The organism is Tunturiibacter gelidiferens (assembly GCF_014201335.1).
GTDB lineage: Bacteria > Acidobacteriota > Terriglobia > Terriglobales > Acidobacteriaceae > Edaphobacter > Edaphobacter lichenicola_E.
The window spans coordinates 1-57149 of sequence record NZ_JACHEB010000014.1 but is presented as its reverse complement, the minus strand read 5'-3'; the positions used below and the strand labels follow the sequence as shown (position 1 = coordinate 57149).

Sequence of the window (57149 nt, the reverse complement as noted above, 5' to 3'; positions counted from 1 at the left end):
GCCACGTAGCTCCCTTGTCGTCGGAGACAAAGATCCCCTGCCGCCCTCCAACCCACAGTCCGCCTGCATCGTCCACAGCCATGGTTGAAATCTGATCGAGCGTCTCCGGAAGCTTGATGGCCGTCCATTGCTGACCGCCGTCTGAAGAAAGGACCGCAGAATTCAGACTCGATGCCAGAACAGTTGAGTTTCTGGCGGCCACAAAGTTCCAGCTCTTCGGTTCGAAGCCCGAAACTTCCTTCCAGCTTTGACCCGACGTAGCACTCGCGAAGAGCCCCGTGGAGGTTGCGGCATAGAGCGTGTCTCCTCCTCGAGCAAATGCGTTGACAGCCGCTTCGAAGGCATGAGCCGGTTGCGCAGTAGTTTTATGCGTTGAGGCCTCTGGCGCTTTGTGCGCTGCTGTCGCAGCAGTGGTCCGCCCCGAGGTCTTCTTTCCGGCTTTGGCAGGTGGCGCAGGTGGCGGATTGAAGGTTACGTTGTCCACGCGACTCCACACAGCTCCCTGGAGCCGATAGATTCCGTGACGCGTGCCAGCCAGCAAATTGTTATCCGGCCCCTGAACCAGACTGAACACGTCGTGCCCATTGAGTCCAGAACTCATCTGAGACCAATTCAAGCCGCCGTTCGTGCTGGCGAACACGCCACCCAGCGCCTTATCGTTCACCACACCCACGTAGATCGTCGCAGGGTTAGAAGCATCTGCAAGGTAAGAGGTGATCTGCCGCGCGGAAAATCCGGCGTTCGACTGAACAAATGAATTTCCTCCGTCATTGCTCGCCAACACGCCGCCCCGATCCGTTGCGAGCATCACCCGGTTCGAGTTGGTCGGGTCGACGTATACATCATTGACAATCACCTCCGGACCTGTGGTTCGCTGCCAGGTGGTTCCAGAATCTACCGTTCGCCACAGACCCTCAGTGGTTCCCGCAAACACAATGTTCCGATTCGTCGGATCCTGCATCAACACACGCGTTCTGCGCGCCGTGGAGGGAATTCCCTGGATCTTCTGAAAGACCTGCCCTGCAGTCTGGCTCTTATAAATTCCTGAGCATGCACTCGCATAAATAATCTTCGGATCCTTAGGATCCACGATGATCGAGAACACATCCGAGTCCTCGATAACGCCCTGTTTGATGTTGGCCCAATGCTGCCCGCCATCCACTGTCTTCCAAGGCAGATGCCATGTGCCCGCGTAGATAATCTGCGGATCGACCGGATCAATGGCGATCGATTCGACCTCATGCAGCTCTTGGCTTCCAGCAGGACTAATCAGCTTCCAGTGCGCTCCGCTATCGGTAGATTGGTAAACGCCCTTCAGTGTGCCGGCAACCAAAAGCTTCGGATCGGAAGGAGAAGGGGTAAGCGCGCGAATGGACTGACCCTGCATGTCGCCGACCGTCTCCCACGTCACTCCACCGTCTTTGCTGAGAAAGATGCCGCCGTCGGGACTACCAAGCACCCAGGCGCCCACCACGATTCGCTTCGAATCAGCGCCGCTGACCACAATCGAATCCAGCACCAGGTCATCCCGCTTGCCGATCCATGCCAGCCGCTTCCAGTCCGCACCGCCGTTCTTCGACTCGTACATCCAGCCCGTTGCCGTGCCCAGATAGAGATGAGTGCGATCGTGAGGATCGACCGCGAAAGCCCGCGCGTCCCCCCCGTCCGGACCGTACGGCAGCCAGCTTGCCGCATGTAACTGAAGGCAAAAGAGAACAACCACAAGAGTGACGAGCCTGACGGAAAAACGAAGAGATCTGTTCAAGGGAGGGTTCCTATCTGTACGGATTATCGAGCTTACGCACGAGCTTGTCCATAACACAAAGGCTGACTGGGAAGGTTCCCAGTCAGCCTTTGTGCTGAACTACCGCTAGTTGTTATTACTTCTTCTTGTGGTGAGTGGCTGGCGCCGTCCGTGGCTTGGCGGTTACTGCACTTTCATCCACGGGGGTGAGGCCAGTGTTGCTCAGGGTTGCGCCGGCTGGGATCAACGTCGTCGTCACAGTCTTGCCGTTGTCAGTACCGGTGTAGACCGAGATACGGCTGGCATCGATGCCCTTCTCCGTAACCAGGTAGGCCTTGGCGTTGACGGCACGCTCAGCAGCGAGCTGATCGCCCTTCTTCTCTGCGCTGTCCTTATCGCCAACCACAGCCAGCTTCGCATCGGAGGTGCGCTGCAGGTTGAGAGCGATATCGTCCAGGCAGGCCTTGGCTTCGTTATCAACACGAGCCGGCCGCTTCTTGTCGCGATCGAAGTTGATCGAGCAGAGTTGGCTGGTCGTCGGTGCTGGCGGCGGCGGCGGTGCATTCACCGTAACCGTCGTTGTGCACGAAGCACTCTGACCCTTGTCATCAACCACGTTCGCAGTCACCGTGATCGTTCCAGGTGCTGCACCAGTCGTAGTCAACGTCGCGGTTGAAGTGTTTCCAGTGACCGATCCAGCCGTCGAACTGTAGCTGTAGGTCAGAGGACGATTCTGCGGGCTCATACCGGTGGCGGTAATCGTCGAAGAATCTCCAGGAGCAACCGTGGAGGGGTTCGCCGAGCAGCTTACCGTCGGTGGATCAAACTGTTTCACTGTGTAGCTGGCCGAGCAGTCTGCCATCTCGCCAGGCTTTGCACCTTCCGTGACGTGTCCCTTCACGGTGTAGGTGCCGGGGCTCGCCGACTTCGTGTCAATGTTGGCTGTCGTCGATGTTCCCGAGATCGTGCCGCCATCAGCCGTCCACGAATAGGTCGCAGTCTTCTTCGGGTTCAGGTTCAAAGGTGTTCCTGTAACCGTGATCGGATCGCCAGGGTAAACCGTGGCAGGGGAGACTGCGCAGGAGTAGGTCACCGGCGGAGGAGGAATGATATGACCGAAGTGAGCCACAATGCCTGTGCTCAACTCAGCTCCACCCAGGTTTGTTCGGCCGCCAATCGCACAGCACGTCGGAGGAAATACTGGAGGACCGTAGCTCGTGTGGACGTAGCGATAGTCTGCCTGGAACAGCCGCAGAGAAAACTTATTATTGAAGAACGGCAGATCGTAGTCCATGCCGCCGCCGACCGTCAGGGTTGGTCCCCACTGATAGGGATTGTGATATCCACCTACATCGGAGTTAGGGCCGCCCAGCCGAGCGCCGCCCGCATGGGCATGCGCGAACAGCGTGAAGTTCTGCATCGGTGCGCGGAAGATTGGACCCGCGGACGCCGCATACAAACCATCGTTATTCCCGTCGGGATGGGCCGCAAACATGATCTCGCCGCCAACCCACTTGTTGAAGTAGTACGCGCCGCTGCCAATCGCACCTACGTCGATGGACGAGTAGTTGATCCCTTGCGGCTTCACTGAACCGTGAGCCCCGAAGTACGAATACCCCATGAATACGTCGATGCGTGAAGGGTTCGGCCCCACCGGGGCGGCTGGACCGGCAGTCTGCGCACTGAGGCTGGCAGCTCCGAGGCCGACTGCACATACAGCCAGTACAAACCGGCGTGTGTTACGAAACGGGCGATAAACCATACGAGTTCCTCCACTCAAAGTCTTACTTTTTACGAGCCTTCACGTCATCTACAGGGATCGTTTTGTTGGTTCGATTCTTTACAGCATACTTCAGTTGCTAATGCTTCCGGAAAAAAAATACTCCTCGATGACACTATTTTCAATAGGTTACCAGCGAGAAAGGCAAAACGTGCCTGGGTTAGGCAGGAGGAACCCATCCAGTAAACCGCACTTTTGTTGGTGCATTAACTCAAATTCAGGGTTTTTCGTATTGTGCCGCGCTCTTGCTGGATTTTTTCCTGCAAAAGCGTGATGGCATAGAGCAACTGCTCCGGACGAGGCGGGCACCCGGGAACGTACACATCGACCGGAATCACCTGATTGACCCCCTGCAGCAGAGCATAGTTGTTGAAAACTCCGCCCGAGGTCGCGCAGGCACCCATGGAAATCACCCACTTTGGCTCCGGCATCTGCTCGTACAGTCGCCGAATCACAGGCGCCATCTTTTGCGAAACTCGTCCAGCAATGATCATCAGATCGCTCTGCCGAGGCGACGGACGAAAGACCTCCGCCCCAAACCTCGCAATGTCGTACCGCGATCCACCCATCGACATCATTTCGATCGCACAGCACGCCAGGCCAAAGGTCATCGGCCAGATCGAGTTCTTTCGCACCCAGTTGATCGCAGCGTCTACCGAGGCCAGCACCACGCCCTCTGGCTGCTGCTCACCCCAGCTCACCTCGGTCACCTTCTCATGGTTTTTTGCAGAGCTGTCGAGGGTTCCAAAGATATAGCGATCGTTCCTCTGGGGAGTTCCTGTCGGACGGCCGTTGCTCGTGTTCTCGCTGCTAGGTGTGCTCATGTCTCTAATATAAAACTCTCACTGCAGTCCGCGCAGCTTATTTCACCTTAGACCGCCTAGCGTGCGTTCTCCTCAATCGCCCGCAACATGGCCTCGAGCAGCTGCTTCTCCTCGTATCTATCCAATTTCGCGCCATTTCGCGTCAGGTAAAAGACGTCGATGGCCGTCTCCCCCTCCGTATCCACCAGAGCCACCTCAATATTGCAGCCTTGCGCCGCCAGCGTCAGGCTCAAAGCACGCAGCAGCCCCGTCGTATCCTGCGCCACCACCTCAAGCAGAGTACTGTGCGTTGAAGCGTCGTCATCGAACTCCACTCGCGTTTCCACCACCACCAGCGGCGCCTTTCGCCTCCCTCTCCGCCTTCCGCTCAGCAGCTTCTCCAACGAAACCGCACCGGTCATCACATCATGCACACTCTTCACAAACGCATCATGCTCTGACGCGTTCATCTCCAGCGTCCGAAAGCTGTCCGTGAACCGGAAGGTGTCCACCACCACACCCTGCCGATTCGAAAACGCATCCGCGGTAACGATGTTCATCCCCCACGCCGCCAGCACACCGGCCATCGTCGCAAACAACTGCGGCCTGTCCCGCGTCACCAGCGTCAACTCGCTCACCGCGGGCGCATAACGAAAATCCAGTTGCACCGGATCGCCCGCAAACCCCATCGCCATCTTGAAGTGTGTTCGCACCTGCTCAGGAGTCCTGGTCAGCACATAGCGCTCAGGAAAACCCTCCAGATACTCGAGCACCGCGGCCTTCTGCCCCGGCAGCAGCGCCACCACACGATGCACCAGCTCGCGCTCTTCCTGCGCTCCCAGCCGCTCATCATCCACGCTACGGTCCAGATAGTTCGCCGTCGCAATATAGAGCCGCCAGAGATTCTCCGCCTTCCATGGAGTCAGCGCATCCGGATGCACCGCATTAATATCCGCATACGTAAACAACGTCAGCATCCGCAGAGCCTCAGGCGTCTGCATCTTCCCTGCAAACGCACTCACCGTCTCCTCATCAAAAATATCTCTGCGCAGCGCGGCCGACATCTCCAGGTGATTCGCGATAAGATTCACCACCAGCCCGCTCTCATACGTATCCACCTCCAGCCGCTCCAGAACACTCTCGGCCATCCGCGCACTCTCCCGCGTATGATCGCCCGTGCTCCGCCCCTTGCCGGTGTCATGCAGCAACGCCGCCAGATACAGCAGCTCCGGATGCGGCAGCTCTCGCAGCACGCCGCCAAAACGCGTCGCCCACTCCGCCATCCCGCCCGTTTGTGGGCTCTCCAGACCATGCAGCGTATCGATCAGCACGAACGTGTGTTCATCGACCGTGTAACGGTGATAAGCGTCCCGAATCACCAGCGCATCGATCCCATGAAACTCCGGAATCAGCAGCTCCAGCACGCCCAGCGCATGCATCGACCGCAGAGCATCCCCGGCATAGGCACCCTTCAAGATGCCCTGTAGATGATGCCACAGCGCTGGCCCCTCCTCAAGATGTGCCGACAACAACGGCAGCCCCTGCGAGAGACTCTCCTCAGCATCTCTCCCCAACGTCACACCCGTCCGCGCCATCGCTGCAAACACCAGCAGCACCACATCCGGATCATCAGCCGGATCATGACCAAACTCGGCCGCAGTCTCTAGCAATACTCGTCCGCGTTCAAGGCGAAACCCGCGTTGCTCGACCTCCACCTTCCGGTCGCGCTTCGATCCAAGCAGCCTGGAGGAAGAAGAAGTCGGCAACTCCTCCAGCATCTGCCCCACCCGCCGCTCCACGCTCCGGGCATGCCGAAAGTAGAGCCGCATCCAATAAGCCGCATCAGCCTTCTTCGGCTTGCGCCCCGTCATCCCGACCATCGTCTCCGCTGCGGCATCCTGTGCCTGCCAGTCCAGCGTGTTGTCATCCCGTTCATGCCGATAGTGCAGGAAACACCGCACCAGCCAAAGAAAATCCACCGCCTTGCGAAACTCACCCTCAGCCACAAGCGGTGCTCCATCCGCCATAGCAGCGCCCTTCTTCTGCGACAACGCCGCAACCCCGCGCAGCTTCGTCATCCATCCGCAAACATGCACATCTCGCAGCCCACCTGGACAATCCTTGATATTAGGCTCCAGGTGAAACAGCGTATCTCCGTACTTCGAATAGCGCGACCGCGTCAGCTCCAACAGTCGGACCATCATCGCCTTGTGCTCCCGCTGCAGCAGCTTCGGCACAGATTGCTCCGACAACCTGTCGTAGAGAGCCGCGTCCCCCGTCACCCAGCGATGATCCATCAAGGACAGCGCGAACTCCGCATTCTCCGGATCGAACTTCTCGCACTCCGACAGTCTCCGCGTCGCCGGCGAGACGCGAATCCCACAATCCCACATCTCCTGATTCACACGCCGCAGCGCGTCTTTGATATCTTTCTCGGCCAGCTTCTCGTTCAGCAGAAAAAGCAAATCGACATCCGAATAAGGAAATGACTCCCGTCGCCCGTATCCACCGATCGCAACCAGCGCAATCCCTGTCGCAAGCCGCGAATCCCGCTCCACCGCCTGCACCCACAGACCGCGCACCAGATCATCCAGGGCCGCAGCCCGAGCCGCAATGGTCACTGCCCCCGAAGCACCCCCCGCCTCGAACGCACCACGAACCTCCAGCATCTTCCGCTGGTACGCCGCGCGCCCTCCGCCGCTCCCTGTGGATTTAGTCTCCTGCATGGCCATTTTTGCTCGAAAGAATCTTAAGCATACAGCCAGGTCACTTCGTGACGCGTATACCGGCTTCGCCCTGGCCAACCGAAGGGATACTCAAGTCACGAAGTGACCGCACCGCGCGTAGCGGGCCCGTCCGGCAGGACACATCTTCACCCTAAAGCGCAATCTCGCCACGCTCATCGTTACGAATCCGAATCGCCTCATCGATCTTCGATATAAAGATCTTTCCATCCCCGATCGTCCCAGTTCGCGCCGCGCCCGTAATCGCCAGAATCGCCTTATCCAGCATCTCGTCCGCGACCACAATCTCGAGCTTCACCTTCGGCAGCAGATCAACCGAGTACTCCCGTCCACGGTAAAACTCCGTATGCCCCTTCTGCCGCCCGTGTCCCCGAGCCTCGGTGATCGTCATCCCTTCAACCCCAATCTCCACCAACGCATCCTTCACCGCGTCCAGCTTCGACGGCTGAATCACCGCTTCAATCTTCTGCATATCTCTTCCTCTCAACCCGTCGTTCTATCGGCCAAATTTTAGTGCGCCCAATCGTATCCTTCTTCGCCGTGCTGCGAAAGATCCAATCCCTCGCGCTCATCATCCTCACTCACTCTAAGCCCGATCAGTTTATCGACGATAAAAAGTATCACCAGCGTTCCCACAATCGAGAGAACCCACGCAATCACCACGCCAATCAACTGATTCAGCAACTGGTGCCAATTCCCCTCAAGCAACCCCGTGGCCTTTCCCGCCCCAAAGATCGGATTGACGATGCTATTCGCAAAGACACCGGTCAGAATCGCGCCCATCGTCCCGCCCGCACCGTGCACACCAAACGCATCCAGCGAATCGTCATACCCAAACGCCGCCTTCACCTTCACCACCATGAAATAGCAAAACACCCCCGCGATCAGCCCAATCCAAAGCGCCGACATCGGCGTAACGAACCCTGAAGCCGGAGTAATCGCCACCAGCCCCGCCACTGCGCCCGAGATCGCGCCCAACGCCGAAGGTTTGCCCTGCCGCATCCACTCCGCCACGCTCCAGCCAATCGCCGCAGCAGCCGCGCCAAAGTGTGTCGCCACAAAAGCCGAAGTCGCCAGCGTCCCGGAACTCAGCGCCGAACCGGCATTGAACCCAAACCAGCCCACCCACAACAAACACGCCCCGATAAAACTCAGCACCACAGAGTGCGGCGGCATCGGCACCTTCGGATACCCCAGCCTCTTGCCGAGATAAAGCGCTGTCACCAGCGCCGAAACACCCGACGTCACATGCACCACAGTCCCACCCGCAAAGTCCAGGCAAGGAAAACGCCCGCCGAGCGAGGCATTCAAGAACCCACCCTTACCCCACACCATATGCGCCATCGGGCTGTACACAATAAGCGCCCACAGCACCATAAACACCAGCATCGCCGAAAACTTCATCCGCTCCGCAAACGCTCCCGTAATCAGCGCCGGAGTGATAATCGCAAACATCAACTGATACACCATGAACGTCTGCAACGGAATCGTCGCCGCGTACTTCACATCCGGCGCCAGCCCCACCCCCCGCAAAAACACATTATGCAGCCCGCCGATAAACGCATTTCCCTCGCCAAACGCCAGCGAGTACGTCACGAACGCCCACAACACCGTGATCACCGCCATCATGGCGAAGGTCTGCATCATCGTGCCCAGAATATTTTTCTTCCGCACCAGCCCGCCGTAGAACAGCGCAAGCCCAGGCCCGCTCATCATCAACACCAGCGCCGCCGAAACCAGCATCCACCCGTTATCGCCCGCGGTCTGTGCCGCCGCAATCAACGCCGCATTATCCGCGTTCTGCTTCTCGAGCGCCGCAATCCTGTCGGCTTGGCTCAATGTCGCACTCGATCCCGCAACAGGAGCCGTCTGCGCCATCACCCTCACTCCACCCAATACTGATCCGCCAACTATCAGCGCAAACAGAAAAGACAGAAACACCCTCGCCACTGGAAGACGCATGGTTCAATCACCCGTTTCAAAGTTAGTCATTTCAAAATAAACGAAAGTTAGCAGGAGAGAAGAGATACGCCGTCAATTCGCCAAGCTGGCAGCCTACGACTCAATCTTCACACATCAAAAGGAGCAAAGCACCTCGGCACCGCTCCGGTTCGCTTTACTCTACACAAGGCAGCGCGCAACACAAAGCAAGAAATTCGTCCGCAGCTTTTACCGCAGCAGTCACTTCTTTCGAAAGGCACTCACCATGTCGACCGCAACCCTCCACCGCTGGAGCGAAATAGAACCCGAGCAACTCAATCCACTCCTCACCCGTCAGTTTGTCACCGGCAGCCTCGCCATGTTCGCTCGCGTCGTGCTCGCCAAAGGCTGCGTCGTCCCGCGGCATTCCCACCCGAACGAGCAGATCACCTTCATCACCGAGGGCGCGCTCCGCTTCGACTACGACGACGGAACCTCACACACCGTCAAAGCAGGAGAGATACTCGTCATTCCCGGCAACCTCGCCCACTCCGCCACCGCCCTCGAAGACACCATCGACTTCGACATCTTCGCCCCACCGCGCCAGGACTGGATCGACAAAGACGACAGCTACCTCCGCCGATAAAAGAGTCCACCGGTCATCGTCATCTCGACCGAAGCGACTCACAGTCTGATCGTGAGTCGCGAAGTGGAGAGACCCCCGTATTTTTCTTTCTCCGAATCGCCGCGCCCAGCTCATCCACGCTCCATCTTCGACATCTTCCCCACAAATCCCGTACCCTTGATCAGCTTTCAACGCGCATCGGAGAATTCATGAAGGACCTGGTCCAAAAGCAACTCGCTCAAACTATTGCGACCCTGCAAGCTGTCCTCGCCGACGAAACCATCTCCCACACTCTCGTCTCCATCGCCAAACTCACCGCCGAGGCCATGCAATCCGGCCACAAGCTTCTGGTCGCCGGCAACGGTGGCTCCGCTGCCGACGCCCAGCACCTCGTCGCCGAGTTCGTCGTCCGCCTCACCGTCAACCGCGCCGCCCTCCGCGCCATTGCACTCACCACCGACACCTCCATCCTCACCGCCACGGGTAACGACTACGGCTTCGACCATCTCTTCTCCCGCCAGATCGAAGCCATTGGCCAACCCGGCGACGTCTTCCTCGCCATCTCCACCTCTGGCAACTCGAAAAACATCATCAAAGCCCTCCAACAGGCAAAGATGATCGGCATCGCCACCATCGGCTTCTCCGGCAGCGACGGCGGTCTCATGGGCCCCCTCTGCGACTACACCATCGTCATCCCCTCCAACGTCACCATGAACATTCAGGAGTCCCACCTCGCTCTCGAGCACATCTTCTGCATGCTCGTCGAACGCTTCACCTTCGGCCACGACCTCGACAAGAAGCCCCAGATCCTTAGCGAGTAATCTCTACTCAAGATCCTGCTTCAGCCGCGTAAGCAACTCCACAGAAGGCCGCGCATACTGACTGATCCAACGGTCATAGATCTCTTGCACCGGAACCACGTTCAAATAGTTCCACCGGTTACGCCCACTCTTCTTCACGATCACCAGATCCGCACCTTCCAGCACCCCTAGGTGCTGCATCACCGTGCAACGATCCACTCGCTTGAAGTGCGCACAAAGCTCCCCTGTCGTCTTGGGCCCATCCTTCAGCAGGTCCAGGATCTCCCGCCTCCGGTCATCGGCCAGCGCTTTGAACACTGCGCCCTGAAAGTCTTTTCTTGACATGTTATAAAAACATAACATATAAATATCGCCAATCCACCATGAGGTGAACCACCCATGCAACTCAAATTTCAAGTCCAGACCAAGATCCAGAAGCCCCTCGCCGAGGTCTTCGACGCCGTCTACAACCCCACCAAACTCAGCGCCTACTTCACCACCGGCGGCACCAGCGCACCGCTCGACGAAGGCACCACAGTCATATGGCGCTTCGCCGACTTTCCCGGCGGCTGCCCCGTCACTGTAAAAAAAATCACGCCCAACCAGCAGATCGTCTTCGAGTGGCCGGCATACGAGCCGCCCACCAAAAACAAGCTCCCTCTGCCAGATGACTACAAGACCACCGTCGAGATGACCTTCGAAGCTCTAAGCCCTACTAATACCCTCGTCCGTATCTCCGAATCCGGCTGGCGCGAAACCCAGCAGGGTCTCGACGGCTCTTACGGCAACTGCCACGGATGGACCCAGATGAGCTGCGCCCTCAAAGCCTTCCTCGAATACGGCATCAACCTCCGCAAAGGCGCTTACTAAACCTCAGCGTTGAGCTGTCTCAGCAACCTTCCGTTTCGAACGCCCAGAACTACTGCGGACCGCGCTCCATGGCCTTCACGGCTTCGTCCGTCGTCGGAACCGCATGCGCAATAAACGCATAATTGATGAGTGCCGCGGTGTACCCATAGCCCCACTCCGGGTGCTTTGGCCCCGCCGTAGCGTCTTTCACGACAGCAACCTCGAAGCCTTGCTCGACCAGCTCTCGAAGGTGAGATTCAACGCACATATTAGCCAGCATCCCGCCCAGAATGATCTTGCTGATCCTCCGTTTGCGCAGTTGTAGAACAAGGTCATTGCTCTCCGGTCCCCACACACGATGCGGTGAAACGACAATGGTTTTGCCATCCTCGATGTAAGGCTTGAATCGCTCCAGCCAGTCTGCACCCGATCCTTTGAAGCCATCAAGAGTCAAGACCCCTTTGCGACCAAACTCGTTATGAACAACCTCATCGGTTTCGAGAGGACCGTTGAACTTCCATCCTCTATCGGTTGGGTAAAAATAATGCGGTGAGATGAAGACCTCGTATCCATAGGCCTTCGCGGCCTTGAAGATACGTTCCATATTCTCAATCGTGTTGTTCTCTTTGAGACTTTCATGGAGCAGCGGCCAGCTAAGTCCCGTTTCACTCAACACGTCATTCTGTGGGTCGATAAAAACTACCGCGGTGTCGTTCTTGTCGAAGTTCATGGTTCGCCTCTTTGCATGAGAGATGTCCGTCGGATAGCCAGCCACGAATCGAATCGTGTCATGGCGTCCACCGGATGGGAATCTGTGCATGGGCCCTAAAGAGGAATTATGATCTCGTTGACTCGATACCAACCTGGTCAACTTACTTTTTTCTGGCAGTCTTGCCACAGTACGCCTTCTTGCGTCAGATGACGGTTAAAAACTATTCGCCGTCTATCGCCCAATCGACGTCTCGCCTTCCCCCAATAACTCCTGCACGTCCTTCTCGAAGTCGCCCTGCCGCACCGCTCCAACATAAGTCTTCGCCACGCGACCCACCCGGTCTATCAAAATGGTCGTGGGCACACCCGCCATCCCATAGGCCATCTGCGATCCCGGCTCCGGCAACGCCACCGGATACGGCACACGAAACTCCTCCACAAACTTCTTCACCTTTTCCGTCCCACCTTCATCCACCGCGACGCCTACCACTGCCAGCCCCTGCGGACCCAGCTCCTTCGACAACCGAATCAACCCCGGCGTCTCCTCCCAACATGGCCCGCACCAGCTCGCCCAATAGTTCACCAGCACCACCTGTCCCCGATGCTCTGCCATCTTCCAAGTACCACCATCGAGTTGCCTCATCACCAGCTCCGGCATCACCCTCCTGTCAGCCACAGGCGCGATCCCGCCCGAACGCCCCGTCGCGAAGTACCACGCCCAGCTCATGCCCGCGAACGCGACCACTCCCATCACGTACCGGATCCACCTCGCCCGCATCCCTGACTCCCTCCGCCAGCCTACCTCTTTCCTCTCCACTGCGAGCTATGTACAGTGTGAGTGGTGCAGCACGCCAGCCAGAAGGGACAGACATCATCCGCACCCATCCCCGCAGCGTCTTCTTCAAAACGATAGCTCTACTGACCCTGTTCTTCACGGCAATCCCCGCCGTCCCGTACTCCGTCCAGACCCATCAGGAGCTCATCGATCTCGCGTGGAAGCAGACCATCCGCCCCCTCCTGCTCAAAAAATTCCCCAACCTGACCGAAGCGCAGCTTCAAGAGGCCCACGCCTACGCATACGGCGGCAGTGCCATTCAGGACTTCGGCTACTACCCCTTCGGCAACGCCTTCTTCTCCGAACTCACCCACTACGTCCGCTCCGGCGACTTCGTTCTCTCTCTTCTCCATAACGCTCAGACACCCGACGAACTGGCCTTCGCCATCGGCTCTCTCTCCCACTACATCGGCGACAGCTTAGGGCACAAATACGCCGTCAACCAGTCCGTCCCCGTCGAGTTCCCCAAGCTCGAAAAGAAGTACGGCCCTTCGGTCAACTACGCCGAAAACCCGCACGCCCACGTCCAGACCGAGTTCGCCTTCGACATCAACCAGCTCAGCAAGCTCCGCTTCGCGCCCTCCGACTACACCAAATTCGTCGGCCTAGAAGTCCCCGCGCCGCTTCTACGCAAAGCCTTCTTCGAAACCTACGGCCTCCGCCTCCCCGACATCATCGGCAGCAAAGAGACCTCCATCCGCATCTATCGTTACGCCGTCCGCCGCTTCCTCCCCAACATCGCCCGCGCCGAAACCATCCTCCACAAGAACAGCTTCCCCACCGATCTTCCCAGCCCCGACCTCAATACCCTCGCCGTGGACCTCCGCCAGGCCTCCGCCGACAACAACTGGGAGGCATACCGCAAAAAGCCCGGCTTCCGAAGCCACCTCTACGCTGGCTTCATCTACATCCTGCCCAAGGTCGGCACCCTCAAACTCCTCGCCATCAAGGGTCCCACCCAGCAGACCGAAGATCTCTACATCAAGAGCGTCAACCACTCCATCACCGCGCTCCGCCTGGTCCTCACCAACTACGACACCATCGATCACTACATCGCCAACCGCGATCTCGACACCGGCGACGTCGTCAAGCCGGGCGCATACCGCCTCACTGACGAGACCTACGCCAAACTCCTCGCCACCATCACCAAAAACCCCGCCAACGTCGTCCCATTCCAACTCAAGCACGACCTCGTCGCCTACTACGCCGATCCAAGATCCCCGATCGAGACAAAAAAGAATCCGGAAAAATGGGCGCAGGTCCAGACCAATCTCCAAACCCTCGCCAAAATGAAGACCATCGGAGAGCTCGACCCAGTACCCGACGAAGTCCTATCCGAATAGCTCTCCTGACCGGCCATCGGAAGAGAAAACAACTGCAACATCCACAGATACAAACACTCACCCCGCGCATCTGCATCCAACTAGTCAGATCAAATAGGAGAAGCGATGAAAATCGTTCAAAGCAAGTCAGCCTTCATCACACTCGCAGCCGCCCTAACTGTTGCTTCCCTCGCCTTGATTGGCTGCAATGACACCGGCAAAGCCGCCGCCACCCCCGCCAACTTCACCATCGGCATCAACAACCACTACCTCGACCACCCCGAGTGCCTACTGACCGACACGCGCTTCCCCTTCGAGACCAGCGACGCCGAAAAGACAAAGCAGCTGGACACCCTCGTGAAAAATCTTCTCCTCGAAAAGTCCGTCGAGACGAGCATCCACGTCAGCCGCTACACCGTCGCATCCGCCGGTACCCGCTACGCCCCACGCTTCTGCTACGGCCATCGCGAAGTCACCGGCATCAATAGCTTCACCCCCGTCGAAGTCGCTAACGGCTTCAAAGAAACAAAAGTCACCTACAGCTACACGATGAAGGAAGTCCCCGTCTGGGCCGAGAGCCACGACGTGCAGGCCGCTTTCCCAGCGATGGCCCGCGCCACCACCAGCCAGGCCACCGACACCATCACCCTCGCCCAAAGCCCCGTAGGCTGGCAGGTCCCCGATTAGGGACCTGTCCGTACATCTTACATTTTGAATGAGTGCCAGTTGTCAGTCGTTGCCCTCTTCAAGCCTCACTCACCCGTGCGCTGAAAAAAATTGTGCCAGCACAGGCGCCAATACCGTCGGATTCGCCCCATGCGTCTGTCCCTCGAGCACATGAAGGTGCGCCTGCGGCATTATCTTGCTCAAGGTCTGCGCCGTCTCGGCCATAAACGGATAACTCGCCCCGCCATTCATCACGAGTGCAGGGGGTTCAAGCAGGGCGGCACGCTCCACCGGCACGCGACCCGTCTCGCCCAAAACAGCGGCATCATAGGCGAGCGTGGGTGCAGCTGCCATAAACTCGCCCCACAGAGGCAGGCCGCGCATCATCTCCACTTGCTGTGCCGGTATCTGCAGGTGTTCCAAAAAGAGCAGTACCGCATCTTCTCTGCGCCCTTCGGCCAGCAGCGCCTCGAGCTCAATCACATACTTTTTCCGACTCTGTTGCGCCGCTTCATCGTCATTGTAAGGAGCCTCATACATCGCCAGCGCCCTAACCTTTCGGCCAAGTGCCAGCGCCGCCTCCAGCCCAAGCGCAGCACCCGAAGAGTGACCATACACGAACGCCGTTCCGCCCGCCTCCATAATCAGCGCCTCAATATCTTCCACCTCCCGCGCAACCGCATACGGTCCCGTGTCTCCACTCTCTCCGCGTCCTCTGCGGTCATAGCTGTAGGCCGTGAACCGCTGCGCCAACAGCCTCACAAGCTCTGGCTTCGTAGAAGTTGAGCGTGTACCCAGAGCGCCATCAACCAACACCACCGCCGCCCCAGACCCCTCCCGGTCATACGCGATCTCCGTCCCGTCCTTCGACACAACCCTCGACATATCTACCCACCCTTTCCTGCTGGGCTTCGCACTCGCACCAGCAAGAACAGCCAGTGTATGACGCAACCTGCGATCTCGCCACCCGTCGCGTTCTGCGAAAACCGCAATCGAATGTCGTCACCTCCTGCCAATGACATCTCCTCGCAACTCTCCCGTTACAATTCCTCCCCAGAGGAACCAATGTCGAAATCACGCCGGGAATTCCTGACTCAAAGCACGCTCACGCTGCTCGCCTCCACCTCCGCTCTTGCCCAAACTCCCGTCACACCGCCCACTCCCGGGGCACCACCCGCCTTCGGCACCTCTCCGTCTGTCGGCCCAGAAGTCTCCAGCGCCACCTTCGCCGAAGCCGAAAAGCTAGTCCAGTTCCCGCTCACCGAAAAAGATCGCGCCCAGGCCGCCGGAAACTGGCGCGCCGCCATGGCTCCCCTCTACGAACGCCGCACCGGCCCACGCAAAGTCGCCATCCCCACCACCACCGCTCCGTACTCCCTCATCAACTCCATCCTCCCCGGCCAGCCCACCCTCCCCGCAAAAAACGAATTCCTCCGCACCACCTCCGAAGCCCCACTCCCCACCACCGACGAAGCCATCGCCTTCGCCCCAGTCCACCAGCTCTCCCGCTGGATCGAGACCCGCAAGCTAACCAGCACGCGCCTCACCGAGATCTACCTCGCGCGCATCCAACGCCTCAATCCGAAGATCAACTGCATCATCACCCTCACCCGCGACCACGCCCTCGCGCAAGCCAAAGCCGCCGACGCCGAGATCGCCGCCGGCCACTATCGCGGCCCCCTTCACGGCATCCCCTGGGGCGCAAAAGATCTCCTCGACACCGCCAACATCGCCACCACCTACGGCGCCGAGCCCTTCCAACATCGCGTCCCCACCGCAGACGCCACAGTCGCCGAGCGCCTCAACGCCGCCGGCGCAGTCCTCATCGCAAAACTCTCACTCGGCGCACTAGCCCTCAACGACGTCTGGTTCGGCGGCCAAACCATGAACCCCTGGCTCCTCGAAGAAGGCTCCTCCGGTTCCAGCGCAGGCCCAGGCGCAGCCACCGCCGCAGGCCTCGTAGCCTTCGCCATCGGCTCCGAAACCGGAGGCAGCATCGTCTCCCCCTCCATGCGTTGCGGAGTCACCGGCCTCCGCCCCACCTACGGCCGCGTCCCGCGCACCGGAGCCATGACCCTCTGCTGGTCCCTCGACAAACTCGGCCCCATGGCCCGCAGCGTCGAAGACACCATGCTCGTCCTCAACACCATCACCGGCCCCGACGGCCACGACGTAGCCTGCGTCCCCAGCAAACTAGACTTCGACGCCCGAGCTCCAATAAAGAATCTAAAAGTAGGCTACTTCCCCCAGTGGATGAAAGAAGCCCCGGCCACCGACGTCGATCGCGCCGCCCTGGCCGCCATCTCCACCCTCGGCATGACACCTGTCGAAGTCACCCTCCCCGACTGGCCCTACGACAACCTCGACCTCATCCTCTTCGCCGAAGCCGCCGCCGCCTTCGAAGAGATCGCCCTCAACCATCAACTCGACCAGCTCAAAGCCCAGGTCCCAGACGCCTGGCCCAACACCTTCCGCCAATCCCGCTTCCTCTCCGCAGTCGATTACGTCCAGGCCGACCGCCTCCGCCGCATGGTCGCCGTCGAGATGGCTCGCATCATGAATGAAGTCGATCTCCTCCTCGTCCCCTCCCTCCGCGACGAGATCCTCACCATCACCAACTTCACCGGCCACCCCTCCCTTACCCTCCGCGCCGGCTTCGTCGAAGTCTCCGAAGCTCGCAGCGACTGGGCACCCGACCCCGCCAAACCTCTCCCAAAATTCAACCCACCGCGCCGCGTCCCACACGGCGTCACCCTCATCGGCCGCCTCTTCGACGAAGGCACCATCGCCAGCGCTGGCCTCGCACTTGAGCGCCACTTCAACGTAGCCCAGGAAAATCCACCAGGCTTCTAGTGCCGATAGAGATCTTCCGCCGACCATCGGGAGGCCAAGCGCGAAGCCGGTATACAAGTCACGAAGTGACCGCCGCCCGCGCAGGGCAAACGCGAAGCACAACTTCAACCGCTACGCTCCCACCACTGGGGCCAACCGACGGTCCATCCATCCGCTTAGCTGTCGAGTGGAACCGCTTCCAGCAATTTGCGATACCCTGTGTGATATCTCAACGACTCACTCTCCGAGGCCCCGCGACTTGACCCGTCTCCGCACCGTAGCCTGCCTGCTTCCACTCGCCGCCCTTACCCTCGCCCAGTCCCCCACCCCGCAGGTCTTCGGCTACCGCGACTTCGCACAGCAGGCCAAATTGGACAAAGCCTTCATGGCCGTCCCCGACCCCGCCCTCGCCGGCCAGCATCTCAAGACCCTCACCGCCGCGCCCCACTGGGCCAGCTCACCCGAGGACTACGCCACCGCCGTCTACGTCGCCGACAAGTTCAAAGCCGCCGGCCTAGAAACCGAGATCGTCCCCTTCAAAGTCCTCCTCACCAAACCCGTCAAAATCGTCATCGAAGCCTTCGATGCCACCGGCAACAAGCTCATGTCCGGACCAACCCCCGAGCACGTAGACCCCAACAAATTCGGTGGCGACCCCTTCCAGGACGATCCCCGCATCCTCCCCGCCTTCAACGGCTCCTCCCCCTCCGGCGACGTCACCGCCGAAGTCGTCTACGCCAACTACGGCACCCTCGCCGACTTCCAACAACTCGCCAAACTAGGCATCAGCATCAAAGGAAAGATCGTCCTCGTCCGCTACGGAGAAAACTTCCGCGGCATCAAGACCTACATCGCCCAGCAGTATGGAGCCATCGGCGTCCTCATCTACTCCGACCCTGCCGATGACGGCTACTTCCGCGGCGACATGTACCCCAAGGGGCCCTACCGCCCCGAAACCGGCGTCCAGCGCGGCTCCGTCCAATTCCTGCCCATCTATCCCGGCGACCCCACCACCCCCGGCATAGCCTCCACCCCCGACCTCCCCGACTCCAAACGCATCCCCGCTGACAAGCTGCAAAACAACCAGCCCAGCATCCCCACCAATCCGCTCTCCTACCACGACGCCGCCCCCATCCTCAAAGCCCTGGGCGGAGCCGAATCCCCACGCGAGTGGCAGGGCGCTCTTCCCTTCACCTACCATCTAGGCGCTGGCGGCAATCACACCGAAGCCAACAAAGTCACCGTCCACATGCACCTCGACGAGGACATCGCACTCCGCACAATCTGGGACGTCATCGGCACCATCAATGGCACCGACGACTCTCAAAAAGACAACTGGGTCGTAGCCGGAAATCATCGCGACGCCTGGGTCTACGGCGCCGTCGATCCCAACTCCGGCACCGCAGCCATGCTCGAAACCGTCCACGGACTAGGCCAACTCCTCAAGCAAGGCTGGAAGCCAAAGCGCACCATCGTTATCGGCAGCTGGGACGCCGAAGAAGAAGGCCTCATCGGCTCGACCGAGTGGGCTGAGCAACACGAAAAAATCCTCGCCCACGCCGTCGCCTACTTCAACACCGACGTCGGCGTCGCCGGTCCCAACTTCGACGCTGCCGCCGTCCCCTCCCTCAAGCAATTCGTCCGCGAAGTCACCAAAGAAGTCCCCAGTCCCAAAGGCGGCACCGTCTACGACCAATGGAAGGCTGACCAGAACGCCCCCTCCCCCACCCGCAAACGCAACCGCTCCTCCGAATCCACCGACTCAGACGTCCGCATCGGCACCCTCGGCTCCGGTTCCGACTACACCCCCTTCATCCAACACCTCGGCGTCCCCTCCACCGACATCGGCTCCGAAGGACCCTACGGCGTCTACCACTCCGTCTTCGACAACTACAACTGGTTCACCAAGTTCGCCGACCCCACCTTCGTCTACGAGCAGCAGCAAGCCCGCGTCTTCGGCCTCGAGATCCTCCACATGGCGGACGCCGACGTCCTCCCCTACGACTACCAGCTCTACGGCAAAGAGATCGTAGGCTACCTTGAAGCCGCGCAAAAGTTAGCCACCACCAAAGGCCTCAGCCTCGACTTCACCTCCGCCCTAGCAGCCGCGAACCGCTTCGCCACCGCCGCCACCGCCATCCGAGCCGTCCAGTCCGCGCCTCCCGCCAACCCCACCGGGCTCAACGAGGCCCTTCGCAACGCCGAAGAAGCTCTTCTCAACCCTGACGGCCTCCCCAAGCGTCCCTGGTACAAACACACCATCTACGCCCCCGGCGAGTTCACCGGTTACGCCGCCGTCGTCATCCCCGGCGTCAACGAGGGCATCGACGCCCCGGACGCCCCCCGCGCCCAGGCCCAGCTAGCCGCTCTCACCGCGGCTCTCAACCGCTCCGCCGCCATCCTGGAAGCCGCCAAATAACCACAAACTCACCACAAACCACCATCCGAAACACCACAATCAGCCATCACTCCGACCAACGGGAGGACCACCCAAAGGGATACACAAGTCACGAAGTGACCGCCCTCCGCGCAGGAGGCCCGTCCGGCAGGACACATCCAGCATGGAAAAGGAACCATCCCCCAAAGGATGTATCTTTCAGTGCCGAAGTGGGATATTCCCAGTTAGTTACCTGCCGCATGATTACTCTCAAGACGGTCAAAGCCGCCAAAAGGAGACTCCCCAATGGTCCATGATCTGGTTTTAGCTTTGGTATTTCTCGCAATGATTATTGCTCCTGCACTTCTTGCCATGCGATCCGATAACAAAGAAGGGAACGATATTCTCTAGCCTCACCCCTGTGCTGCCGCCCCACGGGGTAAGTTGTTGCCAGCCCACACCAACCCGCATTCCCCACCGCATTGCGGGCCTGGCCTTCAACTTCAGCGCTGACCAATTCGAGCCGTCCTTCGAACCCAGCCCCGAACCACCCCTTGCCGCCCCACAGCTCAGTCTCGTTCGCCCCCGCCGCAACAAACTCTCAGCCAACGCTCAGAGCCAACCCAACAAGAAACCCTCCCCGAAAAAGTAAGGCCGCATCCCAAACCAGGAATGCGGCCTTTTCCTATTCAACTGTCGACATCCTGACCCTGAGCAAAGTGGGCACCTCCAACAAAACCGTCATCCTGAGCGAAGCGAAGGATCCCTGTATTTCGCTTTTGTTTTGGCCTTTGTCGTTGCCCTCACGTTGCTATCGCACTCTAGCATCTACTCAACCTCTACCCGCGCAGCGCCATCTGCTCGGTCACAATCTGCGTCAAGTCTTGCTTGTGCAGCCCATGCTCCTTCGCGTTGAACTCGTCCACCTTGCTCGACCAGTTCATGCTGCAGAACTTCGGCCCACACATGCTGCAGAACGCCGCTTCCTTGTAGTAATCATCCGGCAGCGTCTCATCGTGCATCCCCCGAGCCGTCTCCGGGTCAAGCGACAGCGCAAACTGCTTATCCCAATCGAACGTATACCGCGCATGCGAGATCGCATCATCCCGATCCCTCGCCCCCGGCCGATGTCTCGCCACATCCGCCGCATGAGCAGCAATCTTATAAGCGATAATCCCGTCCTTCACATCCTTCTCATTCGGCAGCCCAAGATGCTCCTTCGGGGTCACATAGCAGAGCATCGCCGCACCATGCCAACCAATCATCGCCGCACCAATCGCAGAGGTAATGTGGTCATAGCCCGGCGCAATGTCAGTCACAAGAGGTCCCAGCACATAGAACGGAGCGCCATCGCAGAGCTCGACCTCCTTATCCACCTGCAGCTTGATCTGGTCCATCGGAATATGTCCCGGCCCCTCGATCATCACCTGCACATCGCTCTTCCAGGCCTGCCGCGTTAAATCACCCAGCGTCTTCAGCTCCGCAAACTGAGCCTCGTCGCTGGCATCCGCCAGACAACCCGGCCGCAATCCATCGCCGAGCGAGTAGCTCACGTCATACTTCGCCATCACCTTCGTGATCCGGTCGAAGTTCTCGTACAAAAAATTCTGCTTGTGATGCGAGGTCATCCATTGCGCCAGAATCGCCCCGCCCCGGCTCACAATCCCTGTAATCCGCTTCGCCACCAGCGGAACATATTCAATCAGCACGCCCGCATGAATCGTAAAGTAATCAACACCCTGCTGCGCCTGCTCTTCAATCACTTCAAGGTAAAGATCAATATTCAGATCTTCCACCTTCTTCACCCGGCTCAGCGCCTCATACAACGGCACCGTCCCAATCGGCACCGGCGAATGCCGCAAAATCTTCTCTCGAATCATCGGAATATCTCCACCCGTCGACAGATCCATCACCGTATCAGCGCCAAAGTGCACCGCCGTATGTAGCTTCTTCAGCTCCTCATCCACATTCGACACCAGCGCGGAGTTCCCGATATTCGCATTGATCTTGCACAGCGACTCCACCCCAATCGCCATTGGCTCCAGCTCCACGTGGTTGATGTTCGCGGGAATAATCATCGTCCCCTTCGCCACCTCGCTCCGCACCAGCTCCGCCGCAATCTTCTCCCGCTGAGCAACATAAGCCATCTCTTCGGTGATCATGCCCTTACGCGCAAAGTGCATCTGGCTCATGTTCGTGTCGCCAGTCCGCGCCGCCTCGGCCTTGCGCTTCACAATCCACTCCGCACGCCCCGTCGGCACCTTGTAGTCGTTACCGTGCGAATGCGCCCCGTTGCCATTGCCGTTTGAAGCTGCGCCGTTCCCGTTTTCGCTCATATCTCTCCCGCCCGTCTCGCAGTGTTATCGAGTAAGTATACGATGCACGCGAAGCCGCTTTGATCTGCACTTTGTTCCCGCACCGTTCGCCCGTCGTTCCGCAGCAGAAAGGAAGAAGCTTCTTCCGTTGCCGCACTTCCTCTCGGTTAAATTCCACACAACGTCTAATTACGCCAAATCCTTTTCACAGCGCATCAATCCCGGTGCAGCCACTCGCCATGCAGCCAACCATCTCCAGACCACCGCATCCAATCCACCAGAAGCAGAACGACCGTGAGCGCCACAGCCTGAACGTTCGCCGCTCTCACCCACATGCAACGCAGCCCCACACGGCGTAATCCACGCCGGCAGGACATCGCGCAAATTTTTACCAAGGAGAACCTCCCCATGAAGTTTTTTTCCGAAAACATCGAAGACCTACGCACCCTCTACATCGCCAACCTCCGCAAGGCGCTCGATATGGAGCAGAAGATCACCAAGGCCCTGCCCACCATGATTGAAAAAGCGACCGACCCTCAACTCGCCTCCGCCTTCAACAACCACCTCACCGAAACCCAGGGCCACGTCGCCAAGGTCGAGAGCCTTCTCCGCGACGTCAACAACGGCGAAGCCGACACCTCCACCTGCAAAGCCATCTCTGCCCTCGTCTCCGAAGCCGAAGACAACATCAAGGACGCCGCCGACACCACCATCCGCGACATCACCCTCATTGCCAGCGCCCAGCAGGTCGAGCATCACGAAATCGCCGTCTACGGAACCCTCCGCACCTGGGCCGAGCTCCTCGGCGAAGACGCCGCCGCCGACATCCTCGACAGCATCCTCGACGAAGAGAAAGACGCCGACGAACTCCTCACCTCCATCGCAGACGGAGTCAACACCGCCGCCGCGAACACGGTGACTGCTGTCCCCACCCACGTCTAAACGGCGAGCATTTCACTCGCCATCAATTTCCACTCGGCTGAGATCTATTTGAGATCTCAGCCTGTTTTTTTCCAGGAAGCCAACAGGTTCCCTAACGTCACAGAAAGCCTCTTAGCGGAGTGTGATCTCGCCCATGTCGATCGCAACCAGCAAGGGCTCCTTCACCACCTGGTAATCCCCTTCATACGCATAAACCCGCCGTTTCGTCGGAAAAACAATACCGTCAACATCCCGATAATCCGACGCATAATTAAGTCCCGTCGCACCCCCAAGAATATCCACCGTATAGTCGTGTCGCCGCAGCAAACCATCGGGCCCAAAGCACGAGATCTGCTCCTGAGTATGGCTCTTCACATAATCCGGGAAGCTAACCTTCAGCCGCCTCCACGTCTCGCCCTCTACCTCAATCGACGCAATCTCTTCGCTCTTGAAACCCGCGTAGGTATAGAGAAAAGGAGTGGTCAAATAAGTCCACAACGCCTCGCCGCTGAAGTAAGCAACATGGATATCGTCCCAAGGCTTCTCTCGCTGATCCCCCTCAAAGGCCTTTTCCGGATCATCGCGTGCCTCGATCAACGTCCCGTCCGCCTTCTCCATCACAATCCGCTCCGGCTCAAAGATCGACCGCTTATCCTGTCCGGGAAAATCCATCACCAGCCGTTCAACCTTCGCGTCGCACGTCACGACAACGTTCTTCAGATAGTCAAGCTTCCCCTTGACATACCAGAGCCCACCCGAAATCGAAGCCGCAACCGTCACGGACTTCACTTTATTCCAACGCTCAAGCCCGCCGTGCGCTCTCACCGCCAAATCCAAAAGCTCGCTCATAACCCCGACCATACGCCCGCCATCCCCACCGCGAGAACAAATTCCACCGAATATTTCGTCCAATACAAGTTGCATCCACACCTACTAGTTGGTAGTATCCCGCCGTGCAAGGTGATACCGCAGATCGAATCCTCGAAGCCGCTCACTCCCTCCTCGCCGATCGCGGCTACTCGGCGTTCAGCTATGCGGATATCGCAGAGATGGTCAAAATTCGTAAGCCAAGCATCCATCACCACTTTCCTACCAAAGAGATTCTGGTCACTGCCGTCCTCAAACAACACCGCAACAAGCTCGGCGCAGCGCTCAGCGATCTCACCCAGCGAGTTGACAGTCCGCTCAAGCGCCTCGAGGCCTACGTTCTCTATTGGGAAAAATGCATTCGCGATAAAACAGAGCCCATCTGCATCGCCGCCTTGCTAGGCGCCGAGCTCCCTACGCTTCCGGAGGAGGTAACGCTTGAAGTCAAGCGTTACTTCCGCGAACTCAAAGTATGGGTCCAGGAAACCATGGAAGAAGGCCGTTCCAAAGGCATCGTTCGGCTCGAACAATCAGCCTCGACCGAGGCCGACACATTCATCGCTCTAATCAACGGCGCCATGGTCTCAGCCCGCACCTACGGGACGAGCAAAGTCTATACATCGGTCATGCAGGGAGCCCTACGCAGGCTCGCCGCACAACTCTAAATTCAGGTAAAGATTGTCAGGCGCTGACAAAGTCTTTGTGCTTTTAGCGTAATCTACCTACTAGAAGGTAGATTACTTCTAATGCAACTCAACTCGAAAGGACCACTATGAAGTTTCGTCTCTTATCCACCCTCACCGCCGCGCTCCTCTTTTCTGCGGTAGCCACGCCCAGCCCAGCCCAAACCTCATCAACCGGCCCCACTCACAACGTCATTCTCGTACACGGTGCCTGGGCCAACGGCGCGAGCTGGTCCAAGGTCATCCCTCTCCTCGAGGCCAAGGGTCTCCGCGTCGTCGCCGTAGAGCTTCCCCTCACTTCACTCGAAGACGATGTCGCCACCGTCAAACGGGCCATCGCCATTGAAGATGGACCGGTGCTTCTCGTCGGCCACTCCTACGGCGGCGTCGTCATCACCGAAGCAGGCAATGACCCCAAGGTCTCCGGCCTCGTCTATGTCGCCGCCTTCGCACCCGGCGACAACGGATCCATCAATCAGTTGAGCCAGGGCGGAACACCACCTCCCGGTATCGCAGAACTTCGTCCCGACGCACAGGGCTTTCTGAAGCTCACCCCGAAAGGTGTCTCAGAAGACTTCGCTCAAGACCTCACCCCTGCAGAAAAAGCGGAGATCACCGCCACCCAGGGGCCAACCAACGCCAAAGTGCTGGGTGGAACCATCACCACCGCAGCCTGGCATCAAAAGCCCTCCTGGTACGTCGTCTCCGCGAACGATCGCATGATCCCACCCGACGCCGAGCGCGCCATGGCCAGCGCGATTCATGCAGAGACCATCACGCTCCCTTCCAGCCACGTCGCCATGCTGTCACATCCCGCACCCGTCGCAGCCCTCATCGAGAAGGCCGCCGCATCCACCAAATAACTATCTCCACCAACCGCAGGGCTGTCTCGCAACTCACGCGAGTCAGCCCTGCAAAAAAAGACAACTAGTGTTTCGTCGCAATACAAGCTGCGTAAGTCGAAAGAAATCGATCTCTTGCCACGCGATATTCCTCAATCGTCTGAAAGCTCCGGTCCTTCGACTCCTGATTCAAAAAATAAATCGTAGTCACCACCCTCGACGCATCGTTCAACAGCACATAGATCCCTAAGACACCACCTTCAAGCTTGTCTTTATCCAACCCACGAATATCGAGACCATTAAGCTTCGGCTTCAACTCATAGTTCCTCGTGCTGTCTTTGCTGGTCGCTAGCATGTAGTCGAAGTTATCGACCAGAGTCTGTCTCGTCTCCGAATAGTCCTTCTCCGGCAGAATCTCTACCTTCACGTTCGCGTAGAAATCCTTCCCTGGATAAGCGAACATTACCCTTCGCCCCTCCACCATCCCCACCTGTTTCGATCCCTTCGAGGTCGGAACCGTGCGCTCGTGAATGCCCGGCGCAAGCGGCGATGTCTCCACAACCGATAACCCATCGCTGAACCTGCAGCCTATGTAACGATCAAACGCTGAAGAGTCCGAGCGATCACCGTTCTGCGCCGCCAACCCGCTCTGCGCCACCGACAGCAAAGACGAGACCGAAAGCATCATCAACCCACACCCAAACAGGATCGCCCTTTTTCTCATGGGCGAACCATATCGCGAATACTCCTTTGAGCGGTCAGATATTCGAGCTTGAAAAGTTGACTGTCAAAATACTGTCAAGCCACTCCCATGCAAAAACCCGCGCCCAGAGCGGCTTTTGTCGTGGCGTATTACCCCCTTTCAAACGTCTAAAATAGAAGAGGAACCCAGATTCGGCTACGCGAAACTGATCGAAACTCGTCGAGATCGCTCGGTATCGTAACTACAACAAAACAAGTATTTTGCACACAAGTCCTTTGAATGGAATATTTTACAGACACACCCTGCCCATAAACTATTCATTCTAAACAGCTTACGCGCAAGATACCCCGCAGGGGGGAGGGGGGTATCCCACAAAGGGCCGCTACCCAAATCGAACCCGTAACCGTAGACTGAAAGACGAAGAACATGGCAAACGTAACTCAGAAAAGCCCGATCAAATTCATCGTAGCCGCGGTCATCATCGTGGCCACGATCGCTTACTTGTCCTTTACCGGTGGACGTGACAACAAGAGCTACTACGTCACCATCGGCGAGCTGCAGGGCATGGGAAATAAGGCTTACACCCGCCATCTTCGTGTAGCCGGTAACGTTGCACCCGGCAGCATCCACCGCGTCGGCACCAACGCCACCTTCGATCTCCTTGAGCAAGGCCGCAAACTCTCCGTCGTCTACCAGGGATCCGAGCCGCCACCCGACACCTTCAAGGACGACGCCCAGGCCCTCGCCGTCGGCACCTACAGCCGCGACGGCGTCTTCCACGCCACCCAGCTCCAGGCCAAATGCGCCTCAAAGTACGCCCCGGCCCCAGCCTCCGCAACCCCAGCCACCACCGCTGCCGCCACACTGCCTGCAACCAAATAACGCAAAGCTCAAAGATATGACGCAGACGGCAGAGACAACTCGCAGCAGCGCTCCTCCATCCGTCGCCAGCACGGACTGCATCTCGCTCGAGTCAGTCTCTAAGATTTACGGCCGCTTCGCAGCGCTCCGCAACATCACCACCAGCTTCTGCACCGGCTCCTGCACCATGATCCTCGGCGAAAACGGCGCTGGAAAATCTACACTCCTGCGCATGATCGCAGGCCTTATCACCCCGACTCGGGGCCGCGTTACCGTCTTCTCCGAAGCCCCGCACCAGCAACGCCGCCGTGTCGCCTACATGAGCCACTCGCCCATGCTCTACGACGAGCTCACCGCGATGGAGAACCTCAACTACTTCTCCTCCCTCCATCGAGATGGAGGCTGCGCCTGCGTCGGCAACCCCGAGATGGCTCTCCGCGCCGTAGGCCTCGACCCCAAGCTCGACCGCCCGGTAGGCCAATTCTCTCAGGGCATGCGCCAGCGCACCTCCCTTGCCCGCGTCCTCCAGACGGACCCCGAGGTCCTACTCCTGGACGAGCCCTTCTCCAACCTCGACGCGGCCTCCGCCCGCCACATGGTCGAGTTGCTCGCCGACTTCCGCACCTGGCCCGTAGCTCCCGTCAACGGAGTAATGGGCGCCCGGACCATCATCCTCACCACCCACCAGTTCGCCCTCGCCGAACCCCTCGCCACCCGCACCCTCACCATGCGCAACGGCGAGATACTGGACTCAGGCACCGAGGCCCACGGGTGAAGCCCCCCGCCGCCGCCAAAACCAACGCCGCCCGCCTCCTCGACACCCTGGGCATTCCGTACGAGCTACGCACTTACGAAGTCGATCCCGAGGACCTAACCGCCATCTCAGTTGCCCGCAAGATAGGCCTCCCCCCCGAACAGGTCTTCAAAACCCTCCTAGCCCACACCGACACGGGCGAACACGTCTTCGCCGTCATCCCGGGTGACGCGGAACTGGATCTCAAAAAGTTGGCTCAAGCCGCAAAAGCGAAAAAAGCCGAACTAGCCTCCCTCAAAGAAGTCGAGCCGCTCACCGGCTACATCCGCGGCGGAGTCACAGTCATGGGAGCGAAGAAGCCCTTCCCTGCCTTCGCCGACGAGACCATCGAACTCTTCGGCCAGATCTCCGTCTCCGCCGGCAAGCGAGGTCTCCAGATCCTCCTCGCGCCCTCCGACTACCTTCGCGCCGCCAACGCAACCCTCACCGATCTCACCAAGGACGTCGCGAAGGCATGAAGTATCTCCGCCACGTCTGGGACCACCTCCGCAAAGACCTCCGCCTCGAGTGGCGCTCCCGTGACTCCATCAACGGCATGCTCTTCTTCGCCCTGCTAGTAGTCGTGGTCTTCGGCCTTGCCTTCGACCCCACCAGCTACCCCACCATGACGCGCCAGATATCCGGTGGCATCCTCTGGGTAGCCCTCCTCTTCGCCTCCATCACCGCCCTCAACCAATCCTGGGCACGCGAGCAGCGGAACAACGTCCTCGAGGCCCAGCGTATGGCCCCCTCCCCCGCCTCCGCCCTCTTCCTCGGCAAAGCCCTCGCCAACATGCTCTTCGTTCTCGTCGTAGAGGCTGTGCTAGCCCCCATCTTCATCGTATTTTTCAATCTCCACGCCCTCGGCAACGTCTGGCTCCTTGCTCTGATCCTGCCGCTGGGCACCTGGGCTCTTGTCGTCAACGGCACCTTCTTCGCTGCGCTCGGTCTTCGCGCTCGCAACCGCGAACTTCTCCTCCCGCTCCTACTCCTGCCCATCTCCCTCCCGGCCCTGCTGGCCATGGTCCAGGCCACAACCGGCGTCCTAACCGCCGACTTAGACCCGATACAGATCAGCACCTGGATCAAGCAGCTTCTCGGCTACGACATCATCTTCACCACGGTCTGCATTCTGCTCTTCGAGACCGTTCTCAACGCCGAATGACCGCATTCGGGATACCATAGGTCTATGGAGCAGCGCACCCCCACCCTCCGCAATGTCGCCTGGCTCTGGTTCGGGATCAGCATCGCCGTGCTCGCTTTCGGCTTCCGCCAAGCCATCTTCCTCGTCCCCACGGATGCGGCACAAGGCAACGTCGGACGCATCTTCTACTATCACGTTCCGATCGCGATGTTGAGTCTGATCTTCCCCTACATCAACTTCGTGGCATCGCTCTTCTACCTATACTGGCGACGTCGAGAGCCGTTGAAGGCCCTTACGGCGGATGCCCTGGCTCTCGCAACCGCGGAAGTGACCGTCGTCTATTCGAGCATCTGTTTGCTGACCGGCATGCTCTGGGCACGCGCTGTATGGGGCATCTGGTGGACGTGGGATCCTCGCCTGACCAGCATGCTCTTGCTATGGCTTCTCTATGTCAGCTATCTGATGTTGCGCCAATTCTCCTCTGCCGGACAGACCCACACCCTTGCTGCCGTCCTCTCCGTGTTTGCCGCGGTAGACGTGCCCATCGTATACATGTCCATCCGCTGGTGGCGCACCCAACACCCCGCCCCGGTCTTTGGTGGTGGCCCAGACTCCGGCGTCGACCCCTCAATGCTTCCCGCCTTTTATTGGAATCTCGCTGGCTGGACTGTTTGGGGTATTTGCATTGTCGTATTCCGTTTCGCCCTCGAACGCCGCCGCCAGTTTGCCGAGCAGGAAGCTGCCCTGCAGGCCATCGAAGCTTCTTTGGAGATTCCGCAATGACTTGGCGTTCTTTTTTTGACTTGAGCACAATGCCTCATCGGCATCTGCTCTTCGCTTACATCGCTGTGTGGGTTATTCAGGGTGGATACTTCGCATGGACTGCGTGGAATTGGGTTCATGTTCGGCGAGTCGGCCGCTAAAAAATCAACGAAGCCGCAGGGGGACCGCAGCTTCGTTGTCCGAGTAGGAATTGCACGTGATGCTATCGACCATCAGCATCGATCGCATAAACACCGGATGACGCATAAAGTTTCGGAGACCTAATTTAAAAATTCTCGCGATCGCACTTCCTCTTGCCGCTCTTGCACCACCTCGATAGACTCCGAACAGTGCCAACGCCCCACCGCTCTTCATTTCGTCTCCCCGTCGTCGCAACATTTGCGATCCTCCTCGGCCTCTCCGGCTGCCATAGGAGCCGTTTTCCTGACGTTCCAGCGGGCTATCGCGAGTACGCATACGTCAGCAATGCGGGATCAAATACGGTCACCGTACTTGATCTTGTCTACCTTCGTCAGGATCACACCCTCCAAGTCGGCACCAACCCAACCAACATGGCAGTCAACCCCACTCGAAATGAGGTTTACGTCGCCAATGCTCAGTCGGGCACGATTTCAGTCATCAACGCCGACGCAAATCGTGTTGTTGCGACGATTGCTGTCCGTCATCGGCCATCCTTCATCGCTGTTGAACCTAGCGGACATCGTGCTTACGTTGCCAACTATGGCTCGAACAGCGTCAGCATAGTTGACCTTGACCTCCGGCGCGAAGTCTCCGTCGCGGGGGCCGGCGAACAACCCGTTCAGGTGCATATCTCGCCTGATGGCCGCACTCTCGTAGTCACTAATCATGGGAGCAACAGCGTGTCCGTCTTCGATGTGATTCCCTACAGCGCCGGCTCCCCGGCATCTGCTTCAGTTACACATCTTCGCTCGACATTTTCCGGCTGTCCCGGAGCCGGAGACACGGTAATTTTGCCCGACTCCTCAAAGGCCTTCGTGGCCTGCTCCGCAGGGCATCAGGTGATGGCGCTGAGTCTGGCGGCAGCGCCTGGATCGTGGGCGGCCAAACAAAATCCTTCGCTTACAACGGACCGCATGCTTGCGTTGCTGGACGTTGGGAAGATGCCGGTTCATCTTGCGATGAAACCGGATGGCGGTGAAATTTTCGTCTCAAACTTCGATTCCGACAGCTTCTCCGAGATTGCTACTTGGACCAATGAAGTTGGGGGAACTTACTCGATTGGAAACAAGCCGGTGCGGGGCATCGTCAGTCGCGACAACAGCACGCTATGGGTCGCGAACTCAGGGGCTGATTCGATTGGGCTTTATAGCATTGACGACGGGAAGCTGGCAGGCAGCGTTCGTACGGGGTCCGGGCCGGATGCGCTTGCCTTTTCGGAGGATGAGCATCTTTTGCTGGCTGCAGATACACATTCCGGGGATATTGCGGTTATTCGAACGGAAGGAAAGCAGGGGCCAGCGCTCTTTACGATCCTTCCGGCTGGAATTTCTCCCAACGACATCGTGGTTAAAGCTCTTCACGAAAAATAGCGTTTTGCGAAAAAAAATCTGGCGTGGTGGGCGTTGGCTTTTGTTGTTATTGTTGGGTTTTTGAGGGGTATTTTGCGAAAAGTGGGTGTTTGATCGTGGTGTTTTGATGGTGTGATCGTGGTGAGATGCGTGGTGAAGATGGTGTTCTGACATCGTATTTTTCTTCGCCGAAAAATACGCCACTTTTTTGAACTATTTTTTCGGGCGAGTCTCGGACGCGTGAGCAGGCAAAGACAAAATACATGGATCCTTCCCCATTCGGCTTCGCTCAGGGTTAGGATGACGACTCTTTTCTGTTCGGAAAGGTGATGTCAGACCTGGCGGGCTAGTACGAGGGTGATGTCGTCGGGTTGCTCCTCGGCACCGATCCAGGCGTCGAGTGCGAGCATGACCTGGGCGGAGATTACGTGCAGGGGTTGATCGCGGTAACGGGCGACCACCTCCATCATGCGTTCTTCGCCGAACTCGCCGAAGTCGTTCTCTGGTTCAGTTACGCCGTCTGAGTAGGCGACCATAATATCGCCTGGCTGCATCTTGAAGCGGTCTTCCTCGTACTGCATGCCGTCCATGAGGCCGACGACGGTGCCTCCCTTGTCGAGTCGGCGGATGTGTCCGTCTCGGCTCAAAACGAGTGGTGGAAGCTGTCCTGCGTTTGAGTAGGTCAAGACGGCGGAGGCCGCGTCGTAGTGAGCTAGAAACAAAGTTGCGTATTTTTCAGGCTGTGTGCTGCGGTAGAGGTGGCGGTTGAGAAGGGACAGAATGCGTCCCGGGGACTGGAAAAGTTCGTCGCAGTCCCCTCCACGTCCTTCCCTGCTGGCTGTGAGCCCCGCCACGCTGGTCTCGCTGTAGACAAGCTCCTCACTCGCGAAGCGGTAGGCGCGCACCGCCGAGTGAAGGGTTGCCATGAGCAGGGCGGCCGAGATGCCCTTGCCGCTGATGTCGCCGATGGCGATGCCGACGCCAGTTTCACGGCGATCCACCATGCCGGCATGGGCTTCTTCGTGAAAGACGAGAAAGTCGTAGTAGTCGCCGCTTACGGAGCGGGCGGGGCGGCAGACTCCGTGCAGATCGAGGGTCGCGATTCCGTGCGCGTGCAGCGGAAAGAGATTGGCCTGAACCTCCTGGGCGATGGAGATCTCGTTCTGCAGACGCTCCTTCTCCTTCTGTTCTTCGAGGAGCCGCTGCAGGGATCCAGACATGGTGTTGAAGGAGCTGCTTAGTTCGGCGAGCTGGTCGTCACTTTTAACGCCGATACGGTAGTCGAAGTCGCCGCGGTCGATGTGTTCGGTTGCGCTGTAGAGATCAGCCACGGACGAGGTGATGGAGCGGCTGAGGCCGATGGCCATCCACAGCGCCAGCAGCTCGATGAGTGCAAAGAGGACGCAGAGCAGGATGATCGCGATGCGTATAACGCTGGTTACGATTCCTCCGAGGGAGGAGCCGAATAGCTGGTTATAGAGAAGAGAGGGTCGGGATTGGACCGCGATGAGAACGTTGTCTCGCTCTCCTGAGTCCCAGTCTGTAATCGGTTCGGTCGAGGTGAAGCTGACCCGGGTATCAACGACGTTGACGGCTGGGGGCTCTGTGCCACCGACGATCCAGGATGATCCACCATCTATCCCATCGGCTCCGACCGCGAATCTAACCTTCTGTCGCGATTTCTGGGAGGGAGGGGGCGTGCCCGGGGTGGCCTCAGCTTTGTTCTCCCTGCTGATTTCATTGGCGGTTCTTCCGGCGCGTTGGGGCAGAAGACTTGCCTGTCCGAGGCCGTCTGAGATCAGCTTCAGAACGGCACCGTCAACCGGCAGACTCGACATGAGCGTGAAGATGCGTCCGTCGTTCCACCGTTTCTGATGAAGGGCTACGAGGTAGAGATCGCGCCCGTCGAGGACGAGGCCTGAAAACTCTCCTCCGGGCACCTCGGTTGCCCAGGGTGGAAGGCCGAAGGGAGCCTTGCCACGATACTTTGGACCGATGTCGACCGCTGCGCCATTAAGGAAGACGCGGATTTCGCGATGCAACCTCAAGCGAGGCATATCAAGTCGTGCGACCTCTCCAGCCTGTTCAATATCCTGGATCGCACCGCCAATCTGCTGCGCGTTATCCTTTGGCCGTTCGGCGACGAGCGCAGTGGTGAGATCGGCGCGGCGGCCGCTCTCGTTTCTCATCTGGATCAACTCAGCCTGTAGGCGGGAGTCTGTAAGGTGAATTGCGAATTGGCCTGCGGCCACGTAGGCCAGAACGCCCACCAAGGTGAGAAACAGAATCACCGGTGCGAGGCCGATGAGGAGATAGGTGAGGATCAGCTTGTTACGAAGGCTCCAGAGGAGATGTTTCCGTATAAGCTGCCAAGCGAGTGGGATGGCGATGGAGACGAGAGCGATTCCAACAAAGAACTGAAGGATCCCTAGAAAGGTTCTGAATCCTCCTGAGAATAAGTGGCGAACAAACAACACGCAGAACCACAACCCAAGCCAGACTGCGGCACCGGCAAGTCCTGTCGGAATCCGTTCTCTGAGCAGATTGAGAACACGCGGCCCGGTAGGGCTATTCGCGTCTTGCATCGTTTGCCGCCTCCAGTTCCGCCTGTCTTGCCAGCTTCAAGGTATGACGCGTCGCCGAAAAATGTGCCCCGGCCAGCAGGAGCAGACCGGAGAGAAACGCCCACATCATCAACCCTACCGAAATATAAAACGGCCCGTAGACGGACTGGAAGTCCAGCCAGGGGAGTGCCCTGATATAGAGATACTTAGCCGCCTGCCACAACAGACCGATGACGATGGCTGTGGGCAGCACGGCGCGCGCTGGAATCTTTCTGTAGGGCAATACCCAATAGATTAGAAAGAAGAGCAGTATGCTCGCAAGCCCAGCACAGAGCTTGAGAAAGCCGTAGGAGACGAAGTGATAGACGACGTTTTCGGTGTGGCCGAAGAAGAGCCAGGAGAGAATCGTCTGCTGGCTTGCGGTGGAGGCTACCGACGCCATGGCCAGAACACCAACCGCGAATGCGAGTCCAAGAGATACCGCCTGGTTGTGGAGGTAGTTACGGTTCTGGCGAACTCCCCAGACCCGGTTTAACGCTACCTCCAGAGGAAGGAAGACGCCGGTGGAGGTGATGAGCAGCATGACGAGCGAAAAGAGCTGGGTTCCTTTGTGAGGGTGGGCCAGCAGTTGCATGTTTCGCATGACGAAGTCCTGACCGACCGGCAGGAGATTCTTCATCATGTCACCGACGATCGCCTCCATGGAACGTGAGTGAAAGAAGCTTCGGCACAGGGTCAAGAGCAGCACGATGAAGGGGAAGAGCGAAAGGATCACGTTCGCGGCTACGCTAAACGCGTAGGTGTGGACCTCAGTCCGAGCCATGTAGCGGGCCAGTGCGGCGATCTGCGCCGCCAAACCGTACTCCCGCACGACGGGGGCAACGTCTTCGATCGGCCTTGGCGGCAGATCGTGTTGGTCGTCCTTCGAAGACGCGGATGCTTCGTGTTTACCAGGGAGAATGGATGGCATAGAAGAGTTCGATGCAATATCCGGCGAGCGACGACCGGTAACGCACTCCGATGCTAGCAGAGGGTGTCAGCTTTGGTGACAGCTAATCTTTGCCTATATTTGCGGGCCGTTTGGAGCGGTTGTAAGGGTGTGGATACGCGCCAGCGCCCACTGGGATGACTCCGCGAGGACGGGATCTTCGGCGGTGCTCCATTGCTGGAGTTGGGGGATGAACTGCGTTTCGCCGCTGTTTCCCATTGCGATGGCGACGTTGCGGTGCAGTCGCTTCATACGAGTTCGTTCCAGGGGCGAGCCTTTGAACCATTGCTTGAATGTTGCGGAGTTCATCTCTGCGAGCCAGGTTAAAGGTGGATTGATCAACTGTTTTCGTGCGAGCATGCCCTCGTTTTGAGAGGTTGGAGCGCGGCGGTTCCAAGGACAGACGTCCTGGCAGATATCGCAGCCGAAGACCTGGCGGCCCATGGGTTCGCGGAGTTCTTCTGCGATGACGCCTTTTTTCTCGATTGTGAGATAGGCGATGCAGCGTGACGCGTCCATCTCGCGCGGCGCCACCAGTGCGTTTGTGGGGCATGCGTCGATGCAGCGGGTGCAGCTTCCGCAGCGGTCCGCAGGGAGTTCGAAGGCGAGCTCGGACGACACGGGGATCGAGGTGACAATGACGCCGAGTAGAAGCCATGAGCCTAGTTTTTGATCGAGGACGCAGGTGTTCTTGCCGATCCAGCCTATGCCGGCTTTGGCGGCGGCGGCGCGTTCGACGAGAGGACCGGTATCGACGTAACAGCGTGATTGGCAGGCGAAACGCTCGTGAAGATGCGACTCGATTTTTTTGAGCCGGCTTAGGAGTTCGTCGTGATAGTCGGTGGGGATGAGGTCGTCGGTGTCTGGGAGGGCGGTGCGTCCGCTCCAGGCATAGCGGGCGATCCATCCGGTTCCGGGTTCAGACTGATCGATGGATAGCGGGGCGGCTACGTTATAGTTCAGGGCGCAGACGATGACCGATCTTGCCCAGGGCATCGCAATCTGGACGTCACTGCGTAGCAGAACTCCTTGCTCGTTGCGGCGCTTGAGATAGTCCATCTCACCGGCTCTGCCGGCTTCGACCCAGGCTGCGAATCTATTCGCGTCGATAGTTTGCTGACTGGTTTCGGTGTCCGCGGAAACGACTGCGGCTACACCTGCTGTGTCGAAGCCGGAGTGAGCAGCGAGTTCGCTCAGCCAGAGCTTGAGATCGGAGGTCCATGCTTCGGCGCTTTGTGGTGGCCCTGCGAACAAACCCGTTCCCTCGAGGATGACTTTTCTCTGCTTGCCTCTAGGATAATTCGCGGAGGGTGTCGCAGAAACCGTTTCGCTCGGGATGAAACTGCTTCATAGTCGCCTGGATCGGCGGGATAGATGGCATTGCACCGGATACACCTTTGCCAGTAGACTTGTCATAGCCGGGAGGGCTTTCGAATCATCGGAAGACTGCCCGGTCACAAGTCACTATCAACGGATGTGCGCCATTCGGATTTTGCGACTGCTCGTAATGCAGCTGCCGTCGATAGGTTAGTTACAGTTTCCCAGACTGCAATTAACACCACAACTGGCACCCCTACTTCGGTCAAGCGGAAGAGTGGTCCAGGTGATTGATAAAAATGCGGAGAGTTGGCAGAGCCCGGTTGAATGCACCTGACTCGAAATCAGACATAGGCGTAAGTCTATCGGGGGTTCGAATCCCTCACTCTCCGCCATTCAACCCTCCAGAGAATTCCGCGTAGTGCTTGAGATGTGACGGCAATCCCAGCAGACGTTGGACTGCACGCTGTCGCTGACGAGCTTCAGCGTGTTCTTCCTCTTTCTGTTCTTTGATGCGGCGAGCCGGCAAGTAACAAGAAGCGCGGTTCTCATGGCAGACGACTTGCTTGCGAAAGCGCGAAAGTGCCATTTCCAAGAAGCCCGAACAACGGTTCACGTTGGATCCGTCACCAGGAGGGCGCCGTCTCAGCAACAACGCGGTCCTGAAACTTTGCGTCGCGCACGAGTGCTGAGGCGAGCATTGGGCGGCCGCGCTCGTCGTAATAGATGCCGGTCTCACCCGATTCATTGAGCAGCACCTTGGTGATCACGCGCGCTGCGCGCTTCGGAGTGCTCAATATTTTGATGAAGGGCATAAGCAGAGGAACGAGTAGCGGAAAGATGTATCTCTGCAGAAAGCGCACAAAAGCCATGCATCGCGCCCTCCGAGATCAGTGGCAAGATTTAGGCCCGGCTCTACCGCATTGAAGCGGAGCCGTGGAGTCTCGCGGGCGAATGCCATTGCCGCAGCAAGGATCGCTTGTTTGGAAGTAGCGTAGGCATCGAAACCCGGCTTTGTGGCGCCGCCTGGTTTCCATTCCGCCTGCGCACTCGCCTCTGCGGAGATATAGCGACCACCTCGAAACCCCGCAGCCACGGCCGATTTGCGTTCGGGATCTTCTACAGCGGATACGATGAAAACGACATTTGCACCGTTGGGGAGACTTCGCACGAGCGCCTCTGTCAGCGCAAACTGGCCGAGATGGTTCGTCGCGAACGACATGTCCCATCCCAGCGCGTTCCAGGTCGGACGCATCTGCATGATGCCTGCGTTGCTGACCGGGCCGGCGATCGGAAAAGGGAGCCCACCGATCTCCGCAGCTGCGCGTCGCACGCTCGCGATATCCGATAAGTCGCACACAACCGACACCGCATGGCCGCCCTTTCGCTCGATCTCCTGGTGCAACTTGTTGAGCTTTTCGCGATTGCGCCCAACAAGGACGACAATGCCGTGTTTCGCCACCTCGAATGCGGTTGCCAGGCCAATACCCGAGGTCGGGCCGGTGATGATGTATGCCTTTTGGCCGGTGGGATTGTCCGCGTTGTTCTTCCTTCTCTGCTTCTCCTTGCGGACCGCCTAAACGTAGCCTCCCGTAACCTCGATACGTTCCGCATTTACCCAGCGATTGTCCTCAGAGAGCAGCGACGCAATCATCCGACCGACGTCGTCCGGAACACCTGCTCGCCCCAGTGCTGTCCCTTCAGCCACCCTTTTGTTCACGGCAGGATTGTCGCGGACGATGCCGCCGCTGAAATCGGTTTCTGTAGCCCCTGGCGCTACAACGTTGACAGTAATCCTTCGTGGGCCGAGTTCCTTCGCCATGTGCTTCGACAGCACCTCAACCGCGCCCTTCATCGATGCGTAGATTGAGCCCCCCGGACCGGTAATGCGCGTTCTTGCCGTCGACACATTAATGATTCGCCCGCCGTCGTTGATGAGAGGAAGAAGCTTCTGTGTCAGGAAGAAAACGCCCTTGAAATGGACGTTGTAGATGCTGTCGAGCTCTTCCTCGGTCGCCGTTTCAAACGGCATGTTGCGGTGACTGTTACCGGCGTTGTTGACCAAAAAGTCAAAGCGCGTGACTCCGAATTTAGAGAGCGCGTTTTTCACGCTCTCTACGAAGGCATCGAACGACGCGACGTTGCCGGCGTCGAGTTGCAAAGCGACGGCTTCCGCTCCCGCGTGTTTCACCGCGACAACAAGCGCTTCCGCGTCGGAGCCATGGGTGTGATACGTGAAGATCGTATTTACTCCGCGTCTTGCGAGGCTCTCAACCGTGTTGCGGCCGATACCGCGACTGCCACCGGTGACAATCGCGATCTTTTTAGGGGTGATTACATGCGTTTCTATCGACATTGAGTCTCCTTTGTCTGTCTAGTCAGTCATTAATAAAGCTCAAATAATCACGCCAGTATCCGCCACAATGCGTCGAAACCTACCCTGGAGTGCTTCTTCGCATTCTTCGAGTCTTGGACCATATAGTCCATCGTTGCCTCGGCAACAGAGTTCATGAGCGCGGCAACAAAACTTCTGGGCGAGTTGCGCAACGGGCCGTCAGCGCGACTTCGCTCCATCAGTTCGGCGATTTTTGCCATGATCTTATGGCCCGCTTCGCGAGTGGCCGGAGTGATCTCATCGGAAACGACTAGCTGCGCCAGAGCACGACGCTTCTCGGGAAACGAGACTGCCCAATTCATCCAGTTCCGCCAGACGTGGAAGAACTGCTCACGAAGTTCTACTTGGTCTGGGAAGTCCTTCATTGCGGTCGATGCCATCTCTGCTTTCAACTCGAGGTAAAGCTGATTGAATAGGTCCGCTTTGGTCTCGAAGTAGGTAAAGAGCGAACCGTTGGCGATGCCGGCCTCTTTGGCGATGCCCATCGTGGGAGCGCTCAGCCCTTTCGTCACGATGATGCGAGTCGCGGCAGCAAGAATGGCGCTTCGCTTGTCGTCGCTTTTCGGCCTCGGCATAATTGTAGTGTATCGATAACTGTCTAGCCAGTCAACCATGTCGCTGACGACTTGCACCAAGTCTGCCTCCGGAGCTTCCGAGGTCCTGTGGGAAGGAGGTTTGTCTCATACGCACCGCTAATGTTTCTCCATAGATCAGCATCGGCATTCCCAGTCGAAGCGTATAAATATGACTGGCATCTGAGGACAACGCTACGACAATCCAAAAACGTGGTGCGATAGCCCGCAGGTTGTGTAATCTTTTGCTTACGGAATTGTGTTTTTGGGTCAATCCCCTGACCCTCTGCGTTTCTGCATCTTGGGAAGAAAATGGGCTTCGCTAACAGTCAAAATATTGCGAACCTTTGGTGGAATATGAAAGATTGCCCTTACACTTCCTCCTTCAAGAAGCCTCGATCGAATATCCTTCTTGTGTTCGTGACCGTCCTTCTCTCTGCCTGCAATTCGAGTAAGGTGCCTCCCAAGCCAAACGTTCAAATCACGCTAGTCCCCGTTGCTAATCCTGGAGGTCCGGTACAACTGGACTTTATCGAAGGGCGGGCGAACGGCGCCAAACCTGGTCAACAGATCGTACTTTACGCACGCAGCGGAATTTGGTGGATTCAACCTTTCGCGAATCAGCCTTTCACGAAAATTCAGCCCGATTCAACGTGGAGGAACTCGACCCATCTCGGCACAGATTACGCAGCGATCCTAGTTGAGCCCGGCTTTCATCCTGCGACGAAGGTTACGACCTTGCCTGCAGAAGGCAACGGCGTAGTCGCAATCGCCACTTCGACGGGTAAGCCTGTTGCACCGATTGTTTCTAAGGTCATTCACTTTAGTGGATATGACTGGAGGGTGCGTAACGCTGCGAGCGACCGAGGAGGGCAACCCAACTCCTATGATCCTTCGAACGTGTGGACCGATAAGAACGGCTATCTGCACCTTCGAATGGAGGAGCATGACGGTGTATGGACATGTGCGGAGGTGAGCTTAACCCGCAGTCTGGGTTATGGTTCGTATATCTTTGTCGTTCAAGATATCGGTCATTTTGGCCCATCTGCTGCTCTGGGGTTATATACAAATGATGACTTTCGACCGGATGACATTCGAAATGAACTTGACATCGAATTGAGCCGTTGGGGTATCGCAGACAACAAGAATGCGCAATATGTTGTCCAACCTTTTTATATCCCTGAAAACGTCTCTCGATTCATGGCCCCCTCCGGCGTTTTGACGCACATGTTACGTTGGGAGTCCGGGCGCGCTTCCTTTAAGACTGTCCGCGGATCGGTGATAGGCCCCGGAACGGCGACTGTGAGTGAACACATCTTTACCTCAGGGGTTCCGACTCCCGCCAAAGAAACGGCTCACATGGGTTTGTACAGTTACCGTCATTCGCAAAGCCCAACTAAACAACCGGTCGAGGTTGTGATTGAAAAATTTGAATTTCTGCCGTGAAAACATGGTGCATAGGCATCGACTACGTACGGGACTTGTAAATGGAATCGCGCTGCTGTGCCTTGTGAATGTTGCTTTTGGATTAGACCCAACCCGGAGAATCTCACAATACGTACATGACAAGTGGGGAGAGGACAAAGGATTCCTTGGAGGAAGGATTTACGCCATCCGCCAATCGTCCGATGGTTATTTGTGGATTGGAACCGAGAGAGGTCTGGTTCGATTCGACGGGTTCAATTTCACTCTGATTCAGCGACCACTTCCGAACTCGCCTCCGATTAGTCCCGTGCGCGGCCTCGCTACAGACGCCAACGGGAACCTCTGGATTCGTCTCGAAGGCCCCCGCATGCTTCTTTATCATGACGGGAACTTCGAGGATCCATACACCCGGTTTGATCTTCAGGACATCACCTTTACATCGATCCTTTCCGACTACGAGGGCCGCGTCATTCTCCCCGGGCTCGGAGAGCGGACATTTCGATACGAGGGTGGGCGCCTGGAGACGATAGTCAACGCAGAGCAAAGTCCCGGTAATGTCATCTCACTAGCTGCGACGCGAGACCAGAGTATCTGGCTCGGTACGCAAGATAACGGTCTCTTTCGTCTGAGCCAAGGGCACATTTCCAAAGTAGCCCAAGAGCTCAAGGATTCGAAGATCAATGCCCTTCTACCCGCAGAGACTGGCGGTCTGTGGATTGGAACAGACAGCGGAATTAATTTGTGGGAGAGCGGCGTACTGGCCCATCTCGACTTTCCTTCTTCGCTTAAGCAGCTCCAGATTCTGGCGATGGCCAGAGACTCGGACGCAAACGTGTGGATTGGAACGAACCATGGCATCGTGCGCATCACTCCATCGGGCGCTGTTTCACTCGACCAACTCAATCCAAAACCTGGGTTCGAAGTAACAGCAATCTATGAAGACCTCGACGGAGATATTTGGTTCGGCGGCTCGCGAGGAGTCGAGCGACTTCGAAATGGGATGCTTACAACGTATTCGACTTCTGACGGTCTTCCGTCAAGCGGCATTGACTCAGTCGACGCCGACTCCACGGGGCGGATCTGGTTTGCGCCACCCTCCGGTGGTCTTTACTGGATGAAGGAAGGGCAAGTTGGCCATATAACTCTCGACGGACTGGAACACGATGTTGTGTATTCCATCAGCAGCGGTGATGGTGAAGTCTGCGTTGGGCGGCAACATGGCGGTCTCACAGTGTTGACCGAAAAAGGCGATTCATTTATTGCCCGCAGCTATACACAGGCGGATGGCCTTGCGCAGAACAGCGTTTATTCGGTGCACCGTGATCGCGATGGGACGATATGGGCTGGGACTGTGAGCGCTGGCGTCAGCAGATTGAAGGGCGGGAAATTCACGAATTATTCGGACTCCAGTGGACTCCCATCAAATGCTGTCAATTCCATAGTCGAGAGTTTCGACGGGACAACGTGGTTGGCTACCCCAAGCGGTCTGGCTTCGTTCGCGAATGGACACTGGACCAATTACACAGCCAGTGATGGCTTACCATCGTCAATGGTAAGAACCATCTTTGAAGACACGAAGCATGTGCTCTGGATCTTAACTTCTGACGGCCTGGCGTTCCTATCCTCCGGAAAGATCAAAGTTCCAGCGAGGCTGCCGGAGGCATTACGGGAGCAAATCTTCGGAGTTGCGGAAGACGGCATGGGTTCGCTCTGGTTCACCACCTCAGACCACGTACTTCGGGTGAACCAGGAGAGGCTTCTGAGCGGTTCGCTCTCTGACACAGATGTTCAAAGCTACGGAATCGACGACGGCCTCTTGGGGGTAGAAGGCGTGGGTCGCGAGCGCTCCATAGTTGTCGATCCTCAAGGCCGCATCTGGATCTCACGTAAGTCGGGTTTGTCCATGGCCGATCCTATCGTCATCTCCAAAACTTCGGTTCCAGTCACGGTACGAATCGAATCTATGTCTGCTGGAGGGAGTCAGGTGAATCCGCAGAACCCCATCGAGATTCCCTCTGGAGTTCAGAGCATTACCTTGAATTACGGGAGTACGAACCTGGCCGTGCCGGGACGCATCCGTTTTCGCTATAAGCTCGATGGCTCCGATCAAGGTTGGAGCGACACCGTTGCGTCAAGGCAGGTTGTCTATAAAAACCTGGGTCCTGGCACATATCTTTTCCGCATTGTTGCCTCCAACCGCGTAGGCCTTTGGAATGGCCCGGAGACTTCTGTTCCTTTCGTCATCGAACCCGCGTTCTGGCAAACGTGGTGGTTTCGAGTAGCTTGTCTTGCAGGATGTTGCCTGACGATCCTCGCCATTTATCGGTTGCACATTCATCAATTGACGAAACGATTGAATGTTGGTTTCCAGGAACGGCTCGCCGAACGTACGCGGATTGCACAGGAATTGCATGACACGCTACTGCAAGGTGTTCTGAGTGCCTCTCTCCAGCTTGATGTAGCTGAAGACCAACTCCCAGAGGATTCTCCCGCTAAACCTCTCTTGAAACGGGTTCTGCAATTGATGGGTACAGTCACTGAAGAAGGCAGAAATACGCTCCGTGGGCTCCGCACAACGGAATCGGGCAACCAAAGCCTTGAGACTGCCTTCTCGCGACTGCGACAGGAGTTCCCCCTCGACGGCAAAACTGACTACCGCGTTATCGTTGACAGTGGTACGCGTCCATTGCGACCGCTGATCCGCGATGAAGTCTACCTCATTGGCCGCGAGGCTCTTTTGAATGCTTTTATGCACGCGCACGCGAACCGTATCGAAGTCGAAGTAGAATATGCGAGCAGACATCTTAGGGTATTGGTGCGCGACGATGGCCGTGGAATTGATCCTCAGGTGCTACATTCAGGTCTTGAGGGACACTGGGGACTCGTGGGCATACGAGAGCGGTCCAAAAGAATTGGCGCTAATCTAAGACTTCGGAGCCGTATTGGCGCAGGAACTGAAGTGGACCTAACCGTTCCTGGCTCGATCGCATTCGAAAAAGATTCGAACGACCCCATATCCCGGTGGTTCCGTTGGCTCAGCCGAGAGAGGCTAGAGATGCCGAAGCGTGACAAAGAGAAGCGAGTACAAAAATGAGCGCTCCCCCTCGGATTCGAATCTTCTGCGTTGACGACCATCCTCTTATGAGGGAAGGTATTGCGACCGTCATCAGAAATGAACCCGACATGCAATTGGTTGCAGAAGCATCAACTGGACACGACGCCATTCGGGGATTTCGTGAACATCGGCCCGATGTAACACTTATGGATATCCGGATGCCTGATATGGGGGGCATCGATGCGCTGCTCGCCATTCGCACAGAGTTCGCGAATGCCCGTGTCATCATGCTTACAACGTTTGAAGGAGACGCCGAGATCCAGCGCGCACTGGAGGCGGGAGCGCAAGGCTACATGCTCAAAAGCATGCCCCGAAAACAGCTCGTAGAAATGATCCGCAAGGTGCATGCGGGGCAGAAACACATCCCTGCCGAGGTCGCAGTTCAGCTGATGGAGCATCTTGGGGATGAAACGTTGAGCAAGCGAGAGGTTGAGGTCCTTGAGAAGGTTGCCGGCGGAAATCGAAACAGCGACATCGCTGCGCTCCTTTTCATCTCTGAGGACACAGTAAAGGGACATATTAAGCACATCATGGAGAAACTCGGTGCAAGCGATCGCACCGAGGCCGTCGCTATCGGAATTAGACGCGGGATCATACATCTCTAGCTCGACGCTTACTCCAGAGAGAAAGTACGAAGAGTCCGCGGGTAGTCTCAGAAAAGCACTCGATCTGGGGGTCCAATTCGCGGCGAAAGAAGCTAGTCTCTTGCTGGCACGTTTTGTGTCCCGAGGAGGCATCCGCTGCAGCGACTCTTTTCCAGCTTCCCGGAGGGTTGGCCAGGCATCGGTCTCATCTTTCTGCGGCTTACGGTCGCAGTTAATGCAATCATTTGCGGAGTTGACGTGCTCGGCGAACCCAGCAGTCACTCGATTAGCGTTTGGGCAGTTGGATCGCTCGCAATCGTTGTTGGATCGGCAATTTTCTTCGGCTTTCTTACACCTGCTGCAACCGCCATGGCAACAATTGGTTATCTCATGACGGGCGTTTCGTCTTTTCTGATGACGAAAGCGACCAACCACATCAATGCGTTAGCTGCTTTCAATCTGGCTGCGATATCCACCGCGCTTGTCTTGCTTGGCCCAGGCGCCTTTTCGCTTGATGCGCGGCTCTTCGGTCGTCGCGAAATCATTATTCCTGAGGGCCGCGTTGACCTAGTCGATGATTCGCAAGAAGATTCCGCACTTGATTGAGATTGAACGCAACAGTTGTGCACACGTCCGGGGTATGAAATCGTCCCTAAATAGTGGTATCGGATGCGCACCAGTCACTAGCGTTGAAAATACCCCCCTTAGCGGGATGCAATCATCCGAGTCTTCCTTCATAGTCACTTCAACAGGATCGAGCACGGAGACGGATCCGAGAGTTACGAATAACTAATTCTCTGAATCAGGGGAAGCTTCAATGGGAGGGTCGGTTCGCGATGTTCCATTTAGATTATCTTTCTTGTTTCCTCACCATCCTACCGACAATCCTGCCTGAGTTGGTCGCCTTTATGGCACGATCGTAGGTGTTCAACGCAACTTACGTTTCAAAGCAATCATGTCTGTGGTAGTAGCGACAAAAGGCGCCAGTCATTAGATCTATGTCTCCAGATCATAGGGGGAACGGTGAGAACACAACTTAGGAAACTAACGATTTCAGACCGTGGCAATATTCTTGTGTTTGATAAGGGCGTTGGCCTGAATCTGCGAAACGAACCGCAGAGGCGTGCACCAGGCCAACTGATAGAGGCAGAGAGGATGTCGGCAATCGGCAGGATGGCATGTTCGATATCCCACGATATGCGCCACTCGCTCACAGCGATCTATGCGAACGCCGAGTTCCTCGAGAGCCACGATATATGTGCGAGCGTGCGGGCTAATCTGCTGCTCGAAATTCAAGAAGCAGTGCTCGCGATGACGGAGCGCATTGATTCATTACTGCAATTCGGTAGCGGACGGAAAAGCCCACTTATTCATGCGCGCGTTTCCTTGGTTGTTGAGAAAGCCGTTGCGGCAGTGAAGTTTCATCCAGACGGGCGCAACGTGTCCATCACAGTTGGCAAGTTCCCGTCGACGGAAGCAGGCATCGATGCGAGGAATCTTGAAAGTGCCATCTATAACTTGCTGCTCAATGCCTGCCAAGCTGCGGCAAGCTCAACTCACGTGCCTGCGGTGAAGGTCCACCTTACGGAAGTCGATGAACGGATCTACATCACGATCATGGACAATGGTCCTGGTGTACCTGCCTCTGTGAGGAGGACTTTGTTCGATCCGTTCGTGACCGCAGGAAAACCCAACGGAACAGGCCTTGGGCTCACCCTTGCTCGTCGAATCGCTGAAGAGCACGGTGGCAGCGTCCGCCTTGAGAAATCCAATCGAGAAGGGACAGTATTCACACTGACCCTGACAAAGAACAGATTTTTACCTTTAGAAAACCTGAAGAGTGGTAGAACCGGCTTCGAAATCTGCGGCAATGGATCTGCGAACTGCTCATAAATAATTAACAACCGAGATGGGCGCTTGTGAAATTCCGGAATGCAAGATATCCAGCAATCGGGAGATTCTATGCCCTCGTTTGCCGTAACAATGAAGTCCAACGGGTCGACCAACGACAAAAAATGCCTTTCCAGCAATCCATGCTGCAAGCACTGCTGCTAGATATTCAGCGGACGACCTTTTCCAAATTTCATTTCGTTGGGACCAAGCAACTTCAGAATCTATCTGTACCGTCCCGAACTGCCCAAACCGTGCAACGACCAGATGCAACGCCGTTCAACCTATGCGCCAAATGATATTACTCGCGCGCTTTAAGTTCCGAGAAGCCACTTCCCTCTTACGGTCTCTCAGATCGAAATTTACTGACAGAAAAGTGCCGGCGCCCGGTTGGCTTTGAATATCTACGATTCCACCTAATAGTGAGGCACGCTCTCTAGTTACGGTTCCTTGTTTCACCGATCGCGAGGGAAGCATCTGCTCTGGGCCGGAGCAAAAGAGCGCGTGGTTCTTGATGACGATAAGTCTTTGTCCCAGGCTATCGTGTAACTCGCCCGAGATGCGCCGGCGCTCGCTTTCCTGCGAAGCAATCAGTTGCTGAGAAAAGGCTTGCTGGGCGGATTGAATTCCTTCAAGTTGCCTCGGAGGCTCACATTGTCAACGCGTCCTTCTGCCATCCGCACCCGGAAGGATCGCGCTTCAACACCCTCCGACGTGGTGCATGGTACGCCGGAGTGGAATTGGAGACTTCGTTCGCAGAGGTCGCCTTCCATAAGCGCCGATTCCTACAAGACACGCGTATCACTGCCGCCTTAACCTTCGACTATCAAGATTTTCTTGCAGGCTTCTCTGGCGTGTACAGCCACCTTGATCCGCACGAGATAGAGACTTGCCTTTTGCCCGAACCAGTGCCGGAGTGCTACGCCCCCGTCCAGGCACTCGCCGATCTGCTACTTCACGCCGGATCGAACGGAGTCGTCTATCCAAGCGTCCGCAACCTCGGTGGGAACTGTGTCGCTTGTTTCCGTCCCGCGCTAGTCTACAATCCTCGCAGAGGAAAGCAGTACCAGCTTATGGTTGGAGCCCGGGAGCAGTGGGCCGCGACTTGATTCTTGCTATGAACAACTTCCGGAAATTTTGCGAGTTCCGCAGCGTGCGCTGCAGGTTCGAGGATTTCTGCACCACCCGACCGATCCGGTTGGCGACTGTCTCATCCTGACGCATGGGGCAGGAGCGAACTGCAACTCTTCCCTCCTTGTAGCGTTGGCGAATGTGTTCTGCGCCTCTGAGTGCTGTCGCGCCGTGGTGGTGCAGGTAAATGGAGCCCCGGTGCGTTACACAATCAGAGCGAGACGATCTGCTTCATTCGGGGCAAGACGGTGCGCGAGCTTGAAGAGTTTGAGGGTCAGCGCGTATTGGTCGCCATGCAGCTGAGAGATGTATCCGTGCCCCTCCAGGCAGACCAGCATGCGGAAGATTTCCGACTCAGTACGATCGAGTTCACGCGCGATTTGGCTCTTTGTCAGTCCAGCTGGCTGGTGAGCCAGCAGTTCGATAACGTCGAGGCCCTTCTCCAGCGCCGGAGTAGAGTACGAGATCTTGTTTTGGGTTTTCTTCTTGCCCTTCATTGGTCAACAGACTATAGCAGACGGTTAGGCGAGGGACCGGTCCAGGTGCGTGTAGCCGCCGTCGACCACGATCTGCTGCCCCGTCGTGTGAGAGGACTGCGTGGGCGATAGCAGATAGGCCGCGATCGAACCCATTTCCTGGATGGTGGTCATGCGATGACCAAGAGGGATGCGGCTTTCAATGCGACGGAGCTCTTTGTTTGGATCTCCCAAAGTGTCCAGCCAGCGTCGGTAGAGCGGCGTCATCACCTCTGCAGGAAGAACGGCATTCACCCGAATTCCGAACGGGAGCAGCTCCGCCGCCCATTCGCGGGTCAACGCAAGTTGCGCGCCTTTGGCGGCGGCATAGGCAGACGTGTTTCCTTGTCCCGTCAACGCGACCTTGGAGCTAATGTTGACAATTGAACCTTTCGAGGCTTTCAGCATCGGCAACATGTAATGAGCCAAGGCATAGTAATGCAGCAGGTTCTGACGGAGACTCTCCATGAAGCGCTCAGGTGTGCCGGACTCGAGCCCAACTCCGTCGTTGGCGCCGGCATTGTTCACCAGCCCGTCAAGCCGACCGTAACGTTGACTAATCGCTGCAACGGCGGCCTGGCATTGGTCCATCTCGCCCAGATGCGTTTCGATCAGCTCGACACGTTCTCCCTTCTGTTCCATCTCCGCCATGAAGCGCTTCACGTTGTCTGACACACGGCTTAGAACGACAACGCGCGCACCTTCAGCGAGGCAAGCGCGAGAGATGCCTTCACCGATTCCAGCACCTCCGCCGGTCACTGCGATGACGGCATCTCTCAATCCGAGGTCCATTTTTTTCCTGCTTTCTTCAGCGAAGGTTGGAGAAGCCGCCGTCGATCGGGTAGTCGGCGCCGGTGATGAAACTGGCGGCATCCGAGCAGAGAAAAAGCGCGAGTGAGGCGATTTCGGCCGGCTGGCCCATTCGGCCAATGGGTTGCGCGGCGGCCAGCTTCGCCATTTGTTCCGCCTCGCGGCCAGGATAATTCTTTGCCAGAAAACCGTCCACAAATGGCGTGTGAACACGCGCCGGCGAGATGCAGTTGCAGCGAATGCCGTCTGCCAGATAATCGCGGGCAACGGAAAGAGTCATTGATAGCACCGCCCCCTTCGTCATGGAGTAGGCAAACCGGTCCTGTAATCCTGCAGTCGCGGCAATAGACGCCATGTTCAGAATTACACCGTGTTTGTGGGGACGCATGCGCTCCACCGCAGATCGCATGGCGAGAAATGTGCCTCGAACATTGACCCGAAACAGACGGTCAAAATCCTCCACGCTGGTTGTGTCGAGCGATCCCACGTGCGCAATGCCGGCGCTGTTTACCAAAATCTGGGTCGTATTCATCGCATCGATCTTTGCGAATATTTCCGCGACGCTGTCCTCATCGGAAACATCGCACCCAAATCCTACGGATCCATTTCCAAGCGACGCAGCGACAGCTTCGGCGGCGTCAGCGCGGAGATCGAGCACCGCGATGCGGGCTCCAGCCTGCGCGAAGCGCTCAGCAATGGCTCTGCCGATGCCGCTTGCTCCGCCAGTGATGATGGCCAGTCTGCCTGTGAGATTGAACTCTTCCATGTAGTCGCCTCTCGTTTTAGCCATGACGAGTCTTCTTGTCAATTCTCCCTGGGCGTCGAATATTTGAAGGACCCAAGGGCGCTCTACACATGAAAGCATATTTTCATTGACGAAAACAAGTACTGCAACTTACACTTCATCAATTCACTTGGGGCACACATTTCCGACATGCGCAGAGTAATCTTGAAAGCTATATGAAGCTAGTTACCTACATTCATGAGGGTGTTTCGCGCGCTGGAGTCGTAGAAGAGGGTGAGGTCTTCCCCCTTGTCCAGGGCATGCTGAATACCATCGCCGGCGGACAGACGCTTATCGCGGAAGGAGCATCGGTCTTACTGAGCGATGTCACGCTGCAGCCGCCATTGTTGAATCCTCCGCGCATCTTCGGGATTGGTCTAAACTACGTGGAACATGCGGCCGAATCACAGATGAAGGTGCAGGATGTCCCGACTGTCTTTCTGAAGCTGACATCCTCCATCACTGGTCCAGAAATGCCAATCTTCCTACCGCCGCAGGCGACCCAGCCCGACTATGAGGCGGAACTAGCCGTGGTGATCGGCAAGGGCGGCCACAATATCGCAGCGGCCGCCTGGAAGGAGTACGTCTTCGGGTACACCATCTTGAATGACGTAAGCGCTCGCGGAGTACAGCTTGCCACCACGCAATGGACGCTGGGGAAGAGCTTCCCTTCCTTTACACCACTGGGCCCGTGGATCGTTACTGCGGACGAAGTTGGCGACCCGCATGCTCTGAACATTGAGTGTGTCGTCGCTGGAGAGACGCTCCAGTCCGCGAACACACGCGACCTCATCTTCCGTATCCCGGCACTGATTGAATACATCTCCAGCATCACACCGTTGGAGCCGGGCGACATCATCAGCACTGGCACGCCGCCCGGCGTTGGTTTAGGACGCACACCACAACGCTGGCTCAAGCCTGAGGAAGATGTCGTGATCACGATTGAAAAGATCGGATCGCTGCGCAATCGGACCGTTGCAGTTGAGAGGTAGAGAATTGTGCTGAAGTCAGGGATTCTCAATCCCCATATCAATTCGCTGCTCGCTCGAGTGCGCCACACCAACACGCTGGTGATCGCAGATCGCGGATTTCCGTTCTGGCCCCAGATCGAAACGATCGATATAGCCTTGGTGAACGATATCCCGCGCGTTCTGGACGTGCTTCACGCCCTACTGCCCAACTTCGTGGTTGGACGATCCTGGATGGCGTCTGAGTTTCGGGAGCACAACGATGCTTCGGTCGTGAACGGCTATGCCGCTCTCTTGTCAAAGCTTGAGTTCGAACCTCACGTTGACTTTAAGAAGCGCGTGCCGCACGCAATTGGTCTCATCCGCACCGGTGACACAATGCCGTATGGGAACGTGATCCTGGAGTCGGCATAATGCGGATCGACGCTCACCATCACCTATGGCGCTATACCCCAGAGGAGTTCGGATGGATCACCGACGACATGGCACTCCTGCGTCGCGACTTCCTTCTACCGGAGCTTGAGCAGCAGATGGCGAGCGCAGGAGTCGATGCGACGGTCGTGGTGCAGGCGCGACAGACGGTCGACGAGACGGAGTGGCTCCTGCAGCAGGCGGCAGCGTCGGATGCCATTGCAGGCGTAGTGGGTTGGGGACCGATTGCTGATGCCGATTTTGAAAAGAGCATCGAACCTCTCCTCTCGTACCGGAAGTTGGTGGGGCTAAGGCACATTCTTCAGTCTGAGCCGGCCGGTTTTCTAGGCGGAGAAGGCTTCAATCGAGGAATTCGGTACTTGACTGCAAATCGACTCACCTACGACGTGCTGGTCTACTCAGCGCAGTTGAACGAGGTCATCGACTTCGTCGATCGGCACCCTAACCAGCGCTTCGTAATTAATCATTGTGCAAAGCCGCAGATCAAGAGTGCCGAACTCGAGCCGTGGAAGCAGCAGATGCTGGAGTTAGCACGGCGCAGCAACGTGTGGTGCAAGGTGTCTGGGCTTGTGACCGAGGCGAACTGGCAGGTCTGGTCACTCGAGCCCCTGCGTCCCTATCTGGACACCGTGCTAGAGGCCTTCGGCGCGGAACGATGCATGGCCGGATCAGACTGGCCCGTTCTCATGGTCGCAGCCACCTATAAGAAGTGGTGGTCAGTCCTCGAACAATACACCTCTGGCTTCAAGAGCGAGGAGCGCTCTGCATTTTTCGGCGGGATCGCGCGCAGCTTCTATGGACTCACGGTCGGCGTTCCGCGGGAGGTCCGATGAGCATCCAACTCCCGGACTCATCCGTCACCTCAGTCAAGTCCAGTGGCTCCCTGTTACCAGCCGGACCGAAGCGTGCGTTCATCCTCGTCACCGCACTGTTCTTCCTGTGGGGGATGTCGAACAACCTCACAGACATTCTTGTGCAGCAGTTCCGCAAATCGTTCGAGCTTTCTGCGATGCAAGCGCAATTCGTGCAGACTGCCGTTTTCTTCGGTTACTTCTGCATGGCGATTCCGGCAGCTTTGCTTATGGAGCGGAAGGGCTACAGGGGCGGCATTCTGACTGGACTGATTTTGTTTGGTACCGGAACACTCTGCTTCTGGCCGGCCGCAATCACCGGCCACTATGGCCCATTTCTGTTCGCGCTCTTTCTTGTCGGTTGCGGATCGGCGGTCCTCGAAACTGCGTCGAACCCGTTCATTGCGCAGTCGGGAACACCTGCTACCGCACAGCGTCGTCTCAATTTTTCGCAGGCCTTCAATCCACCTGGAACCATCACCGGCGTTCTGCTAGGAACATACTTTATATTCTCCGGCGTGGAGTTGCTGCCGGCACAGGTGATGGAGATGAAGGCGCGCGGGACATATGCCGCATATCTCCATTCCGAGATTATGCGTGTAGTCCCCGTGTACGTTGGCTTAGGAGCGTTGGTGTTCCTGTGGGCGTTCCTTATCTGGCGAACACCATTCCACGCGGACCGTGCCGTTGCGGAGAGTTCGCCAGAAGGCGCGCGATTCTCCGACGTGCTTCATTCCAAATACCTCTGGCTTGCGGTGATGGCGCAATTCTTCTACGTCGGAGCGCAAATTTCGACATGGTCCGCTCTTATTCCGTATCTGAAGCAGTACACGCCCCTGCCCGAGCGGAGTGCCGCCCAGTTTCTGACAGCCTGTCTTGTCATGTTCGCGATCGGACGTATTGCTTCCACCCTGTTCATGCGCTGGGTGCGGCCGATGACCTTAGTGCAGATCTACGCGCTCGTAAACTGCGGGCTTTTGGCATTTGCCGTTACTCATCCGGGCATGAGCGGCGCCATCGCTCTGCTGACGAGCAGCTTTTTCATGGCACCTATGTTTCCGACAATCTTTGCCGCAGGCGTGGAAGGCCTTGGACGCGCGACGAAGCTGGGGGGCTCCATGATTGTGATGTCGGTCGTAGGTGGAGCGATCATTCCGCCTGCGCTCGGATATCTTGCGCGCGAACATGCGAGTTATGCATTGGGATATGTCGTGACAGGAGCCTGTTATGTCGTGGTAGCCGCATACGCACTCGTCGCAGTTCGCCGAACGAATGTGGTGGTCAGTATCAACTGATGTGTATCGCATCCAGCTAGAGGGGGAGTGGAGCAACGAATGGATATTCGAATAGAGCGCGTGCGGACCGTCGATCTCCGCTTCCCGACCTCGCGCGAAGCGATCGGATCGGACGCTGTGAACAAGAACCCTGACTATTCTGCTGCCTACTGCATTCTAGAGACGGATGCCGGAATTGAAGGCCACGGATTGACCTTCACACTGGGCCTCGGCACGGATTTATGTGTGCAGGCATTGCAGCATCTGGGAAAGCACGCTGAAGGTCGCACGCTCGACTCCATCGTTTCTGACCTCGCGGCATTTTCGAGAGAGCTCACAGGTGAGAGTCAATACCGCTGGCTGGGTCCGGAAAAAGGCGTAACCCATCTTGCGTGCGGTGCACTGATCAACGCGGTCTGGGACTTGTGGGCGAAGGCCGAAGGAAAACCGGTATGGAGACTTCTGGCAGAGATGTCTGCAGAACGCATCGCCGATTGTATTGATTTCCAGTACATCGACGATCTTCTTTCGCGCGAAGAGGCGATCGAAATTCTTTGCCAAGGTCAGGAAAGCCTGCAAGAACGCATAGACCTGCTAGTGCGCCAAGGCTATCCCGCGTACACCACTTCCGTGGGCTGGTTCGGCTACAGCGAGGACAAGATTCGCCGTCTCGCTCGCGAGGGCATTGCCGAAGGCTGGACGCATTTCAAGCTGAAGGTGGGCGGTGATCCTGCCGACGACCTTCGCCGCGGCTTGATTGTGCGCGAGGAAATTGGCTGGGAAAACTGCTTGATGGTGGATGCCAACCAGAAGTGGGGCGTGACCGAGGCCATCGCCCGCACCAGACAGCTTGCTCAACTACAGCCGTGGTGGATGGAAGAACCTACAAGCCCGGATGACATTCTGGGACACGCGCGCATACGTCGCGAATGCAAACCCGTGCGTATCGCCACCGGCGAACATTGCCACAATCGTGTGATGTTCAAACAGCTTCTGCAGGCCGAAGCGATCGACGTCTGCCAGATTGACAGTTGCCGTGTCGCCGGAGTGAATGAAAATCTCGCAATCCTCCTCATGGCTGCAAAGATGAGCGTGCCGGTTTGCCCGCATGCCGGCGGTGTTGGCCTTTGTGAGTATGTCCAACATCTTTCGGCTTTCGACTACCTTCGCGTCAGCCGCACCATGCAGGACCGCGTGATCGAATACGTCGACCATCTGCATGAGCACTTTGTTGACCCTGTACGCATTCGTCGCGGCCGCTACCTGATGCCTCAGGCACCGGGATACAGTATCCAGGTCAAGCAGGATTCGCTGGAGAGGTATTCCTTTCCAGGCGGCGAAGGTTGGGCATCTTCGACATAGAAGCCGGTTGACTCGAAAGTCGACCGGTGCGAGAGTGGCGACGTGTCCGCCGCCAAAAGCCCCTCTTCGATCTTAACGAAAAGTTTCACTCGATCTAATTGGTCTTGAGAACGAGGACCGTGGCGATGGGTTCGAGCGCTTTTGCGGGAAGCTGGACATCAAGGCCGTCTCCGCTGCGTGTGATTTTTAATGACTTGTGAGTTTTATCAGCCAGTAGATAAGCACTTGTTACATTGCGGGGTAGCCTGCTGAGGTGGAAGGCGCCGCTGGGCCACGTGAAGATTTCGATGTAGATTTTGTTGGCGGTTGTGGTGGAGCGCCAGTTCCATGCGGGGATGAATTTGGGGTTTCCTTCCTCGTTCTTCTCCGTGGTACTGAAGGAGCCAGCTTCGCCGCCGAAGAGGGTGGGTTGGGTGTTGTAGATGGCCTCACCGTTGACGGATAGCCATTGGCCCATCTGGCGGAGACGCTCAACTTCGGGCGGGGGTACGATGCCGTGGGAGTCGGGGCCCACGTTGAGGAGGTAGTTGCCGCCTTTGCTAGCGATGTCAATGAGGTTGCGGAGGAGTGTCTCGGTGGACTTGAAGTTGGTGTCGTAGGACTTGTAGCCCCAGGTATCGTTCATGGTCATGCAGGACTCCCAGTCGCGGCCGGGGAACCCCTGCGGGGGAATGTACTGCTCAGGTGTTTCGGTGTCGCCTGGGTAGCCTCCGCCGAGGCGGTTGTTCCAGATGAGATTGGGGTGCTCCTTAAGGAGGGCGACGATCTCGCCGGCGAGGGCGGGTGTCATCTCCTTGGTGGGGGTATCGAACCAGATGACGACGGGGAATTCGCCATAGTTGGTGAGGAGCTCCTTGAGCTGCGGGATGGCCTTGGTGTGGAGGTAGGCGGCGAAGTCGCCGTCCTGCGCCTTGTCCCAGTGGAAGGTGGGGGGCTGGTGGTTGCCGGTCTTGTAGGCTGCGCCTCCGGGAGCAGTCCAGTCCTGGTCCTGCGAGTAATAGAAGCCGAGTTTGAGGCCCTGCCTGCGGCACTCTTCGGCTAGTTCGCGCAGGGGGTCGCGATGGAAAGGAGTGGCGGCGACGATGTTGAAGGGGTCGGCCTGGGAATCGAACATGGCGAAGCCATCGTGGTGCTTGGCGGTGATGACGATGTACTTCATGCCGGACGATTTGGCGAGGGCAACGATATCGTGTGCGCTGAAGCCGGTGGGGTTGAACTTAGGCGCGAGGGCCTTATAGTCGGCGACGGGGATGGAGGCTGTGTTCATGATCCACTCACCGACGTTCGGGATGCGCTGGCCATTCCAGGTGCCGGCAGGGATCGAATAGAGGCCCCAGTGTATGAACATGCCGAAGCGGGCTTCGCGCCACCATTGCATGCGCGCATCGCGCTGTGCTGGAGATTCGGTGTCCTGGACGGAGGGAACGGTGTGGTGTGCAGGCCAGGGATCTGGCTTGCTACCTGCTAGCTGCGCGTAACTTGGCACTGCAACAGCAAAAAAAAGGACCACCGTGAAATGAACGCGCACAAGTTTCATTGGTCTCCTTGGGGGAACTGTGGTCAAAAAGGCTGTCGATGCGAACACAAGTCAAACGGCGGCAACCGCTGGGTACAAACTCCCTGAAATCAACTCTTGCGGCCATTGCAGGAACATCAATATTGCCGTGTCTGGAGGAACCAATAGGAAATTTACCATTATTTGCCTTGAGCGTTTGCTCCTTGTAGGAGGCCAATTATCGGTTGTCCGGATAGTAGAACCAGCCAACGTAATATTGTCAGTCGCGAAGTAGTTCAAGGAGATCATAGAGCTGCCGATGAAGATTGTTGCATAGCAGCCCACATCGCCGACACATGAAACTCGACTTCTCTGACACCTACAAACCGCCGTTGGCCTTCACACAGATCATTGGCCCTAATGGAATCGGCCAACTGCCGGTTCAGAGCCATTCAGTTAGTGAGGCAGACACTCAAGGAACGGCGGCCGGGACCAATGGATATTGAGTTGGGCCAGGAGCAGTCCGATAGGCTTCGGAGTCAAAAGCAACGAATAAAGCGGACGGCGAACAGAGGATAAGCGTGCCCCGCAAGATCAAATTCACGAAGCAATATAAGCCAATGGGATTCGATAACAGAGATGATAAAGGATCTGTAGAGGCGCGTCTGAGAGCCAAGGAACACGCGAAAGAGATGCGCCAGTTCAATAAACGGATGAAGGAGCTTGCAGCAGAGGAGGCAATGAGCCACGGTGGCTCCTTAGCAAGGTGATGAGGTTCTTTTCCTCAAAGCATTGACTATCAATCACTCCGTACTCCGCCAACCACTGCTCGGGAAAAAATAGGGGCATCCCGGTTCGGGCTGACCTAAGTCGTTCACTTCCATCTAGTCTTACGGTCTAGGACCTACCCCGTTAACCTGTACTGGGGCATGCAACCAGAAGGCGGCCAGGAACAGATCGATCGACTATCGGGCATGGTGGCAGGGAGTTGGCCAGATTCTTTAACCAGGCCGAGCTGAAGGGTCACGTCTCTTAGATTCGTGCTCGTCAAAAGCGTCATGTTTTCCACGATCGAGGTCCTGAATCCAGGCTGCGAGACTGTCAGCCGATAGACTCCTGCAATGGGGACGGTCAAGTGGTAGCGGCCCGCAGAATCTGTGATCGTACGGGCTATTGCCTGGGAGTGGGTATCCTCTAATTCGATAGCGGCGGAGGAAATTGCTGCACC

Annotated in this window: 55 protein-coding genes and 1 tRNA gene (1 of these 56 running past the window's edge); 29 read left to right on the top strand and 27 right to left on the bottom strand. The window is 57.4% G+C overall.

Going from position 1 to position 57149, the window contains the following annotated elements; all coding sequences use genetic code 11:
• The 6 genes from HDF14_RS23215 to HDF14_RS23190 form a co-directional block, all read right to left on the bottom strand.
• Positions 1-1765 carry the 5' portion of a WD40/YVTN/BNR-like repeat-containing protein gene (locus HDF14_RS23215; RefSeq protein WP_260698529.1) on the bottom strand. The gene continues 263 nt to the left of window position 1, outside the view, so 1765 of the gene's 2028 nt are visible here — the first part of the coding sequence; the start codon lies at positions 1763-1765; its stop codon lies off the left edge, out of view.
• Between the two features lie 115 nt (positions 1766-1880).
• Entirely contained in the window at positions 1881-3506 is a 1626-nt protein-coding gene (locus tag HDF14_RS23210) for an OmpA family protein (protein ID WP_183981141.1), read from the bottom strand.
• 224 nt (positions 3507-3730) lie between these two features.
• Positions 3731-4348, bottom strand: coding sequence for an NADH-quinone oxidoreductase subunit B (locus HDF14_RS23205; RefSeq protein ID WP_183981140.1), 618 nt, complete (start codon positions 4346-4348; stop codon positions 3731-3733).
• Between the two features lie 56 nt (positions 4349-4404).
• Entirely contained in the window at positions 4405-7053 is a 2649-nt protein-coding gene (gene glnD / locus HDF14_RS23200; protein WP_260698528.1) for a [protein-PII] uridylyltransferase, read from the bottom strand.
• A gap of 151 nt (positions 7054-7204) precedes the next feature.
• Entirely contained in the window at positions 7205-7543 is a 339-nt protein-coding gene (locus HDF14_RS23195; protein ID WP_183760094.1) for a P-II family nitrogen regulator, read from the bottom strand.
• Between the two features lie 38 nt (positions 7544-7581).
• Complete coding sequence (locus HDF14_RS23190) at positions 7582-9033, bottom strand: ammonium transporter (protein WP_183981138.1); 1452 nt, start codon at positions 9031-9033, stop codon at positions 7582-7584.
• A gap of 244 nt (positions 9034-9277) precedes the next feature.
• On the opposite strand from HDF14_RS23190, the gene HDF14_RS23185 reads away from it, so the two are divergent.
• Both HDF14_RS23185 and HDF14_RS23180 read left to right on the top strand, forming a co-directional pair.
• The gene (locus HDF14_RS23185; RefSeq protein WP_183981137.1) at positions 9278-9637 is read left to right on the top strand and encodes a cupin domain-containing protein; all 360 of its coding nucleotides are present in this window, start codon (positions 9278-9280) and stop codon (positions 9635-9637) included.
• Between the two features lie 188 nt (positions 9638-9825).
• On the top strand, positions 9826-10437 hold the full coding sequence (locus HDF14_RS23180; protein WP_183981136.1) for a D-sedoheptulose-7-phosphate isomerase: 612 nt from the start codon (positions 9826-9828) through the stop codon (positions 10435-10437).
• A 3-nt stretch (positions 10438-10440) separates the two neighbouring features.
• Here the strand turns inward: HDF14_RS23180 and HDF14_RS23175 are convergent, their stop codons facing one another.
• The gene (locus tag HDF14_RS23175; RefSeq protein ID WP_183981135.1) at positions 10441-10761 is read right to left on the bottom strand and encodes a helix-turn-helix domain-containing protein; all 321 of its coding nucleotides are present in this window, start codon (positions 10759-10761) and stop codon (positions 10441-10443) included.
• Between the two features lie 54 nt (positions 10762-10815).
• Here HDF14_RS23175 and HDF14_RS23170 point away from each other — a divergent pair, with 54 nt between their 5' ends.
• On the top strand, positions 10816-11286 hold the full coding sequence (locus tag HDF14_RS23170; RefSeq protein ID WP_183981134.1) for an SRPBCC family protein: 471 nt from the start codon (positions 10816-10818) through the stop codon (positions 11284-11286).
• Between the two features lie 49 nt (positions 11287-11335).
• Here the strand turns inward: HDF14_RS23170 and HDF14_RS23165 are convergent, their stop codons facing one another.
• Together HDF14_RS23165 and HDF14_RS23160 are read right to left on the bottom strand one after the other, a co-directional pair.
• On the bottom strand, positions 11336-11995 hold the full coding sequence (locus HDF14_RS23165; RefSeq protein WP_183981133.1) for a cysteine hydrolase: 660 nt from the start codon (positions 11993-11995) through the stop codon (positions 11336-11338).
• Between the two features lie 213 nt (positions 11996-12208).
• On the bottom strand, positions 12209-12754 hold the full coding sequence (locus HDF14_RS23160) for a TlpA family protein disulfide reductase (RefSeq protein WP_183981132.1): 546 nt from the start codon (positions 12752-12754) through the stop codon (positions 12209-12211).
• A 56-nt stretch (positions 12755-12810) separates the two neighbouring features.
• Here HDF14_RS23160 and HDF14_RS23155 point away from each other — a divergent pair, with 56 nt between their 5' ends.
• Together HDF14_RS23155 and HDF14_RS23150 are read left to right on the top strand one after the other, a co-directional pair.
• Positions 12811-14154, top strand: a complete 1344-nt coding sequence (locus tag HDF14_RS23155) for a zinc dependent phospholipase C family protein (RefSeq protein ID WP_183981131.1) — start codon at positions 12811-12813, stop codon at positions 14152-14154.
• Between the two features lie 105 nt (positions 14155-14259).
• On the top strand, positions 14260-14820 hold the full coding sequence (locus HDF14_RS23150) for a hypothetical protein (RefSeq protein ID WP_183981130.1): 561 nt from the start codon (positions 14260-14262) through the stop codon (positions 14818-14820).
• 69 nt (positions 14821-14889) lie between these two features.
• Here the strand turns inward: HDF14_RS23150 and HDF14_RS23145 are convergent, their stop codons facing one another.
• Entirely contained in the window at positions 14890-15684 is a 795-nt protein-coding gene (locus HDF14_RS23145) for an alpha/beta fold hydrolase (RefSeq protein WP_183981129.1), read from the bottom strand.
• A gap of 180 nt (positions 15685-15864) precedes the next feature.
• On the opposite strand from HDF14_RS23145, the gene HDF14_RS23140 reads away from it, so the two are divergent.
• Together HDF14_RS23140 and HDF14_RS23135 are read left to right on the top strand one after the other, a co-directional pair.
• Positions 15865-17652 (top strand): amidase, encoded by a 1788-nt coding sequence (locus HDF14_RS23140; RefSeq protein ID WP_183981128.1) that lies wholly within the window; start codon positions 15865-15867, stop codon positions 17650-17652.
• A 238-nt stretch (positions 17653-17890) separates the two neighbouring features.
• A complete protein-coding gene (locus HDF14_RS23135) occupies positions 17891-20050 on the top strand; it encodes a M28 family metallopeptidase (RefSeq protein WP_183981127.1) in 2160 nt (719 codons plus the stop codon).
• Between the two features lie 797 nt (positions 20051-20847).
• Here the strand turns inward: HDF14_RS23135 and thiC are convergent.
• Both thiC and HDF14_RS23125 read right to left on the bottom strand, forming a co-directional pair.
• A complete protein-coding gene (gene thiC, locus HDF14_RS23130; RefSeq protein WP_183981126.1) occupies positions 20848-22344 on the bottom strand; it encodes a phosphomethylpyrimidine synthase ThiC in 1497 nt (498 codons plus the stop codon).
• A gap of 194 nt (positions 22345-22538) precedes the next feature.
• The gene (locus tag HDF14_RS23125) at positions 22539-22718 is read right to left on the bottom strand and encodes a hypothetical protein (protein WP_183981125.1); all 180 of its coding nucleotides are present in this window, start codon (positions 22716-22718) and stop codon (positions 22539-22541) included.
• 13 nt (positions 22719-22731) lie between these two features.
• Here HDF14_RS23125 and HDF14_RS23120 point away from each other — a divergent pair, with 13 nt between their 5' ends.
• Positions 22732-23265, top strand: coding sequence for a ferritin-like domain-containing protein (locus tag HDF14_RS23120; protein ID WP_183981124.1), 534 nt, complete (start codon positions 22732-22734; stop codon positions 23263-23265).
• A gap of 111 nt (positions 23266-23376) precedes the next feature.
• Here HDF14_RS23120 and HDF14_RS23115 read toward each other — a convergent pair whose 3' ends face one another.
• Positions 23377-24093, bottom strand: coding sequence for a hypothetical protein (locus HDF14_RS23115; RefSeq protein ID WP_183981123.1), 717 nt, complete (start codon positions 24091-24093; stop codon positions 23377-23379).
• Positions 24094-24197: 104 nt separating this feature from the next.
• On the opposite strand from HDF14_RS23115, the gene HDF14_RS23110 reads away from it, so the two are divergent.
• Positions 24198-24776 (top strand): TetR/AcrR family transcriptional regulator, encoded by a 579-nt coding sequence (locus HDF14_RS23110; protein ID WP_183981122.1) that lies wholly within the window; start codon positions 24198-24200, stop codon positions 24774-24776.
• 107 nt (positions 24777-24883) lie between these two features.
• Positions 24884-25657, top strand: coding sequence for an alpha/beta fold hydrolase (locus tag HDF14_RS23105; protein ID WP_183981121.1), 774 nt, complete (start codon positions 24884-24886; stop codon positions 25655-25657).
• 64 nt (positions 25658-25721) lie between these two features.
• Here HDF14_RS23105 and HDF14_RS23100 read toward each other — a convergent pair whose 3' ends face one another.
• Positions 25722-26360: a hypothetical protein gene (locus HDF14_RS23100; RefSeq protein WP_183981120.1), complete on the bottom strand. Its 639-nt coding sequence runs from the start codon at positions 26358-26360 to the stop codon at positions 25722-25724.
• A 405-nt stretch (positions 26361-26765) separates the two neighbouring features.
• On the opposite strand from HDF14_RS23100, the gene HDF14_RS23095 reads away from it, so the two are divergent.
• The 6 genes from HDF14_RS23095 to HDF14_RS23070 all read left to right on the top strand — a co-directional run bounded on the left by HDF14_RS23095 (position 26766) and on the right by HDF14_RS23070 (position 31470).
• On the top strand, positions 26766-27221 hold the full coding sequence (locus tag HDF14_RS23095) for a cytochrome c maturation protein CcmE (protein ID WP_183981119.1): 456 nt from the start codon (positions 26766-26768) through the stop codon (positions 27219-27221).
• 16 nt (positions 27222-27237) lie between these two features.
• Positions 27238-27975: an ABC transporter ATP-binding protein gene (locus tag HDF14_RS23090; RefSeq protein ID WP_183981118.1), complete on the top strand. Its 738-nt coding sequence runs from the start codon at positions 27238-27240 to the stop codon at positions 27973-27975.
• On the top strand, positions 27972-28472 hold the full coding sequence (gene ybaK / locus HDF14_RS23085; protein ID WP_183981117.1) for a Cys-tRNA(Pro) deacylase: 501 nt from the start codon (positions 27972-27974) through the stop codon (positions 28470-28472). The genes HDF14_RS23090 and ybaK overlap by 4 nt, the downstream gene beginning before the upstream one ends.
• Positions 28469-29158: a heme exporter protein CcmB gene (locus tag HDF14_RS23080; RefSeq protein WP_183981116.1), complete on the top strand. Its 690-nt coding sequence runs from the start codon at positions 28469-28471 to the stop codon at positions 29156-29158. The genes ybaK and HDF14_RS23080 overlap by 4 nt, the downstream gene beginning before the upstream one ends.
• A 24-nt stretch (positions 29159-29182) precedes the next feature.
• A complete protein-coding gene (gene ccsA / locus HDF14_RS23075) occupies positions 29183-29920 on the top strand; it encodes a cytochrome c biogenesis protein CcsA (RefSeq protein WP_183981115.1) in 738 nt (245 codons plus the stop codon).
• Between the two features lie 329 nt (positions 29921-30249).
• Positions 30250-31470: a lactonase family protein gene (locus tag HDF14_RS23070; RefSeq protein ID WP_313899673.1), complete on the top strand. Its 1221-nt coding sequence runs from the start codon at positions 30250-30252 to the stop codon at positions 31468-31470.
• 311 nt (positions 31471-31781) lie between these two features.
• On the opposite strand, the gene HDF14_RS23065 is transcribed toward HDF14_RS23070, so the two are convergent.
• The 3 genes from HDF14_RS23065 to queG all read right to left on the bottom strand — a co-directional run bounded on the left by HDF14_RS23065 (position 31782) and on the right by queG (position 36255).
• A complete protein-coding gene (locus HDF14_RS23065) occupies positions 31782-34034 on the bottom strand; it encodes a PP2C family protein-serine/threonine phosphatase (RefSeq protein WP_260698526.1) in 2253 nt (750 codons plus the stop codon).
• Positions 34018-34983, bottom strand: a complete 966-nt coding sequence (locus HDF14_RS23060) for a YihY/virulence factor BrkB family protein (protein WP_183981114.1) — start codon at positions 34981-34983, stop codon at positions 34018-34020. The genes HDF14_RS23065 and HDF14_RS23060 overlap by 17 nt, the downstream gene beginning before the upstream one ends.
• Positions 34984-35076: 93 nt before the next feature.
• Positions 35077-36255, bottom strand: a complete 1179-nt coding sequence (gene queG, locus HDF14_RS23055; RefSeq protein WP_260698525.1) for a tRNA epoxyqueuosine(34) reductase QueG — start codon at positions 36253-36255, stop codon at positions 35077-35079.
• Between the two features lie 366 nt (positions 36256-36621).
• Between queG and HDF14_RS23050 the strand changes: the two genes are divergently transcribed.
• A tRNA-Ser gene (locus HDF14_RS23050) sits at positions 36622-36713 on the top strand.
• A 231-nt stretch (positions 36714-36944) separates the two neighbouring features.
• On the opposite strand, the gene HDF14_RS26175 is transcribed toward HDF14_RS23050, so the two are convergent.
• The 4 genes from HDF14_RS26175 to HDF14_RS23035 form a co-directional block, all read right to left on the bottom strand.
• Complete coding sequence (locus HDF14_RS26175; protein WP_221304844.1) at positions 36945-37088, bottom strand: hypothetical protein; 144 nt, start codon at positions 37086-37088, stop codon at positions 36945-36947.
• A gap of 23 nt (positions 37089-37111) precedes the next feature.
• Positions 37112-37780, bottom strand: coding sequence for an SDR family NAD(P)-dependent oxidoreductase (locus HDF14_RS23045; protein WP_313899672.1), 669 nt, complete (start codon positions 37778-37780; stop codon positions 37112-37114).
• A 114-nt stretch (positions 37781-37894) separates the two neighbouring features.
• A complete protein-coding gene (locus tag HDF14_RS23040) occupies positions 37895-38674 on the bottom strand; it encodes an SDR family NAD(P)-dependent oxidoreductase (protein ID WP_183981113.1) in 780 nt (259 codons plus the stop codon).
• Between the two features lie 47 nt (positions 38675-38721).
• Positions 38722-39288: a TetR/AcrR family transcriptional regulator gene (locus HDF14_RS23035; protein WP_183981112.1), complete on the bottom strand. Its 567-nt coding sequence runs from the start codon at positions 39286-39288 to the stop codon at positions 38722-38724.
• A gap of 735 nt (positions 39289-40023) precedes the next feature.
• On the opposite strand from HDF14_RS23035, the gene HDF14_RS23030 reads away from it, so the two are divergent.
• The 5 genes from HDF14_RS23030 to HDF14_RS23010 all read left to right on the top strand — a co-directional run bounded on the left by HDF14_RS23030 (position 40024) and on the right by HDF14_RS23010 (position 46302).
• Positions 40024-40731 (top strand): hypothetical protein, encoded by a 708-nt coding sequence (locus HDF14_RS23030; protein ID WP_260698524.1) that lies wholly within the window; start codon positions 40024-40026, stop codon positions 40729-40731.
• 4 nt (positions 40732-40735) lie between these two features.
• On the top strand, positions 40736-43804 hold the full coding sequence (locus tag HDF14_RS23025; protein ID WP_183981238.1) for a sensor histidine kinase: 3069 nt from the start codon (positions 40736-40738) through the stop codon (positions 43802-43804).
• Positions 43801-44430 (top strand): response regulator, encoded by a 630-nt coding sequence (locus tag HDF14_RS23020; protein WP_183981111.1) that lies wholly within the window; start codon positions 43801-43803, stop codon positions 44428-44430. The genes HDF14_RS23025 and HDF14_RS23020 overlap by 4 nt, the downstream gene beginning before the upstream one ends.
• A gap of 348 nt (positions 44431-44778) precedes the next feature.
• Positions 44779-45015 carry a hypothetical protein gene (locus HDF14_RS26170; protein WP_221304843.1) on the top strand — a complete coding sequence of 79 codons (237 nt, stop codon included), beginning with the start codon at positions 44779-44781 and terminating at the stop codon, positions 45013-45015.
• Between the two features lie 549 nt (positions 45016-45564).
• On the top strand, positions 45565-46302 hold the full coding sequence (locus HDF14_RS23010) for a sensor histidine kinase (protein ID WP_260698523.1): 738 nt from the start codon (positions 45565-45567) through the stop codon (positions 46300-46302).
• Positions 46303-46578: 276 nt separating this feature from the next.
• Here the strand turns inward: HDF14_RS23010 and HDF14_RS27750 are convergent, their stop codons facing one another.
• A complete protein-coding gene (locus HDF14_RS27750) occupies positions 46579-46890 on the bottom strand; it encodes a histidine kinase (RefSeq protein WP_406707263.1) in 312 nt (103 codons plus the stop codon).
• 29 nt (positions 46891-46919) lie between these two features.
• Between HDF14_RS27750 and HDF14_RS23000 the strand changes: the two genes are divergently transcribed.
• Positions 46920-47408, top strand: a complete 489-nt coding sequence (locus tag HDF14_RS23000; RefSeq protein ID WP_183981236.1) for an RES family NAD+ phosphorylase — start codon at positions 46920-46922, stop codon at positions 47406-47408.
• 225 nt (positions 47409-47633) lie between these two features.
• On the opposite strand, the gene HDF14_RS22995 is transcribed toward HDF14_RS23000, so the two are convergent.
• The 3 genes from HDF14_RS22995 to HDF14_RS22985 are packed head-to-tail and all read right to left on the bottom strand — an operon-like array spanning position 47634 to position 49545.
• Positions 47634-47927, bottom strand: coding sequence for a helix-turn-helix domain-containing protein (locus HDF14_RS22995; protein ID WP_183981109.1), 294 nt, complete (start codon positions 47925-47927; stop codon positions 47634-47636).
• A 24-nt stretch (positions 47928-47951) separates the two neighbouring features.
• The gene (locus tag HDF14_RS22990; protein WP_183981108.1) at positions 47952-48737 is read right to left on the bottom strand and encodes an SDR family oxidoreductase; all 786 of its coding nucleotides are present in this window, start codon (positions 48735-48737) and stop codon (positions 47952-47954) included.
• A 16-nt stretch (positions 48738-48753) separates the two neighbouring features.
• Entirely contained in the window at positions 48754-49545 is a 792-nt protein-coding gene (locus HDF14_RS22985; protein WP_260698522.1) for an SDR family NAD(P)-dependent oxidoreductase, read from the bottom strand.
• A gap of 170 nt (positions 49546-49715) precedes the next feature.
• On the opposite strand from HDF14_RS22985, the gene HDF14_RS22980 reads away from it, so the two are divergent.
• From HDF14_RS22980 to HDF14_RS22960, 5 genes are read left to right on the top strand one after another with little or no spacing between them, the layout of a single operon-like run.
• On the top strand, positions 49716-50531 hold the full coding sequence (locus tag HDF14_RS22980) for a fumarylacetoacetate hydrolase family protein (RefSeq protein ID WP_183981107.1): 816 nt from the start codon (positions 49716-49718) through the stop codon (positions 50529-50531).
• Between the two features lie 6 nt (positions 50532-50537).
• Positions 50538-50921, top strand: a complete 384-nt coding sequence (rbsD, locus tag HDF14_RS22975; RefSeq protein ID WP_183981106.1) for a D-ribose pyranase — start codon at positions 50538-50540, stop codon at positions 50919-50921.
• Complete coding sequence (locus HDF14_RS22970; protein ID WP_183981105.1) at positions 50921-51772, top strand: amidohydrolase family protein; 852 nt, start codon at positions 50921-50923, stop codon at positions 51770-51772. Before rbsD ends, HDF14_RS22970 begins: the two co-directional genes overlap by 1 nt.
• The gene (fucP, locus tag HDF14_RS22965; protein WP_183981104.1) at positions 51769-53085 is read left to right on the top strand and encodes an L-fucose:H+ symporter permease; all 1317 of its coding nucleotides are present in this window, start codon (positions 51769-51771) and stop codon (positions 53083-53085) included. The genes HDF14_RS22970 and fucP overlap by 4 nt, the downstream gene beginning before the upstream one ends.
• 39 nt (positions 53086-53124) lie before the next feature.
• Complete coding sequence (locus HDF14_RS22960; RefSeq protein ID WP_183981103.1) at positions 53125-54426, top strand: enolase C-terminal domain-like protein; 1302 nt, start codon at positions 53125-53127, stop codon at positions 54424-54426.
• A gap of 94 nt (positions 54427-54520) precedes the next feature.
• Here HDF14_RS22960 and HDF14_RS22955 read toward each other — a convergent pair whose 3' ends face one another.
• Entirely contained in the window at positions 54521-55963 is a 1443-nt protein-coding gene (locus HDF14_RS22955) for an alpha-L-fucosidase (protein ID WP_183981102.1), read from the bottom strand.
• 539 nt (positions 55964-56502) lie between these two features.
• On the opposite strand from HDF14_RS22955, the gene HDF14_RS22950 reads away from it, so the two are divergent.
• Positions 56503-56691 (top strand): hypothetical protein, encoded by a 189-nt coding sequence (locus HDF14_RS22950; protein ID WP_183981101.1) that lies wholly within the window; start codon positions 56503-56505, stop codon positions 56689-56691.
• A 134-nt stretch (positions 56692-56825) separates the two neighbouring features.
• Here the strand turns inward: HDF14_RS22950 and HDF14_RS27745 are convergent, their stop codons facing one another.
• Entirely contained in the window at positions 56826-57140 is a 315-nt protein-coding gene (locus HDF14_RS27745; protein WP_406707262.1) for a carboxypeptidase-like regulatory domain-containing protein, read from the bottom strand.
• Between the last annotated feature and the right edge of the window lie 9 nt (positions 57141-57149).

What these genes read in the sequence shown, in the direction of transcription:
- HDF14_RS23210 (WP_183981141.1), bottom strand. Translation starts at nt 3,506, where the DNA reads ATGGTTTATCGCCCGTTTCGTAACACACGCCGGTTTGTACTGGCTGTA.
- HDF14_RS23205 (WP_183981140.1), bottom strand. Translation starts at nt 4,348, where the DNA reads ATGAGCACACCTAGCAGCGAGAACACGAGCAACGGCCGTCCGACAGGA.
- glnD (WP_260698528.1), bottom strand. Translation starts at nt 7,053, where the DNA reads ATGCAGGAGACTAAATCCACAGGGAGCGGCGGAGGGCGCGCGGCGTAC.
- HDF14_RS23195 (WP_183760094.1), bottom strand. Translation starts at nt 7,543, where the DNA reads ATGCAGAAGATTGAAGCGGTGATTCAGCCGTCGAAGCTGGACGCGGTG.
- HDF14_RS23190 (WP_183981138.1), bottom strand. Translation starts at nt 9,033, where the DNA reads ATGCGTCTTCCAGTGGCGAGGGTGTTTCTGTCTTTTCTGTTTGCGCTG.
- HDF14_RS23185 (WP_183981137.1), top strand. Translation starts at nt 9,278, where the DNA reads ATGTCGACCGCAACCCTCCACCGCTGGAGCGAAATAGAACCCGAGCAA.
- HDF14_RS23180 (WP_183981136.1), top strand. Translation starts at nt 9,826, where the DNA reads ATGAAGGACCTGGTCCAAAAGCAACTCGCTCAAACTATTGCGACCCTG.
- HDF14_RS23175 (WP_183981135.1), bottom strand. Translation starts at nt 10,761, where the DNA reads ATGTCAAGAAAAGACTTTCAGGGCGCAGTGTTCAAAGCGCTGGCCGAT.
- HDF14_RS23170 (WP_183981134.1), top strand. Translation starts at nt 10,816, where the DNA reads ATGCAACTCAAATTTCAAGTCCAGACCAAGATCCAGAAGCCCCTCGCC.
- HDF14_RS23165 (WP_183981133.1), bottom strand. Translation starts at nt 11,995, where the DNA reads ATGAACTTCGACAAGAACGACACCGCGGTAGTTTTTATCGACCCACAG.
- HDF14_RS23160 (WP_183981132.1), bottom strand. Translation starts at nt 12,754, where the DNA reads ATGCGGGCGAGGTGGATCCGGTACGTGATGGGAGTGGTCGCGTTCGCG.
- HDF14_RS23150 (WP_183981130.1), top strand. Translation starts at nt 14,260, where the DNA reads ATGAAAATCGTTCAAAGCAAGTCAGCCTTCATCACACTCGCAGCCGCC.
- HDF14_RS23145 (WP_183981129.1), bottom strand. Translation starts at nt 15,684, where the DNA reads ATGTCGAGGGTTGTGTCGAAGGACGGGACGGAGATCGCGTATGACCGG.
- HDF14_RS23140 (WP_183981128.1), top strand. Translation starts at nt 15,865, where the DNA reads ATGTCGAAATCACGCCGGGAATTCCTGACTCAAAGCACGCTCACGCTG.
- thiC (WP_183981126.1), bottom strand. Translation starts at nt 22,344, where the DNA reads ATGAGCGAAAACGGGAACGGCGCAGCTTCAAACGGCAATGGCAACGGG.
- HDF14_RS23120 (WP_183981124.1), top strand. Translation starts at nt 22,732, where the DNA reads ATGAAGTTTTTTTCCGAAAACATCGAAGACCTACGCACCCTCTACATC.
- HDF14_RS23115 (WP_183981123.1), bottom strand. Translation starts at nt 24,093, where the DNA reads ATGAGCGAGCTTTTGGATTTGGCGGTGAGAGCGCACGGCGGGCTTGAG.
- HDF14_RS23105 (WP_183981121.1), top strand. Translation starts at nt 24,884, where the DNA reads ATGAAGTTTCGTCTCTTATCCACCCTCACCGCCGCGCTCCTCTTTTCT.
- HDF14_RS23100 (WP_183981120.1), bottom strand. Translation starts at nt 26,360, where the DNA reads ATGAGAAAAAGGGCGATCCTGTTTGGGTGTGGGTTGATGATGCTTTCG.
- HDF14_RS23095 (WP_183981119.1), top strand. Translation starts at nt 26,766, where the DNA reads ATGGCAAACGTAACTCAGAAAAGCCCGATCAAATTCATCGTAGCCGCG.
- HDF14_RS23090 (WP_183981118.1), top strand. Translation starts at nt 27,238, where the DNA reads ATGACGCAGACGGCAGAGACAACTCGCAGCAGCGCTCCTCCATCCGTC.
- HDF14_RS23080 (WP_183981116.1), top strand. Translation starts at nt 28,469, where the DNA reads ATGAAGTATCTCCGCCACGTCTGGGACCACCTCCGCAAAGACCTCCGC.
- ccsA (WP_183981115.1), top strand. Translation starts at nt 29,183, where the DNA reads ATGGAGCAGCGCACCCCCACCCTCCGCAATGTCGCCTGGCTCTGGTTC.
- HDF14_RS23065 (WP_260698526.1), bottom strand. Translation starts at nt 34,034, where the DNA reads ATGCAAGACGCGAATAGCCCTACCGGGCCGCGTGTTCTCAATCTGCTC.
- HDF14_RS23060 (WP_183981114.1), bottom strand. Translation starts at nt 34,983, where the DNA reads ATGCCATCCATTCTCCCTGGTAAACACGAAGCATCCGCGTCTTCGAAG.
- HDF14_RS23040 (WP_183981113.1), bottom strand. Translation starts at nt 38,674, where the DNA reads ATGTCGATAGAAACGCATGTAATCACCCCTAAAAAGATCGCGATTGTC.
- HDF14_RS23035 (WP_183981112.1), bottom strand. Translation starts at nt 39,288, where the DNA reads ATGCCGAGGCCGAAAAGCGACGACAAGCGAAGCGCCATTCTTGCTGCC.
- HDF14_RS23025 (WP_183981238.1), top strand. Translation starts at nt 40,736, where the DNA reads ATGGTGCATAGGCATCGACTACGTACGGGACTTGTAAATGGAATCGCG.
- HDF14_RS23020 (WP_183981111.1), top strand. Translation starts at nt 43,801, where the DNA reads ATGAGCGCTCCCCCTCGGATTCGAATCTTCTGCGTTGACGACCATCCT.
- HDF14_RS26170 (WP_221304843.1), top strand. Translation starts at nt 44,779, where the DNA reads ATGGCAACAATTGGTTATCTCATGACGGGCGTTTCGTCTTTTCTGATG.
- HDF14_RS23010 (WP_260698523.1), top strand. Translation starts at nt 45,565, where the DNA reads ATGTCGGCAATCGGCAGGATGGCATGTTCGATATCCCACGATATGCGC.
- HDF14_RS22995 (WP_183981109.1), bottom strand. Translation starts at nt 47,927, where the DNA reads ATGAAGGGCAAGAAGAAAACCCAAAACAAGATCTCGTACTCTACTCCG.
- HDF14_RS22990 (WP_183981108.1), bottom strand. Translation starts at nt 48,737, where the DNA reads ATGGACCTCGGATTGAGAGATGCCGTCATCGCAGTGACCGGCGGAGGT.
- HDF14_RS22985 (WP_260698522.1), bottom strand. Translation starts at nt 49,545, where the DNA reads ATGGCTAAAACGAGAGGCGACTACATGGAAGAGTTCAATCTCACAGGC.
- HDF14_RS22980 (WP_183981107.1), top strand. Translation starts at nt 49,716, where the DNA reads ATGAAGCTAGTTACCTACATTCATGAGGGTGTTTCGCGCGCTGGAGTC.
- HDF14_RS22970 (WP_183981105.1), top strand. Translation starts at nt 50,921, where the DNA reads ATGCGGATCGACGCTCACCATCACCTATGGCGCTATACCCCAGAGGAG.
- fucP (WP_183981104.1), top strand. Translation starts at nt 51,769, where the DNA reads ATGAGCATCCAACTCCCGGACTCATCCGTCACCTCAGTCAAGTCCAGT.
- HDF14_RS22960 (WP_183981103.1), top strand. Translation starts at nt 53,125, where the DNA reads ATGGATATTCGAATAGAGCGCGTGCGGACCGTCGATCTCCGCTTCCCG.
- HDF14_RS22955 (WP_183981102.1), bottom strand. Translation starts at nt 55,963, where the DNA reads ATGAAACTTGTGCGCGTTCATTTCACGGTGGTCCTTTTTTTTGCTGTT.